The sequence below is a fragment of the Brevundimonas sp. genome (genome assembly GCF_044336875.1).
In the GTDB taxonomy this organism is placed as follows: Bacteria; Pseudomonadota; Alphaproteobacteria; order Caulobacterales; family Caulobacteraceae; genus Brevundimonas.
Genome location: NZ_JBIIOP010000005.1, coordinates 1 through 53,731 on the forward strand (window position 1 = coordinate 1; position 53,731 = coordinate 53,731).

Consider the following 53,731-nt stretch of genomic DNA (forward strand, 5'->3'; position numbering starts at 1 on the left):
TTTTTTTTTTTTTTGGTGGGGGGGGGGGGGGGGCCGGGGGGGCGGGGGCGCCCCCCCCCCCCGACGCCCCACCGCCGCCGGCGCAACATTCCCCGCCCCTCCGATCATTGAAATCCCTCGCCTTTCGAGAAATTTCAGACAATCGGCGCCCCACCCCTTGCCGCCCCCGCATACTGTCGCCGCCTCGCGCACGGGGCGGATCGGCGTCGGAGGGGCGCATGGACGAGGACAGGACGAAACGGCCCGGCTACGGGTCATACGGCGAATGGGAGTGGGACGACGACCACCCCCTGGTCGCCCCCCACAGCCTGACCAACGCCGACGTCGGCGATCCGCCGCAACCCGGCGACGACCGCCCCCTCTATGACGGCCGCCCCGTCCGCGACCCCTACGCCCGGCGCGGCGGCTATCGTCATGTCCCGGACGAGGTCTGGGCGCAGGCGGGCCAAGCCTATCTGAACGGAGACTCGGCCGAGACGGTCTGCGACCGCCACGGTCTGGCCCTGTCCACCTTCCGCCAGCGCGCCCGCGCCCAGGGCTGGCGGCGCCGGGATCAGGACTGGGTCGATCCTGAACCCGTCGATCTGGCCGCCGAGGTCGAGGCCGGCCTGCCCGACTACGCCGACATCGCCCGCCACGCCCTGGTGCGGCTGAACCGCGCCGTCCTGGCCGGCCGCGCCGTCGAGGCCGCTCGCTGGATGCGGATCCACCGCCAGATGCTGGCCTTCGCCCAGCAAGACCCAAGGGCCGATCATCCCCCCTCGGGGGAGGTGGCGGCGCAGCCGACGGAGGGGGCTCTCCCCACCCCACGATCCCCCAAGCCCCAACCTGCTCCCAGGCCGGCCGATCCGCTGGACCTCGCCATGACCCAGGCCCGCCTGGCCGAGACCCTGGCCCGTTCGGCCGGCAGCCTGCTGACCCTGGGCGAGCCCGGCCGTCGCCTGATCGACAAGGGGATGGAGGCCCTGGCCTTCATGTCCGCCCCGTCGCCCTCGAATTCGGCGATTTCGGACGATTCAGACGGTTCGGACTCTGTTTTTCCGAACGGCGCTGATCAGCCGGAGGCGACGCCGCCCGAACCCGGCCAGGCCCCGCCCTGATCCCCTTTCACAACGTCCCGCCTCCCGCCCCATAGACGCTGCGCTCGCCAAAACCCTCTCCCGCCTGCGGGGGAGGCGGCCCGGCGTTCGCGCAGCGAACCAGGGTCGGAGGGGGTGGCGTCGCCAGGTCGCGAAACGCCCCCCATCGTCAGGCGTCTCGCTACGCGCCACGGCCTGCGGCTTCCCCCGCAGGCGGGGGAAGGTCGTTTCCCTTTTCCCGATTTCACTTGCGGCCAGCGGCTCGCGGCGCTCCATTGGCGCCACGCAATTCAGGGGCCTGCCATGATCGACCGTCGTCGCCTTCTTCTGTCCGCCGCCGCCGGCGCGGGTCTCGCCGCCGCCGGCGGCCCCGCCTTCGCCCGGCCCGCCCAGGCCGGCGACGCGGCCGCCGCCAAGGTGGCGCTGAAGACCTATATGGACCAGGCCTTCGAGAAGACCCTGGACCTGGCCCCCGAGGCCGTCACCGCCTTCGGCCTGGACAACGGCCCGCGCGCCGCCGCCAAGTCGCAGCTGACCGTCCCGACCCTGGAGAACGAGGAGACGTTCCGCGCCTTCACCAAGGCCCAGCGCACGGCGCTCAGCGCCCTGGACCGGGCCTCGATGGATGAGCAGGACGGCATCTATTACGACACCATCGCCGACAATCTGGACGCCACCATCGCCACCTTCGCCATCCCCTATGGCCAGGGCGGATGGCCCAACCCCTACCGGGTCAGCCAGCAGGGCGGCGCCTATCAGTCGACCCCCGACTTCCTGGCCAACCAGCACACCATCGAGACGGCCGCCGACGCCGACGCCTATGTGGCCCGCGTCGCCGCCTTCGCCGACGTCCTGAGCGCCGAGACGGACCGGCTGCGCGAGGACTACGCCCTGGGCGTCATCCCGCCGGACTTCATCCTGGCCAAGGCCATCCGCCAGCAGGAGGGTATTCTCGGCACGGCCGCCGCCGCCTCGCCCCTGGTCGCCTCGGTCGTCGACCGCACCGGCGCCAAGGGCCTGACCGGCGACTGGGGCGCCCGGGTCGAGACCCTGCTGAGCCAGAAGGTCTATCCCGCCCTGTCGGCCCAGAACGAACTGCTGAAGGCCGCCCTGCCCCGCGCCGGGCACGAGGCCTCGATCCGCCGCCTGCCCCAGGGCCAGCAGTATTACGCCAACAGCCTGCGCTACATCACCACCACCCGTCTGACCGCCGACGAGATCCACCGCACCGGCCGCGACCAGATGGCCGAACTGACCGCCCGCGCCGACGTCCTGCTGAAGGCGCAGGGCCTGACGCAAGGCACGGTCGCCGAGCGGATCCGCGCCCTGGGTCAGGATCCGAAATATGTCTACGCCAACACCGACGCCGGCAAGGCCGAGCTGATCGAGAAGCTGAACGAGCAGATGGCCGACATGCAGGCTCGCCTGCCGACCGCCTTCGGCCGCCTGCCCAAGGCCACGGTCCAGATCAAGCGCGTCCCGCCCGAGATCGAGGCCGGCGCACCCATGGGCTATTACAATTCGCCCAGCCTGGATGGGACGCGGCCCGGCATCTACTGGATCAATCTGAAGGACACGGCGGAATGGCCGTCCTGGACCCTGCCGACCCTGACCTATCACGAGGCCACGCCGGGCCACCATCTGCAGATCAGCCTGCAGCAGGAGAGCGAGGCCGCACCCAAGCTGATGAATCTGCTGGGCTTCTCCTCCTACGTCGAGGGCTGGGGCCTGTACGCCGAACAGCTGGCGGACGAGATGGGCGCCTATGAGAACGATCCGGTCGGCCAGATCGGCTATATCCAGTCGCTGATGTTCCGCGCCGCCCGTCTGGTGGTCGACACCGGCATCCACTCCAAGGGCTGGAGCCGCGAACAGGGCATCCAGTACATGATGGAGGCCTATGGCGATCAGGAGGGCGCGGCCGTGTCCGAGGTCGAACGCTATTGCGGCTGGCCGGGCCAGGCCTGCGCCTACAAGGTCGGCCACAACGAATGGGTCCGCCTGCGCGAAAAGGCCAGGACGGCCCTGGGACCGAAGTTCGACCTCAAGGGCTTCCACGACACCGCCCTGGCCACCGGCGGCGTGCCCCTGTCGGTGCTAGAGCGGATCGTCGACGGCTGGGTGGCGTCGAAGGCGTGACCGATAGGGGATAAAGGGCCGGAGATATGCGAGCGCCAACGGCTACGAGCGTCGATTCAAGTCGGCTGATGAGACGCAGAACGCGTTTGTGGAGCGAATTCCAGAAATGGATCGACCTCCACAGCGATCAACGCTGGGTATTTCGCGGACTGGGCGACCGGGATTTCACGCTTACGCCCAGCGCCGGCCGACGCAGCGACTACAGCCTGGCGGACGAGCGGACCATACTGGACATCTTCAAGAAGCGGGTCGCCGAGTTCAATGGCCCGCTTGCGCCAGACGACTGGGACGCCCTTGCCCTGGCCCAGCATCATGGCCTCCCGACACGGCTGCTGGATTGGACCACCAACCCACTGGTCGCCGCCTACTTCGCCGTCTCTTCCGCCCCCAAACCGGTCAGGATGAGACGGATGAGCAACACTGGTCGTTCGGCAGGGCCGCCCCTGTTCGCCGCACCGCCTGCCGCCTCTACGACCGCGCGTATCGTCGCCTATCGTGTTTTGCCGGGCATGGTCCTCGGCGACGAAGACAAACCCTTCGAGGTCTCAAAGGTGGGTTTTATCTCACCAAGATCCCTTACCGGTCGCATCGTAACGCAAGGCGGCGTGTTCAGCGTTCATCCGCAACCAGATGTCCCTTGGCAGGAACCGCTGTCCCGCGCCAAACACCTGTTTGACATTCCGGGCGAGGCTCGCGCCTTCTTTCAGCGCAGACTGTTCTATCTCGGCATCGAGCCACAGCGTATAATGGGCGGACTGGACGGTTTGGGCGCGCGCATCGCCTGGCAGTACCGATCCGATATCGGCCTTGGAGCGTTGCGTTGACATGACCCACGCACTGGACATCAAGTTTCTCGCCCCGCTCGAAGCTGATCGGCGCTCCCAAGTGATCGACGCCATCTCGGACCTATCTGCAGAGGACGAGGTCCTCTCAGATGCGATGGGAGATCTGAGTCTGTTGTCGAAGGCGACTGTCTTCGACGGCATCGACCCCAGCCCAGACGGCATCTTCAAGGTCGGAAAATCCGACGAAAAATCAAATACTTTCGAAGCCAACGCCACCGTCTACGTCACTCTCCAGTATGGCGGATCCAAGGACGGCGTAGCCATGAGCGACGCCTACCCGGCGTCGGTAGCCGGCCATTTCGAACAGGACCGGGTCGTCATCGACCAAGTCACGGTGAATACACGATCATTCTACGAATGATCTACCGACTGCGGCTGCGCCAGGTCATCGGCCAGTAGTCGCTGGGGACGCCGGCGCAGTCGCCCATCACGCTCTCGCCGCCCAGGGTGAAGCGGTCGCCGGTCCAGACCCAGGTCTGGCTGACGCCGCAGTCGCCTATGCCCCGCCCCTTGGCGAAGGCCGACAGGGTCCGGCTGCCGGGGTCGTACTGGCCGTTGACGGTGGAGTTGTCGGGCTGGTCCACGCCCCGCCCGGCGCCGCCGGTCCCGACCAGATCGACGGGCCGGGGGTCGCGACCGCCGGGCCCGGTCACATACCAGTTGTGGGTGACGTTATAGGCCCCCGCCCCGCAGGGCACGCCCCACAGCTCGGTGCGGGCGTCCAGCCGGGCCGAGATGACCATGTCGCCGACCGCAGGGTTCTGCGACTCCTTCAGGCAGGTCCCGACCTCGGTGCGCGAACGCAGGGCGGCGGGCACGGTCTGGCCCTGGTCGCCGAACCCGGCCTGGTTCGCCGCCGGCGCAGGCGCGACCACCGGCAGGGGCGGCGCGACGGGCACGCTCGAAGCCGGCCGGTCGCCCCGCCGGACCAGGGCCGTCGGGGTGTTCAGCCGCCCCTGTTTCTCGTCGATCCACAACAGGGCGGCGGATGCGCCGTTCAGGGAGACGATCTGGCTGGCGGCGCCGCGAATGGTCGCGGTCTTGCCCTGCAGCATGGCGTCGATCACGGCGAGGGCGTCGGTGCGGATCGCGCCGATCGGCGTCTCGGGATCGCCGCTCTGAGACGCGGGGTAGGCGCGGGCGTCGATGACCAGGGCGATCTGACCGGCCTTGCGCCCCTCGTCGGGCCAGTAGCCGAAATCGATCTCCGGCCTGGCGTCCGGGCCGGGCTGCAGCGTGACGCGGACCCAGCCCGCCCCGAACTCGGGCGCGAAGCCGAAGGCCCAGCAGGCGCCGTCATTGCCGCAGGTCACGCTCCAGTCCCGGAACCGCCGCGTCTCGCTGCGGGTCTGAAGGACCGGAGCGGCGGCGGCCGGCGCCGTCGGAGACGCCGCCGACGGCGCATGGGCCTGCCCAGGCGGAACCGCCGGCCTGTCCTTGCGGTCGCACGCCGCAAGAGCGGCCACAGCGGCCCCGATCATCAAGGCCGTAGACAGTTTGGACATGGCGGCTCCTCAGACCTTGCGCAGGGCTTCGGGTCTGTGCGCAGCCCGGGCGCCCGTCTTGTCGCTCTCGACCAGATACTCGGGCGCTTCCTTCGAGGCCGCAACCTCATGATCCTTGATAGACGTAGGCCGGGTGAGCCTGCGCACGACCCGCCCCGTGGTCGAACCCTGGCTGTGGCTCCAGCGGACCTTGTCGCCGGGCTTCAGGCTCTTGTCGGTCATCTCGTCTCGCCGTCGTTGTTCTCCGCTTCAGCGAGCAGCGGCAGCATCAGTTCCTCGTCCACCACCGTCGGCGGCTCGCCGAACCGTTCGATCCAGGCCTCAACCAGGTCGTTAGCCGTATCCATCGTCTGTATTCCCCGCGGTTACCAACCGTTAGGAAAGTCCGCCGCGTCGCCCGGGTTCAGCTTGGCCGTGGGTGACGATTTCAGGGCAGGGTTAATCCCCGCCGGGGTTTGCGCGAGCGCGCGGCCCCGCTATATCCCCGCCACGACATAACCTTCCCCAAAGCTCAGAGGCGGACACGCATGGCCAAGATCAAGGTCGAAAACCCCATCGTCGACATCGACGGCGACGAAATGACCCGCATCATCTGGCAGATGATCAAGGACAAGCTGGTCTTCCCGTTCCTGGATCTCGAGCTGGACTATTACGACCTGGGCATGGAGCACCGCGACGCCACCGACGACCAGGTGACGATCGACGCCGCCCACGCGATCCAGAAGCACGGCGTCGGCGTCAAATGCGCCACCATCACCCCGGACGAGGCCCGGGTGAAGGAATTCGGCCTGAAGAAGATGTGGAAGTCGCCGAACGGCACCATCCGCAACATCCTGGGCGGCGTGGTCTTCCGCGAGCCGATCATCTGCTCGAACGTGCCGCGCCTGGTGCCGGGCTGGACCCAGCCGATCGTCGTCGGCCGTCACGCCTTCGGCGACCAGTACAAGGCCACCGACTTCCTGATGCCCTCGGCCGGCACCCTGACCATCAAGTTCGTCGGCGACGACGGCGCGGTCATCGAGCACGAGGTCTACAAGGCCCCGGCCGCCGGCGTGGCCATGGCCATGTATAACCAGGACGAGTCGATCAAGGAGTTCGCCCACGCCTCCTTCGCCTACGGCCTGCAGCGCAACTACCCGGTCTATCTGTCGACCAAGAACACCATCCTGAAAGCCTATGACGGCCGCTTCAAGGACATCTTCCAGGAAGTCTTCGACGCCCACTACGCCGCCGAGTTCAAGGCCCGCGGCCTGACCTACGAGCACCGCCTCATCGACGACATGGTCGCCGCCGCGATGAAGTGGTCGGGCGGTTTCGTCTGGGCGTGCAAGAACTACGACGGCGACGTCCAGTCCGACGTTGTGGCCCAGGGCTTCGGCTCGCTGGGCCTGATGACCTCGGTCCTGATGACGCCGGACGGCAAGGTGCTGGAGACGGAAGCCGCCCACGGCACCGTGACCCGCCACTACCGCCAGCACCAGAAAGGCGAGGCCACCTCGACCAACTCGATCGCCTCGATCTTCGCCTGGACCCGCGGCTTCAAGCACCGCGCCAAGCTGGACGACAACGCGGCCCTGGGCGTCTTCGCCGACACCCTGGAGAAGGTGGTCGTCGACACCGTCGAGGCCGGCTTCATGACCAAGGATCTGGCGCTGCTGGTCGGCGACCAACAGGGCTGGCTGACCACCGAGGGCTTCCTCGACAAGGTCGCCGAGAACCTCAAGGCCGCCCTGCCGGAAGCCGCCTAAGCGATCCGGCCCCGCCGCTGTCGCTGCAAGGGGACGCCCGTCGTCCTCAAGCAGCGCGAAGCGCGGTAGGACCAAAAGACGTCCTCAAGCAGCGCGAAGCGCGGTAGGACCAAGCAAGAGACCAGCCCCGCCGGATCGCTCCGGCGGGGCTTTTCGTTGCGCCCCCTGCCCCTTCGTGCATGATCGGCGGCGAACGCCTTGGGGGGCGTAAGGGGATCGTCGTGAAACGACTGTTCGGAAATCTGCTGGTCGCGGCCTTTGTGCTCGCGGTCCTGGCCTTCTTCGCCGCGCCGGCGGTGGGCTTCTTCGCCATTCGCTCGGCGGCCGAGGCCAGCGACGTGCAGGGACTGACGCGGCTGGTCGACTTCGCCGCCGTGCGCCAGTCGCTGCGACCCCAGTTGCTCGGCCGCCCCCAGGCCTCGGCGCCTGCGCCTTCCTTCCTTGAGGATCCGATCGGCGCTTTCCGCCGCCAGCTGGAGCAGAACCCCATCATCGGCGCGCCCGATGTGGACGCCTATCTGACCCCGGCGGCCCTGGCGGCCCTGACGCGGGGCGACGGCCGCTACGCCAGCCAGTGGTCCGCGACCGCAAGCCATCCCAGCGACGTCGACAAGCCCTGGCCCAAGCCGGTCTTCTGGGGCGTGAACCGGGCGCGGCTGGCGGTCGAGGACCAGGGCGGATCGCGCACCGTCTTCACCTTCGAGCGGCGCGGTCCGTTCGAATGGAAGCTGGTCCACATCGGCCTGCCCGACGGCGCCGCCCCCGCCGTGGCCGCGCCAGCGAAGACCAAATGATCGGAAACGTCGCGGCCGCTGCGGCGTTGGCCTTTCAGGAGCAAGCATGAAGAAGATCGCCATCGGACTGGCCGCGGCCATTATGGGCCTGGCGCTGGTCGCCTGTTTCGTCTCGCCCTTCGTGGCGGCGCAGGGGCTGATCCGCGCCGCCCGCACCGGCGATGCGGCGGGACTGGAGCGCTATGTCGACTTCCCCGCCTTCCGCACCAGTCTGAAGGCCGAACTGAACGCCCGCGCTTCTCAAGAGATCCGCGACCGGGCCAAGGGCGACACCGGTCTGGCGGCGCTCGGGATGCTGCTGGCCCCGACCCTGGTCGAGGGGGCGGTGGACGGCTTCGTCACCCCTCAGGGGGTCGCCGCAATGGTCCGTTCGGCCGAAACGCCCAAGCCCGAGAAACCCGTCCCGGCGTCGGATACGCCCGCGACGCCGAAGGATCGGCTGCACCAGTCCTGGGCCTATCGCGGGATCAACCGTTTCGCCGTCACCCTGACGCGAGAGGATCGTCCTGACGACGCCCTGGTGCTGATCATGGAGCGACGCGGGCCGCTGAGCTGGAAGCTGGCGGGGGTGGATCTGACCCCGGATCCGATGGATTGAGCCCTCGGCGAAAGATTGAAACGCCGAAGGATTGTCTGCGGAATCGTGCGCGCATGATGATGGGCGCCCACTAGTCTTCCCCCGCTGGCGGGGGAAGTGTCAGCTCGTCGAGCGCAGCGAGACGGCTGACGATGGGGGGAGTTTCTCTTCTGAAAGAAGGAAGACGTCCCCCTCCGTCGCTTGTCCGGCTACGCCGGACGCCGCGACACCTCCCCCGCAAGCGGGAGAGGGTCTGGCAGGCCTCAGCCTTTCAGCGCCTCGCGCACGGCGTTCAGACCGTCCTCGGCCTTCGAGCCGTCCGGGGCGCCGCCCTGGGCGAAGTCGGGCTTGCCGCCGGCGCCCTGGCCGCCCATGGCGATGACGGCGGCGCGGGCCAGGTCGGCGGCGTTCACTGACCCCGCCACGTCCGAGGTCACGGCGACGGTGACGGCGGCCTTGCCCTCGGTCACGCCGATCAGGGCGACGACGCCCGAACCGACCTGTTTGCGGAAGTCCTCGGCCAAGCCGCGCAGACCCTTGCCGTCCACGCCGTCCAGGACGCGGGCGATCAGCTTGACGCCGTTGATCTCTTCCGGCGCGGATGCGGCGCCCGAGCCGCCGCCCAGGGCCAGTTGCTTCTTCAGCTCGGCGACCTGTTTCTCCAACGTCTTGACCGAACCCTGCAGGGCCTCGACCCGGCCCGGCACGTCCAGGGGCTGGATCTTGAAGTCGCGGGCGAGGCCGCGCGCGACCTTGGCCTGGGCTTCCAGATACAGGCGGGCCGCCTCGCCGGTCAGGGCCTCGATGCGGCGGACGCCGGCGGCGACGCCGGTTTCCTGGATCACCTTGAACAGGCCGATGTCGCCGGTGCGGGCGACGTGGGTGCCGCCGCACAGTTCGACCGAGTAAGGCGCGTTGTCGCTGACCAGCGAACGACCCAGGGTCAGGACGCGAACCTCTTCGCCGTATTTCTCGCCGAACAGGGCGATGGCGCCGGCCTCGATGGCGTCGGCCGGGGCCATCAGCTGGGTCTCCGCCGCGACGTTCTGGCGGATCACGGCGTTGACCTCGGCCTCGATGGCGGCCAGCTCGTCCTCGGTGACCGGGGCGGAGTGGCTGAAGTCGAACCGGGCGCGTTCGGAATCGACCAGTTGGCCCTTCTGGGCCACCTGCGGGCCGAGGATGTTCTTCAGGGCCGTGTGCAGCAGGTGGGCGGCCGAGTGGTTGGCGCGGGTGGTCGTGCGCTTGTCGGCGTCGACCAGCTGGGCGACGCGGGCGCCGATCTCCAGCTTGCCGGCCGTGATCTGGGCCGACAGGACGTGCAGGTCTCCGGCGTGTTTCTTGACGTCCAGCACCTCGGCCTCGCCGCCCGGCCATTCCAGCGTGCCCTGGTCGCCGGTCTGGCCGCCGCTCTCGGCGTAGAAGGGGGTGGTGTCGAACAGAATCTCGACGATGTCGCCGGCCTCGGCCGCCTCGACCGGGGCGCCGCCGTTCATGAGGACCAGGACCTCGCCCGAGCCCTCGATATTGTCGTAGCCGGTGAAGACGGTCGGGCCCATCCGGTCGCGCACGGCCAGCCATTCGCCGGCGTTGGCGGTCTGGCCCGAGCCCTTCCAGTTCTCGCGCGAACGCTGGCGCTGTTCGGCCATGGCTTCCTGGAAGCCGTCGACATTGACCGAGAAGCCGCGACGACGGGCCTCGTCCTGGGTCAGGTCCAGCGGGAAGCCGTAGGTGTCGGACAGGGTGAAGGCCGTCTGGCCGTCCAGCATGTCGCCGGGCTTGAAGCCCTGAACCGCCGTGTCGAACAGGGTCATGCCCCGGCCGAGGGTGGTGCGGAAGCGGATCTCTTCCTGCTTCAGCGTATCCTCGATGAAGGGCTGGGCGCGGGCCAGTTCGGGATAGGCGTCGCCCATCTGGGCCACCAGGGTCGGGACCAGACGGTGCATCAGCGGATCGGACGCGCCCAGCAGGTGAGCATGGCGCATGGCGCGACGCATGATGCGGCGCAGGACATAGCCCCGGCCCTCGTTCGACGGGGTGACGCCGTCGGCGATCAGGAAGGAGGACGAGCGCAGGTGGTCGGCGATGACCCGGTGGCTGGCGGCTTGGTCACCTTCGGACCTGGTCGAGGTGGCGTCTTCGGAAGCGGCGATCAGGGTCTTGAACAGGTCGGTCTCGAAGACGGAATGCACGCCCTGCAGGACGGTGGTCATCCGCTCCAGACCCATGCCGGTGTCGACGCTGGGCTTGGGAAGACTGCGAACGATCTGGTCGTTCTCCTTCTCGAACTGCATGAAGACGTTGTTCCAGATCTCGACGTAGCGGTCGCCGTCCTCGTCTGGCGAGCCGGGAGGGCCGCCGGCGATCTTGTCGCCGTGGTCCCAGAAGATCTCGGTGCAGGGGCCGCAGGGACCGCTGTCGCCCATGGCCCAGAAGTTGTCGGCGCCGGCGATGCGGATGATCTTGTCGTCGCCGAAGCCGGTGACCTTCTTCCAGATCGCGGCGGCCTCGTCGTCGTCGATATAGACGGTGACCAGCAGGCGTTTGGCGTCCAGGCCGAACTCCTGCGTGACCAGTTTCCACGCCCGGTCGATGGCGTGTTCCTTGAAATAGTCGCCGAAGGAGAAGTTCCCCAGCATCTCGAAGAAGGTCAGGTGGCGGGCGGTGTAGCCGACATTGTCGAGGTCGTTGTGCTTGCCGCCGGCGCGGACGCATTTCTGCGAGGAGGTGGCGCGCGGATAGGGCGGCTTGGACGCGCCGGTGAAATAGTCCTTGAACGGCACCATGCCCGCATTGACGAACAGCAGGGACGGATCGTTCTGCGGCACCAGCGGCGCCGAGTGCACCTTCTCGTGACCGTCGGCCGCGAAGAAGTCGAGGTAGGTGGCGCGGATCTCGTTCAGGCTGGGCATTTGGGCGTGTCTTCGGCTCGGCGGTCGCAAGGAACCGGCGTCATATAGGGTTTTGTCGGGGAACGCATCACCCGGGCGGGGCACGGTGTTCCCACCTCATTCCGTAATCCTGGGCCTTGTGCCCAGGATCCAGACTCCCGGTGTCGATTGTCAGGCGCGTCCTCGAAAACGTCTCCCGGCGAACACCGGCAGTCCGGATCCTCGGGACAAGCCCGAGGATGACGAGGAATAGAGTGAGGATCACACCCTCGGCGGCGGGCCGAACTTGCCGGACTGATAGTCCTGGATCGCCTGAATGATCTCGTCGCGGGTGTTCATGACGAAGGGGCCGTGGCTGAAGACCGGCTCGCCGATCGGTTCGGCGTGGCCCAGAAGGACGACGGCGTCCGTCTCCGCCGTGATCTCGACCGCGCCGCCGTCGGACAGGGCCGCCAGATGCCATTCCGGCACGGCGGTCCCGGCGACCGAGACCCGGCCCTTGATCCCGTAGAAGAAGACGTTGCGGCCGGGCGCGACCGGAACCTCGAACCGGGCGCCGGCGGGCAGGCGGACGACGGCCAGATGGATGTCGATCAGCGACTGGATCGGCGCCTTCACCCCCAGCCATTCGCCGGAGACCGGCTCGACCGTGACCCCGGCCTCGGTGGTGAAGGTCGGGATGTCCGGCGCCTGCAGGCCCACATAGTCCGGCTTGGTCATCTTCAGCCGCGACGGCAGGTTCACCCACAGCTGCAGGATCTCCATCGGCCCGCCGTCGCGCTTGAAGGCGGCGGGGGACAGTTCGGCGTGGATGAGGCCGGAGCCGGCGGTCATCCACTGGATGCCGCCCGCCTTGATGATGCTCTCGCCGCCGCCGGAATCATTATGGGCCAGTTCGCCGTCGAGGATGAAGGTGACGGTCTCGAAGCCCCGGTGCGGGTGGGGGCCGAACGGCAGGCCGCTGTTGCCCGGCGCATAGGTCTGGGGCCCGTGGTGGTTCAGGAACAGGAAGGGATCGACCTGGTCCAGGCCCGGACCGGGCACGGGACGGCGCGTGACCAGATCGCCGATGTCGTCGCGATGGGCGGGATGCAGACGGAGGACGGAACGGGGCGTTGTCATTCGTCACATATAGGGTGGCGGATCGGCGCTGGCTATCCGGCGCGGGAGACGACGACCGGGCGGCTGACCCCGTCCTCGACCAGGTCGCCGCGCCAGCCCTTGTCGGCCGGGTGGAGCCGCAGCTCGCCGTCGGCCAGGGGCACGACCCGAAGGTCGCCACGCGACCGGACCGGGCCGGCGATGCCGCCGTGCGGCGTCTCGGCCGCGGCGTCGAGCCGGCGCCAGGCGCCCTCGACCATCCGGTTCTCGCCGCGATCGGTCAGGGCCAGGGACAGGAGCGGCGCCCCGTCGGCGCCGACCACGTGCCAGCGACCGTCCAGCGGGCCGGAGCGGCTGTCGGCGTTGATCTCGGCCTGGGCCACGCCCTGGTCGTAGGCGACCTCGCCGTCGGTCGGGCTGATCTCATAGTCGCCGGCATAGGCCTCGACCGCGACGGGCCGCGTCAGGGGCGCGCGGTGCAGGTCGACGTCCGTATCCCCCTCGGCCCGCTCTCGACCAAAGTCGGAGGGCGGTTCGAACGGCCGCACCACAGGCGCCTGATAGGTTTCGGGCGTGGCGTCCTGCAGACCGGCGGTCTGAATGGTCGGATCGGAACTCAGGGCGGTGACTAAGGCAAGCCAGAACATGGGCTTACCCTGCCAAATTCCGCATTGCGGCGCCTAGCCCCCAATGGGCCTGCGCGGGAATGTGATCGGGCCGTGATGGAACCCGTCAGAAGGGACACACCCCACCGATGTTCGCCGCCGTGCGTTGACACCGCCGCCTTGGGGTCACAAAAGCCTTCGCAACCGCACACGGCGATTGAATTCATTCGCTTTTGAGAACGATTCGCATGACTCAACCCAGCCCGACCCCGGGGGGTGCTTCCAGCGACCGGACCGGTCGTTACGTCACCCAACCGAACGGTCACGTCACTCCCGTTTCCCCGTTCACCGACGTCTGGCGCTGGCACGTCACCATGGCGGCCTCGATCCTGTTCCGGGCCACCATCATCGCCGCCACCGTCGGCGCCGTCATCCTGACGGTCTGGCTGGGCGCCCTGGCCTTCGGTCCCGACCACTACGCCTGCCTGCTGGACCTGGCTGGGTCGCCGATCGGCCTGATCGTCTTCTTCGGCCTGACGGTCGTGCTCTTCTCCTTCGTGCTGAACGGCGCCCGCCACCTGATCAACGACACGGGACGCGGCCTGACGCTGAAGTCGGCCAATCTGCTGTCGAACATCGCGGTCTGGGGCCCGGTCCCGCTGGCGGTCGTCTTCTGGATCATTCTGTTCGCTGCCGGGAGGGTCTCGCTGTGAGCGGCGCCGCCAAGTTCAAGAACAACGTCAAGATCTCCGAGCGCCACGGCGCCGGCGAGTGGAAGATCGAGCGGCTGCTGCAGCTGGCCCTGATCCCGCTGTTCGTCTGGGTCGCCTCGAGCGGCTTCACCCTGGCGGGCGCCGACTACGACGTCGTGCTGCAATGGTTCGCCAATCCGCTGAACGCCGGCCTGGCCGGGATCACGGCGGTCGTCTTCTTCGGCTTCGCCAGCCTGGCCTGGAAGGTCATCCTCGAGGACTATGTCCCCCAGGTCGGCGTGCGCAACGCCCTGCTGCTGGTGGCGAACCTGGTCTTCCTCGTGCTGGCGGCCGCCAGCGTCTTCTTCATCGTGCGGCTGGCGCTGGGTTCCGCGCCTCTGCCGGCCGGCTTCGGAGCCTGATCGCGTAATGGCTGCTTACGAACTTATCGACCACGAGTACGACGTCGTCGTCGTCGGCGCCGGCGGCTCCGGCCTGCGCGCCGCCCTCGGCGCCGCCCAGCAGGGCCTGAAGGTCGCCTGCGTCACCAAGGTCTTCCCGACCCGCTCGCACACGGTCGCGGCGCAAGGGGGCATCTCCGCCTCGCTCGGCAATATGGGCGAGGACAGTTGGCAGTGGCACATGTACGACACCGTCAAGGGGTCGGACTGGCTGGGCGACCAGGACTCGATCGAATATCTGGTCCGCAACGCGCCCAAGGCCGTCTATGAGCTGGAACACTGGGGCGTGCCCTTCTCGCGCACCGAGGAAGGCAAGATCTACCAGCGCGCCTTCGGCGGCATGACCCGCAACTTCGGCGAAGGCCCGGTGCAGCGCACCTGCGCCGCCGCCGACCGCACCGGCCACGCCATCCTGCACACCCTGTACGGCCAGTCGGTCCGTCGCGAGGTCAAGTTCTTCGTCGAATATTTCGCCCTGGACCTGATCATGCAGGACGGCGCCTGCACCGGCGTCACCGCCCTGCAGCTCGACAACGGCCAGCTTCACCAGTTCCGCGCCAAGATGGTGGTTCTGGCCACCGGCGGCTACGGCCGCGCCTATTTCAGCGCCACCTCGGCCCACACCTGCACCGGCGACGGCAACGCCATGGTGCTGCGCGCCGGCCTGCCGCTGCAGGACATGGAGTTCGTCCAGTTCCACCCGACCGGCATCTATGGCGCCGGCTGCCTGATCACCGAGGGCGCGCGTGGTGAGGGCGGTTATCTGACCAACTCGGAAGGCGAGCGCTTCATGGAGCGCTATGCGCCGACCGTGAAGGACCTGGCCCCGCGCGACATGGTCAGCCGTTCCATGACCATCGAGATCCGCGAAGGCCGCGGCGTGGGTCCGAAGAAGGACCACATCTTTCTGCACCTGGACCACCTGGATCCGAAGATCCTGCACCAGCGCCTGCCGGGCATTTCGGAAAGCGCCAAGATCTTCGCCGGCGTCGACGTGACCAAGGAGCCGATCCCGGTCCTGCCGACCGTCCACTACAATATGGGCGGCATCCCGACCAACTATCACGGCGAGGTGCTGACGCTGCGCGACGGCAACCCCGACAGCGTGGTTCCGGGCCTGATGGCCGTGGGCGAAGCGGCCTGCGTCTCGGTGCACGGCGCCAACCGCCTGGGCTCCAACTCCCTGACCGACCTGGTGGTGTTCGGCCGCGCCGTCGGCCTGCGCTGCGGCGAGGTGGTGGACAAGGCCTCGGCCGTGCCCTCAGCCTCCAAGGCCCAGACCGACCCGCACCTGGCCCGCCTGGACCGTTTCCGCAACGCGAACGGCTCGACCCCGACCGCCGAGCTGCGTCTGTCGATGCAGCAGGCCATGCAGGCCGACGCGGCGGTGTTCCGCACCGGCGAGACCCTGCAGCAGGGCGTCGACAAGCTGCGCGCCATCAACGCCGCCGGCGACGACATCAAGACCACGGATCGCGGTCTGATCTGGAACACGGATCTGATGGAGACGCTGGAGTACGACAACCTGATTTCTCAGGCCATGGTCACCATCGAGGGCGGTCTGAACCGCACGGAATCGCGCGGCGCCCACGCCCGCGAGGACTATCCGGATCGCGACGACGTCAACTGGATGAAGCACACCCTGGCGTGGAAACGCCCGGGCGAGCAGGTCCAGATCGACTATCGTCCGGTGCACAACTACACGATGTCGGACGAGGTCTCGTATATCGAGCCCAAGGCGCGGGTCTACTAAGATGGTTCAGCTCTCCCTCCCCAAGGGCTCCAAGCCCACCAAGGGCAAGGTCCACAAGGCCGCGCCGGGCTCCAAGGACGTCAAGACCTACAAGGTCTATCGCTACGATCCGGAAGTCGACGCCGATCCGCGCTGGGACACCTATGAGGTGCCGACCGGCGACCACGGCCCGATGCTGCTGGACGCCCTGATCCACATCAAGAACACGATCGACCCGACCCTGTCGTTCCGTCGCTCGTGCCGCGAGGGCATCTGCGGCTCCTGCTCGATGAACATCGACGGGCGCAACACCCTGGCCTGCACCAAGGGCTGGGACGAGTGCTCGTCGCATAACATCACCATCGCCCCCCTGCCCCACCAGCCGGTGGTCAAGGATCTGGTGACGGACCTGAGCCTGTTCTACGCCCAGTACGACTCGATCCAGCCCTATCTGCAGTCGGACGAGCCGGACCCCGAGAAGGAGCGTCTGCAGACCCCGGCCGAGCGCGAGAAGCTGGACGGCCTGTACGAGTGCATCCTGTGCGCCTGCTGCTCGACCTCCTGCCCCAGCTACTGGTGGAACCAGGAAGAATATCTGGGCCCGGCGGCCCTGCTGCAGTCGTACCGCTGGATCTCGGACAGCCGCGACGACGCAACGCAAAAGCGGCTCGACGACCTGGAAGATCCGTTCAAGCTGTACCGCTGCCACACGATCATGAACTGCGCCCAGGTCTGCCCCAAGGGGCTGAACCCGGCCAAGGCCATCGCCGAGACCAAGAAGCTGATGGTCGCGCCGAGCCGCAAGAAGACCGCCGCCTGATCGCCTGAAACGGAGCCCGTTCCTTCCATGACCGCCGACGTCCTGTTGTTCTCCTATGGAACCCTGCAGGATCCGGCGGTGCAGACCGCCAATTTCGGCCGTCTGCTGGAAGGAACGGCCGACAGCCTGGTCGGCTTCGCCCTGGGCCGGATCGAGATCACGGACCGGGAGGTCGTCGCCGAGAGCGGCCTGACCCACCATCCGATTCTGACCCACAGCGGCGACCCGGCCGACGTCATCCCCGGCATGGTGTTCCGCATCACCGCCGAGGAACTGGCCGCCGCCGACCTCTACGAGGCCGAGGACTATCGCCGCATCCTGACGCCCCTGACGTCCGGAACCGAGGCCTGGGTCTATGTGGCGGCCTGAGAGGCGCGCCTCATCTCCGCTTACGCCAGCTGAAGACCACAATGGGCGGCGAAATGGCGGAAATCCGTGTCCGTCGCGATGAGCGGAATACCCGCATCGATACAGCATTGGGCGATGAGGGTGTCGGCCAACTTGGCCTTGAGCCCCTTCGCCTTCAGCAGACGCCGGGATTCGCCGGCGCGTGTCCAATAGCCCTCGCTGATCGGCGCGAGACGCGTGTCCTCCACCAGAGACAAGAGCTGAGCCCCCGCCGGATAGGTCAGCAGTTCGGTGACGACCACCGGAGGCAGGACCAAAGTCAGTTCAGTGAAAGCTTCCGCCATCAGGGCCGTTCGCCGGTCATCGACGCCCTTCAACCAGTCGACTGCGGTGGACGTATCGACCGCGATCACAAGTCGTACTCCTTGTCCTCGCGTAGTTCCGCCAGGGTCGTGCCGTCAGCCTCGAGATCGATCGTGCCGCGAAGCTCCAGCCAACGCCGACAGGCGTCTGCGTGCCGCATCTGGCGCAGGGCCTCGCGGATGGTCTCGCTGACCCCCTCGCCCGTGATGCGCTGACCGCTTTCGATCAGTTCGACGGGAATGAAGGCCGTGATCTTTCGCATCTCTCCCATGCGCTCAGAATGCCATATCCCGGATATGGCGTAAACTTACGGCCTTGCGCGGACGGCCCGGCTTGATAGAGAGCGGCCCATGGCGACCATCACCTATATCGAGCATGACGGCACCGAACACGTCGTCGACGTGAAACCGGGCTTGAGCGTCATGGAAGGCGCGATCCGCAACAATGTGCCCGGCATCGACGCCGACTGCGGCGGCGCCTGCGCCTGCGCCACCTGCCACGTCTATGTGGACGAGGCCTGGCGCGAGGCGACCGGCAAGCCCAGCGCCATGGAGGAGTCGATGCTGGACTTCGCCGAGGCGGTGGAGCCGAACAGCCGACTGTCGTGCCAGATCCGCGTCTCCGACGCGCTGGAGGGCCTGGTCGTGCGCCTGCCGGAAAATCAGCACTGACGCCGCTCAGCGGAGCGTCCGGGCCAGAAAGGTCAGGACCAACCGCTGAAGTAGCGTCCGAGATCCCCGCATCCGACGCGGGACGCCGGCCGTCTTCGCACGCCCAGGGCGGGACCATTCGGCCGCCGTTTCGGGTTCCAGGACCCGCTCGGCTGCACGATCATCGCGCATTCGGTCGAGGCCGCCCGGGCATGGGCGGGGACGCCGGCGAAACGGCGCCTCATGCCGCTTGACGGACGCCCCGGACCGGATGCTACTCGCCGCCGTCTCGCGCGTTCCTGAGGGCATGATAGTGTTTGGTTCCAAGTCCGGGCGCGACGGCGCCGAGCGTCGCGCGGAGCCGCGGCGCACGGTCAATGCGCGAGGCGTCATCTCCGCGCCGGGGCTGGAGATGGCCTGTCTGATCGTCGATCTATCCGACCACGGCATGAAGTTGCGGCTGGACCGGGGCGTGGCCCTGCCGGCCGAGGTGGTGGTGATCGATGTGGCCGAGGGGACGGCCTATGTCTCCACCCTCGTCTGGCAGAAGCATCAGGAGGCGGGGCTGCGCGCCACCGGCGCCCAGTCGCTGCGCGGCCTGATCCCGGCGCGTCTGACCGGCGCGCGCGAGGCGTGGATGCGGGCCGGGGGCCGCTAGGGGTTCAGGCCGCTCGACAGGAAGGCGATCACCCTGGGCCAGGCGTCGGCGCGGGCGTCGGCGTCAGCCTGGGGCGAGCCGCCGCTGCGAGGATCGTCGCGCGGGCCGCCGTCCCCGGCGAGGTCGTGACCGGCCTCGGGATAGATCAGGGCGGTGGTGGCGAGCCCGGCGGCCTCGCGGCTGGCGACGATGTTGCGCGCCATGCGACCGGAGTTCCACAGCGCGTCGCGGTCGCCGGCGATCAGCATCAGGGGACCGGCATAGGCCTCGACCGGGATCCGGGCCGCCGCCTCGCGCTCGGGGTGGGCGGCGCGACCGTTCTCGTGGATGGCGCGCAGGTCGGCCTTGCCCGGACCGGCCATGAGCCCCTCGACGAAGCCGCGATAGGGCATGAAGGCCAGGGGAACGCCGTCGAAGGCGAAGGAGGAACGCGTGCCCTCGGCCTCGACCATTTCCAGGCCCCATCCCTCCCAGACCAGGTCCGACGGCGTATAGGCGACCACGGCGTCGATCCAGGGGTAGCGGCTGGCGGCGATCAGGGCCAGTTCGGACCCCTTGGAGCCGCCGAACAGGCCGAACCGGTCGACATCGAGGCCGGGCATGGCGCGCAGGGTCTCGCGCAGGTCGGCGATCTGGTCGACGCGGATGTCGATGAAACTGCCCGGCAGGTCGGGAAACTCGGGCGGCGGGCCGAAGTCGCCCCAGTCGGCGGAATAATAGGGCAGGCCGACAGCGGCGTAGCCCAGCCGGGCCAGGATCGGGCCAAAGCGCCGCCCCGCGCCGTCGCCGCCCTCGGCGCCGGCCACGATCACCACCACCGGACGCGGACCCTCGCCGGGCAGGCGGTAGATCACGGCGTGGGGAAAACCGGGGACCGGGGCTTCCTGCACGGCCGACAACTGTTGCGCCGTCGTCTCCGGCGCCGTCGGGGTCTGGGCCCGCGCCCCGGGGGCGTGCAGCAGGCCGAGGCCCAGGCCCAGGCCCAGGCCCAGGACGACGACGAGGGCCGTCAGCCGGGCGACGGCCCGGCGGGGTCTGTAGATCCGCATCTCGTCCTCCCTGACGGCGCGGCGCGGCCGCAACCATCAGTCGTGACCGAACGGCGTTCCGGACGCAAGTGCGATCAGAGGCCCGCCGGCATGGTTCCGGCGTTGATGGCGATGCGGCCGATCAGGCCCTTGACCACCAGATCCAGGGCCGAGCCCTCGCGATAATCGGCGGCGGCGACGAAATTCACCCGGTCCTCGGAGATCAGGGAATAGACCTTCTTCTGATCCTTCTCGTTCGAGCGCGGGTCGTAGACGGCGATCGAGAAACCGCCTTTGGTGTGCATCATCTTCATGGTCGGGACATCCGTGTCGCCGTCGCCGATGAAGATCATCCGCTCGAACGGCACCGGCCGCTGGTCGTCGGCGATGAAATGATTGATCCGCTCGTGCTCCCAGTGGTTGTTCACGCCCTTGTTGATGCGGAACAGATACTGGGTCTTGGTGGTGTAGTTGACGCCCACCGCCGGCCAGGCGGCCTCGCCCCGGTCGTCATAGACATAGTGGGAGGCGAAGACATGGGTCAGGGCCGGGCGGATCGGCGTGCCCTCGATCATCTCCTCCAGACCGGCGGAGACGATGTAATGCTCGATCTCGAGATTATAGCGGGCCCCGAATTCGTTCATCCGGTCGAACCAGCTGAGGTCCTTCAGTCCTTCGAACAAGGCCACCTCGCGGCCGTGGTCGCGCAGGGTCTCGCGCGTCACCGGCGTGCCGTTCTGGCGGGCGTGGTGCAGCATCAACTGCATGTACATCAGTATGCCGTCGCCGTCGGCCTCCTTGGTCAGGCGCTCCGCCTCTTCCCAGAAGGCGCCGATGCCCATGCCCACCGAGGGGATGAAGCTGACCTCCTGCATGTTGCCCCGCGCCAGGGTGCCGTCGAAATCATAGATCAGGGCGGTCTTCAGCGGCGGCGTGTCGAAAGCGGGCGTATCGGCCATGGGCAAGGGTCCTTCGTCGAACCCCGCCTCTATATCAGCCGGCGTCGCCCGTCGATTGCCGCCTCTGACCGAAGGTCGGAGCCGCCGCCTTCTGTTCGGCCCAGTAGTCGGCGCCCGTGGTCGGCTTGAACATGGTGCGAGGCGTGCCGCTGCGGGCCACCACGGCGAAGGTGTTGGTCGAGGCCTGATAGATCAGGGTGTCCCCGTTGGGGCGTTTCACCGTCTCGGCGTCGCGCGGGGGCCGGGTGGTGAAGGCGGTGACCTTCGACAGATAGTCCTCGGCCGAGGCCGCGCCGAAGTCGGCGCCGTTGCGGGCGTAGAGGCGGGCGATCTTGGCGTCCACCGTCTCGGTCCGACTGACCGTCAGGCCCGGCGCCACCTGCCGCGTCGTGGTGGTCTCAACTTTTTCGGAGACCTTGGGGGCGATGGATGCGGCGACCGCCGCCCGATCCCACGTCTCGACCGCCGAGGCGTTGTCGCAGGCCGCCAGCGCCAGAAGCGCGATCGCGACCAATCCCGTCTGTAGTCTCATCCTTCCCTCCCGCCCATATACCCGTTATGCGCGATATAAACACAACCTTGTTGTTCGCGCAATGTTCTCGTCTCGACGGCGTCACGCGGGGCGGCTAGACCGGGGGCATGGACAATCGCCCTCTCTCGAACCGCAAGATCCTGCTGATCGTCGGCGGCGGCATAGCGGCCTACAAGGCGCTGGAGCTGATCCGGCTGATCGCCAAGGCCGGGGGCCAGACGCGGGTCATACTGACCGAGTCCGGGGCCGAGTTCGTCACGCCCCTGTCGCTGGCGGCGCTGAGCGGCCATCCGGTGCGGTCCGGCCTGTTCCACCCCGAGGACGAGACCTCCATGGGTCATATCGAACTGTCGCGCTGGGCCGATCTGGTGGTGGTGGCGCCGGCGACGGCGGGGCTGATCGCCAAGGCGGCGAACGGTCTGGCCGACGACCTGGCCTCGACCACCCTGATCGCCACCGACAAGCGGGTGCTGCTGGCGCCGGCGATGAATGTGCGGATGTGGGAGCATCCGGCGGTGCGGGCCAATATCGAGCGGCTGAAGGGTTTCGACGGCTTCCATGGCGCGGCCGTGGTTGGACCGGACAGCGGCGAGATGGCCTGCGGCGAATTCGGCCCCGGTCGGATGGCCGAACCGGCGGCCATCCTGGAGGCCATCGAGGGCCTGCTGGCCGGCGCCGAGGGGCGGCCGCTGGCGGGGCGCAAGGCCGTCGTCACGGCCGGCCCGACCTTCGAGCCGATCGACCCGGTGCGGGGCCTGACCAATCGCTCCAGCGGCAAACAGGGCTACGCCATCGCGGCGGCACTCGGCGCACTGGGCGCAGAGGTGACCCTGGTGTCCGGCCCGACCGCCCTGCCGGCGCCGACGGGGGTGACGCGGATCGACGTCGAGAGCGCGCTGGAGATGCAGGCGGCGACGCAATCCGCCCTGCCCGCCGACATCGCCGTCCTGTCCGCCGCCGTCGCCGACTGGCGCGTCGACATGATCGCCGGCGGCAAGATCAAGAAGGGACCGGGCGGCCCGCCGACCCTGGCCCTGATCGAGAACCCCGACATTCTGGCGGGCATAGCCGCGCCCGGCCCGAACCGGCCGAAACTGGTGATCGGCTTCGCCGCCGAGACCAGCGATCTGGAATCCAACGCTCGGGCCAAGCTGTCGCGCAAGGGCTGCGACTGGATCGTCGGCAACGACGTGTCCGACGACGTCTTCGGCTCGGACGGCAACGCCGTCCTGCTGGTCACCGCCGACAGGACCGAGACCTGGCCGCGCCAGTCCAAGACCGCCATCGCCCGGGCCGTCGCCGCCCGGATCGCCGACCATTTCAAGGACCAGTAATGACCGAGACCACCGCCATCCAGATCCTGCGCCTGCCGCATTCGGAGGGCCTGCCGCTGCCGGCCTATGAGACGGCGGGATCGGCCGGGATGGACCTGCGCGCCGCCGTGCCCGAGGACCAGCCGATGACGCTGGCGCCGGGCGCCCGCGCCCTGGTGCCCACGGGGCTGAAGATCGCCCTGCCGCTGGGTTACGAGGCCCAGGTGCGGGCGCGTTCGGGCCTGGCCCTGAAGCACGGGATCATCTGCCCCAATGCGCCGGGCACGATCGACAGCGACTATCGCGGCGAATGCGGGGTGATCCTGGCCAATATCGGCGCCGAGCCCTTCGTCATCCGTCGCGGCGAGCGGATCGCCCAACTGGTGATCGCCAGGCACGAACGCGCCGACTGGGTCGAGGTCGAGACGCTGGACGAAACGGCGCGCGGCGCGGGCGGCTTCGGCTCGACGGGACGGTAGAGGTCGGTTGCGCTAGGCCCAGTCCGCGTCGAGCAGTCGAAGTGCGATCCGGTCCATGGTCTGTTGCGACAGGTCTGTGTTGTTCAGCAGGACGACGGTGCGTTTATCGTCCAGCACATGGGCGAGGACCGAGCGATAGCCCTCGGTCCGGCCGGTTTCCCAGGCCGCTGACCGCACACCCTGCGGCGTCGTCAGGGACGCCACCCGTCCGCCGAGGGCGTAGTGCTGCTCCGGCACGCGGACGGTCAGCATCTCGGCGCGAGAGATGGGCGTCAGAAGGGGCGTGTCGAAGACGCCCCAGGCCGCGCGCAGCAGGTCGTCGGCGGTGCTGCAGAAGCCGCCAGCAGCGGCGAGGAAGGCTGGGCGCCGGGCCATCTTCAACGTCGGCGGGACAAGGGTCGCATAGGCCTTGGCCGTATCGGGCCGATCGGCGAAGTCGTCGCCGGCCACGCCCGTGTCCCGGAGCCGCAAAGGCGTGACAACCAGGTCGTCGACCACCCGTTCGAACGGGCGACCGGCGGCCGCCTCCACAAGGGCTATGACCAGGATCCAGTTGGTCAGGGCGTAATCGAACCGCGCCCCCGGTTCGAAGATCAGCTCGCCCGAACAGAAGGCGTCTGCGGCCTGCGCCGCGCTCAAGGTCGATGAGGTCAAGGCAGGATCGGCCCTGACCGCCGGCCCGAAAAGATTGGGAATGCCGCTGGTGTTGCTGAGCAGCTGGTGAAGGGCGACCCGGCCGCCGGGCCGGTCGCGGAAGCTCGGCAGGCCGTCGGCGACGGTCATGTCCAGCCGCATTGTTCCCTGTTCGACCAGTCGCAGCACAGCGGCGACGGTCAGCCATTTCGAGATCGAGGCGATGACATAGCGGTCGGCGGGCGAGGCCGGACGGTTCGTCTCGGCGTCGGCCAAGCCATAGGCCTTGCGGAAGGTCGCCCGACCATGATCGCCCAGCAGGACGACGCCGTTGAAGCCGAACTCGGCGACCACGCCGTCGATCCGATCGATCTGATCCGTCATCGGTGCGGCGAAGACCGGGGTTCCGAACCCCGCCGCCGCCAGGCCACCCGCCAGAATTATGCGCCGATCGAACATGGATTCGCCTCTCCCTCGGCCGGTCGCCGACATCCAGCACCTAAGGGTGTGGGTAGAGATCGTCCAAGTGAACTCGCCGTAAAGGTCGAGCCGAAAACACGTCCGACGTTCAAGGACGCCGCCTCGACCACAGTTCCGCAAGGATCGGATTGGGAGCCCGGCACAGGAGGGGCTAGACCGGCGGCGCGGTCGGCTGGATCAGGCTGTCCTTGCGGCGGACGTGCTCGCGCCAGGCCGTATAGAGGCCGCTGGAGGCGATCAGGGCGGCGCCGGCTAAAGTGTTCAGGGCGGGGGTCGAATCCATCAGCCACCAGCCGAAGATTATGGCGCCGACGATCTGCAGATAGTCGAACGGGGCGACCACGGCGACGGGTGCGGCCTTCAGCGAGGCGGTCATGAACAGCTGGGCCAGGCCGCCCGCGACGCCCGAGGCGACCAGCAGGGCGTAGGTGGTCGGCTGGTGCAGACTGCCGACGAAGGGCAGCAGGACGGCGCCCACGATCGACGAGGCGACGAAGAACCAGAAGACGATGGCGGCGACGTGTTCGGAGCCGCGCAGCTGGCGCAGGGTGATGGTCACCGCCGCCGTCAGCAAGGCCGCCGCCAGGCCGAAGCCTACGCCGGCCAGGGGTACGGCATGGTCGCCGCCGCCTGAAACAAGGGAAATGGGCCGCATGACGATGATCACGCCGATGAAGCCCACGGCCACGGCCGCCCACCGGCGCGGTCCGACCGCTTCCTTCAGGATCAGGAAGGACAGGAGGGTGGCGAAGATGGGGGCGGTGAAACTGATGGTCGTGGCGTCGGCGAGCGGCAGCAGCGTCAGGGTCTGGAAGACGCACAGGATGGAGGCGATGCCGATGGCGCTGCGGGTCACATGGGCCCAGGGCCGGCGCGTGGTCAGATTGGCGAGACCCGCCTTCGGGCCGCCCTGCAGGGTCAGCACCCAGATCAGGACCACGGGCAGGCCGAAGAAGGCGCGGTAGAACAGCATCTCCGGCGCGACCACCCCGTCCAGAGAGGCCAGTTTCAGCACCGCCGTCATGACGGAGAAGGATCCCGCCGCCGCGATCCTGAGCGCGATGCCGCCCGCGATATCCTCGGCGCCCTTGCCGTCCGCCATGTCGTTCCTTCGATGTTGCGGCGCACACATAGGCCGGGGAGCCGGTGATGTCTCCCTGCGGGAGCGTTTTCGCGCGTTCGGCGTTAACCGTCATGACCGGGTCAAGCTTCGCCGGCGACCTCAACCTCTTGCAGGAGTGACGACGTGGAAAATCTGATCGCCCAGATCGGCGACTTCCTGAGCGGGATCGTGGGTCTCGCCAGCGCCGGCTTCGATGGCGTGAACCAGGTGATGGGGCTGATCATCGCCGTGATCGCCGCCCTGATGATGGTGGACTGGCGATCGTTGGGCTCGACCGCCCTGGGGGCGACCCTGGTGCATCTGATCGTCCTGGCGGTGCTGCCCGTGCTGAACGGCGGCGATTTCGCCCTGCCGGCCCTGCTGTCGGTCGGCTTCTGGATGACGGCCCTGGCCCTTTTCCTGGGCTACGCGATCGTCATCGCCATCTTCTTCCTGATCAAGTCGCTGCTGACCGGCTCGGCCTTCGGGCGACGCAGGGTGGCGCACTGATATTGCGCCCTCCGCGCCTTCGGAGGGCCAGGTCTGAAATCGAAAGAGGCCCGGAGATCGCTCTCCGGGCCTCTTCATTGCCTGCGCCGGCAGCCCGTCAGGCCTGCCGGAAGCCCAATACGTCCTGCATGTCGTAAAGGCCGGGGCGGCGGGTGCGCACCCAGGCGGCGGCGGCGACGGCGCCCTTGGCGAACAGGCTCCGGTCGATGGCCGAATGGCTGAGAGTCAGGACCTCGTCCTCGGAGGCGAACATCACCGTATGCTCGCCGATTATGCCGCCGGCGCGGATCGAGGCGAAGCCGATCTTGCCGCTCTCGCGCTCGCCCTCGACGCCGTCATAGGGTTTGGAGCGGACGTCGGCCAGGTCGGTGAATCGACCCTCAGCGGCGGCCTCGCCCAGCATCAGGGCGGTCCCCGACGGGGAATCCACCTTGCGACGATGATGAGCCTCGGTGATCTCGATGTCCCAGTCCTGGGCGTCCAGGCGCTGGGCCGCGTGCTGGACCAGGCCGATCAGTATGTTCACGCCCAGGGAGAAGTTGCCGCTCTTGACGATGGCGATCTTCTCGGCGGCCTTCAGCAGTTCGGCCTCCTGCTCGGGGGTGAAGCCGGTCGAGCCGATCACCAGGGCGGGGCCCCCGCGCTCGGCCGCGCCTTGCGCCAAGGCCACCGAGGCGTCCGGCGTCGAGAAGTCGATGATGACGTCGCACAGCGAGATGTCGGCCGTCTCGCCCCAGTCGAAACGGGCGGCGACGACCACGTCCTCGCGCGCGTCCAGCACCTGGGAAACTGCACGACCCATCCGGCCGCGATAGCCGGAAATGCCGGCGTGGAAGATGGCGCTCAAACCACGTTTTCTTTCGATCCGTCCGCGTCCTGATTGCCCAGGATGTCGGCCCAGAAGCGCTTCGCCTTTCCGGCGAAGCTGGAGTTGCGGGGGTTTTGCGCCTCGCCGAACGACAGGGCAAGCTCTTCCAGCAGTTCCTTCTGACGCGGCGTCAGGTCGGTCGGGGTCTCGACGAACAGTTCGACCACCAGATCGCCGCGAGCACGGCCGTTCAGGTGGGGCATGCCCTTGCCCTTGATCCGGACCGTCTTGCCCGTCTGGGCGCCGGCGGGAACCGTGACCCCGGCCTTGCACTGGCCGTCGCAGGCGTCGGAGACCAGGCAGGGAGCGTCGATCTCTCCGCCCAGGGCCGCCACCGTCATCGGCACGGGCACGGTGACCAGCAGATCCAGATTGTCGCGCTCGAACAGGTCGTGCGGCGTCACCGACAGGAAGACATAGAGGTCGCCGCGCGGACCGCCGCGCTGACCGGCGTCGCCCTCGCCCGACAGGCGGATGCGCGAGCCGTCGTCGACGCCGGCGGGAATCTTGAGGCTGAGGTTGCGGGTCTTGCGGACCTGACCGTGGCCGTGACAGGTCGTGCAGGGGTCGGCGATCATCTGACCGGCGCCGTGGCAGCGGGGGCAGGTGCGCTCGACCTGGAAGAAACCGTTGGCCTGACGCACGCGGCCGGCGCCGTTGCAGGTGGTGCAGGTGACCGGCTTGGTGCCCGGCTTGGCGCCCGAGCCCTCGCAGGTCTCGCAGGTCAGGGTCGCCGGAATGGCGATATCGACCTCGGCGCCCTTGTAGGCCTGCTCCAGAGTGATCTCGAGATCGTAACGCAGATCAGAGCCGCGACGCGGGCCGCCCTGCTGGCCGCGGCCCTGCTGGCGGCCGCCGAAGGCGTCCCCGAAGGCGTCGCCGAAGACTTGGGAGAAGATGTCGTTGATGTCGGAGAAGCCCTGCTGGCCACCCTGACCGAAGGGATTGCCGCCCCCGCCGCCGTTGACGCCCGCATGGCCGAACCGGTCGTAGGCCGCCCGCTTGTCAGCGTCCGACAGGACCGTATAGGCCTCGGAGATCTCCTTGAACTGCGCCATCGACTCTTCCGAGCCGCCGTTGCGGTCCGGGTGGTGGATCATGGCCAGCTTGCGATAGGCCGATTTCAGACCGGGCGCGTCGATCGTCCGTTCGACGCCCAGAATCTCGTAATAGTCACGCGCCATCGGGCGTCCGTCCTCTTACTTCCCCTGCCGGCTCCCGCCGCGCCTCTTTAACGAGAACCTGAGTCACGTCCTGTCGGGACGATCAGGTTCTTGCGAGCGCTGACGAAACCACGGTGTCCCGGCTGACATGGGGGCCGGGACGAATGATGCAAGTTTCATGAAAAGGCCCCGCCTATCGAGAGACAAGCGGGGCCGTATCATTTCGCCGACCTGTTGCGGATCAGGCGCTCTTCTTCTCGTCGCCGTCGGCGTCCGAGACTTCCTCGAACTCGGCGTCGACCACGCCGTCGTCGGCCGGCTGGCCTTCAGCGGCGGCGTCGCCCTGCTGCTGGGCGTACATGGCCTCGCCCAGCTTCATCGAGGCCTGGACCAGGGTGTTGGTCTTGGTGCGGATGTCCTCGGCGTCCGTGCCCTCGCGGGCGGTCTTCAGCTCGGCCAGGCCGGTCTCGATCGCCGTCTTGACCTCGACGTCCACCTTGTCGCCGTGATCGGCCAGGGCCTTCTCGGTCGAGTTGATCAGGCTGTCGGCGGCGTTCTGGGCCTCGACCAGATCCTTGCGGACCTTGTCGGCGGCGGCGTTGGCCTCGGCTTCCTTGACCATCTTGTCGATGTCGGCGTCCGAAAGGCCGCCGTTGGCCTGGATGCGGATCGAGTGTTCCTTGTTGGTCGCCTTGTCCTTGGCGGACACGTTGACGATGCCGTTGGCGTCGATGTCGAAGGCGACTTCGATCTGCGGCATTCCACGCGGCGCCGGCGGAATGCCGACCAGATCGAACTGACCCAGGATCTTGTTGTCGGACGCCATCGGACGCTCGCCCTGGAAGACCCGGATCGTCACGGCCGACTGGTTGTCGTCGGCGGTCGAGAAGGTCTGGCTCTTCTTGGTCGGGATCGTGGTGTTGCGCTCGATCAGGGGCGTGAAGACGCCGCCCAGGGTCTCGATGCCCAGGGTCAGCGGGGTCACGTCCAGCAGCAGCACGTCCTTGACGTCGCCTTGCAGAACGCCGGCCTGAACGGCGGCGCCCAGGGCCACGACTTCGTCAGGGTTCACACCCTTGTGCGGCTCCTTGCCGAAGAAGGCCTTCACGGCCTCCTGGACCTTGGGCATCCGGGTCATGCCGCCGACCAGAACCACTTCATCGATGTCCGAGGCCTTCAGGCCGGCGTCGGCCAGGGCCTTCTTGCACGGCTCGATGGTGCGAGCGACCAGGTCTTCGACCAGGGCTTCCAGCTTGGCGCGCGACAGCTTGATGTTCAGGTGCAGCGGGCCCGAGGCGTTCATGGTGATGAACGGCAGATTGACCTCGTACTGGGTCGTGGAGCTCAGCTCCTTCTTGGCCTTTTCGGCCTCTTCGCGCAGGCGCTGCAGGGCCAGCTTGTCCTGGCGCAGGTCGACGCCCTGTTCCTTCTTGAACTCGTCCGCCAGATAGTCGGCCAGACGCACGTCGAAGTCCTCGCCGCCCAGGAAGGTGTCGCCGTTGGTCGACTTCACCTCGAAGACGCCGTCGCCGATTTCCAGGATCGAGACGTCGAAGGTGCCGCCGCCCAGGTCATAGACGGCGATCTTCTGGCCTTCGTTCTTCTCAAGGCCATAGGCCAGGGCGGCCGCAGTCGGCTCGTTGATGATGCGCAGGACTTCCAGGCCGGCGATCTTGCCGGCGTCCTTGGTGGCCTGACGCTGGGAGTCGTTGAAATAGGCCGGGACGGTGATGACGGCCTGGGTCACCTTCTCGCCGAGATAGGCCTCAGCGGCTTCCTTCATCTTGGTCAGGGTGAAGGCCGAGATCTGCTGGGGCGAATAGTCCTTGCCGTGGGCGCGGACCCAGGCGTCGCCGTTCGGGCCCTTGACGATCTCGTAGGGGACCATGCCCTTGTCCTTCGCCACGACGGGATCGTCGAAGTTGCGGCCGATCAGGCGCTTGATGGCGAAGAAGGTGTTGGCCGGGTTGGTGACGGCCTGGCGTTTGGCCGGCTGACCGACCAGGGTCTCGCCGCCGTCCTGAAGGGCGACCACCGACGGGGTGGTGCGGGCGCCTTCGGCGTTTTCGATGACCTTGGGGTTCTTGCCGTCCATGACGGCCACGCACGAGTTGGTGGTGCCGAGGTCGATGCCGATAATCTTGGCCATGGGCGTACTATTCTCTCCGTATCGGCGGGCGATGCGGCGGCCTTCGTCGAAGCGCCGCGCGTGACCGCCCCCAGTTGGGTTGGCGTTTGATGGATGCCGGATAGCCCCAAACTTCTCGGGGTTTCTCCGAAGCTGGCCCCGATATGGGAAAGACCCCTAGGCCTGCAAGGGCGATGTGCGATTCAGCGGTGCGGCGGGATCGGTTTTCGCTCAGGATCGGGCCATGTCCGCTGTTTCAGAGGTTAAGACCGCCATGGAGGGGTTCCGGCTATGGCCGGGGGCGCTGGACGCCCGCGCCCAGGCCGAACTGGTCGAGGCTGTGTTCGCGCGGCTGGACCAGGCGCCCCTCTATCGGCCGCAGACGCCCGGCGGGCGGCCTTTCTCGGTGCGGATGAGCAATTTCGGGCCGCTGGGCTGGGTCTCGGACCGGGCGGGCTATCGCTATCAGCCGACCCACCCTGAGACAGGAGCGGCCTGGCCGGCCATTCCGCAGGCGCTACTGGACCTGTGGGACGCCACGGTGGGCGGACCCGCGCGGCCCGACGCCTGTCTGGTCAACCTGTATCGCGAGGGCGCGAGGATGGGCCTGCACCAGGATCGGGACGAAACCGATCTGGGGGCGCCGGTCCTGTCGGTATCGCTTGGGGATGCGGCCCTGTTCCGCATCGGCCCGGCCGAGGGCGGCCGCACCACGACGCTGAAGCTGGAGAGCGGCGACGTCTGCGCCCTGACGGGGCCGGCGCGGCTGGCCCGCCACGGCGTCGACCGGGTGCTGGAAGGCTCGTCGCGCCTGATCCCCGGCGGCGGGCGACTGAACCTGACGCTGCGAGTGGCGGGCGCGGCGCGGGGTGAGGACGATCAGTCCTTGATGACCTCGTGCGCCCCGGCGCCGCCCTGACGCCAGTAGCCGGCGGCCTTCATCGCCTTGGGCGAGAAACCCAGGTCCAGCACCCTGGCCCGCAAGGCCTTGGCCACGGCGGATTCGGCGGCGATCCAGACATAGGCGTCGGACCGGTCGACCTGAGCCAGGGCCGTTTCGACCACAGACAGCAGGGGCTCGGCCCGACCGCGCGGGCCCCCGTCGCGGACGGCCCAAGTCACGGCGACCTCGGCGACGCTGGGCAGATCCAGGGTCGCGGCCGCATCGGCGACCTCGACCACCACATGGGCGCGGACGCCGGCGGGCAATTCCTCCAGTCGGCGGGCGATGGCCGGAAGCGCCGTCTCGTCGCCGATCAGCACATGGTCGGCGAAGGCGGTCGGTACGATGAAGGATCCGCGCGGCCCGCCCAGCCCCAGGACAGCACCTGGCCGCGCCGCCATGGCCCATTCGGTCGCAGGCCCCCCGTGGCCGACGACGAAGTCGAGCGTCAACCGGTTGGCGGCGGCGTCATAGGCGCGAGGCGTATAGTCGCGGGCGACCGGACGCGGCTCGGGAAAGACCGGACCGTCCGGCCCCACGGTCGGCAGGACCGGGGCCTGGCCCTCGGCGACCGGGAAGATCTTCACATGGTCGTCGAAGCCCAGGGAGACGAAGCCCGCCAGGTCCGGCCCCTCCAGCACGATGCGGCGATAGGCCGGGGTCAGATCCTGGACCGAGGCGACCGTCAGGGTGCGGAACCTCAGCTCGTGGCGCACGCGTCGAGGGATGCGAAGCGCGTCGGTCATGCCTGTTCCACCTTGTCGGCGGCCTCGGCCAGGATGGCGGCTATGGCCTGGACCTGGGCCTCGGTCAGGGCCGTCTCTCCGGTCAGACGACCATGGATGGTCGCGCGCAGACGGCCGATGGCGTCGTGGATCGCGGCGGGGCGCATGGCGCGGGCGGCGAACTTGTCCATGGTCGCCTCGGCGGCGCGCAGGATCTCCTCGTTCTCGGCCAGCATGGCGCGACCGGCGCCGGTGATCGAATACAGTTTCTTGCCGCCCTGGGCCTCGGACTCCAGCGCCCCCATCTCCTCCAGCAGGGTCAGGCTGGGATAGATGACGCCGGGGCTGGGCGAATAGGCGCCGCCCAGTTTCGTTTCGACCGCCTTGATCAGTTCGTAGCCGTGGCTGGGTTTTTCCGCGATCAGCGACAGCAGGACCCAGCGCAGCGTGCCGTGGTCGAACAGGCGGCCGCCGCCGCGTCGGCCGTGACCATGGCCGCGCCCTCGGGCTTCGCCGCCCTCCCAGCCGGGACCGAAGTCCGCGCCGCGTCCGCCGCGCATTCCGCGCCCGAAGCCGTGACCGAAGGCATGGGCGAAGCCGCCGTGGCGGCCGTGTTTTTCGCCGCATCCGTCGCGGCGGCCTTGGAAGATCCCCTTGGACCTCATGATCGATTCCTTTTCGATATATCTATTCACGAGGGTTTAGATATATCTGAATATCGAAATACGCAAGGGGGACTGGTTTTCGCCGTCAAGCTGCGGCGTAAGTCGGGGATGGACGATCTGAAGCGCCGCTGGGCCAGGCTGGAGCCCCACGTCATCGCCGTGGGGCCCGACGACGACAAACCCCGGCCGGCGGTGCTGCTGTTCCACGGCTGCGGGGGCCTGCGCGACCACCTGCCCCGCTATGCCGAGGCGGCCAAGGCGGCGGGCTGGCGCGCCTTCATCGTCGATTCCTACGGGCCGCGCGGCTGGGGCCGGGCCTTCACCCTGACGGCCGTCTGCACCGGCCTGTCCTTCCGCGGTTACGAACGGGCCGGCGACGTCCTGGCGGCGATCCAGGGGATTTCGGCCCGGCCGGACGTGGACGCGAGGAAACTGACCCTGGGCGGCTGGAGCCACGGCGGCTGGTCGATCATGGAGATGATGAGCGCCGAACCCCTGCCCAACACGATGGGGGTGACCAACCCCGGCGACGCCGACCTGTCGGGCGTGCGGGCCGTCTGGCTGATGTATCCCTATATCGGCCCGTTCGCCTTCAACCGGATGAAGCCCTGGCGGCATTGCCCCAAGGTGCTGGCCGTCACCTGCAGGCGTGATCACCTGACCACCGTCCGCAACGCCGAACTGGTCAATACGATGATCCGCAACTGCGGGGCCGAGGTCGAGAGCTGGGTCGCGACCGGCACCCACGCCTTTGACGAACCGACCAACAACGGCCCGATGCGCCATGACCCGGAACTGACGGTCGAGGCCCTGCGCCGCTTCCGCGCCTTCCTGACCGACGCGGTCCCGACCCTCTGAAAAAGAATCCCGACAGCCCGGCTTGACGGACGGCCCATCACGTAACAATTGAAGTTACATGAAAAGGGACTCCCGCCTCTCCAACATCCTGCACGCCCTGCTGCACATGGCCGAACATGAGGCGCGGACCGGCGCGCCGATGACCTCCGACCAGCTAGCGACCTGCCTGTCGACCAATCCGGTCGTGGTGCGCCGGACCATGGCGGGCCTGCGCGACCAGGGTCTGGTCGCCTCGGAAAAGGGCCACGGCGGCGGCTGGCGGCTGGCCAGGCCGCTGGACCAGGTCAGTCTGGGCCAGGTCCATGCGGCCCTGGGCGAGCCCGGCCTGATCCCCGAGGCCCCGCCGGTCGAGGCCGAGGGCTGTCTGGTCGAAGCGGCGGTCAACGACGCCCTGGGCGAGACCTACGCCGCCGCCCGGGCCCTGCTGGTCGCGCGACTGAACCAGATCACCCTGGCCGATCTGGCGGCCGACTTCTCGCGGCGTCTGGCCGCCCATCCGAAGAGGGACCTGCTCCATGCCCACAGTTCAAAGCCCTGAGCCCATGCCGCACGACGCCCTGATCCTCGGCGGCTCCTACGCCGGCCTGTCCGCCGCCATGCAGCTGGTCCGGGCGCGACGCCGGGTGCTGGTCATCGACGACGGTCGGCCGCGCAACCGGTTCGCCGCCCGCGCCCACGGTTTCCTGACCAATGACGGCAAGCCGGGCGCCGAGATTGCGGCCACGGCCCGCGCCCAGATCGCCGCCTATCCCACCGCCGCCTTCCGCATGGCCGAGGCGGTCGCGGTCGAACGGATCGACGGCGGTTTCCAAGTCGCCTTCGCCGATGGGACGAAGACCACCGGCCGGCGCCTGCTGCTGTCGCACGGGGTCGAGGACGAGACGCCGGACATTCCGGGGGTGAAGGAACGCTGGGGCCGGACCGCGCTCCACTGTCCCTGGTGCCACGGCTACGAGATCGGCGGCGGCCCCATAGGGGTTCTGGGCCGGGGCGAGCACGCGGTGCAGTATGCGGCCACTGTCGCCGAATGGGGGCAGGTCACCCTGTTCATGGGGCTGGACGTCGGTCTGTCGCCGGAGGACGCCCATCTGCTCTACCGGCGCGGCGTCGTCATAGAGACCACGCCCATCGCCCGGCTGGAGGGCGAGGCGCCGACCCTGACCGGGGCGCGTCTGACCGACGGGCGGTTCGTCGAACTGAAGGCCATCTTCGTCGGGGCCAGCGTCCGGGTCGCCAGCCCCTTCGCCGAACGGCTGGGCTGCGAGATGAGCGACACGCCTATGGGCCGAGTGATCAAGGTGGACGGGATGCAGCAGACGACCCAGCCGGGCGTCTTCGCCGCCGGCGACCTGGCCCGCGCCGCCTCCAACATCACCCTGGCGACCTCGGACGGCATGATCGCCGCACACGCCCTGTTCCGCTCGCTGATCGAGGAAGAGACGCGGATCGCGGCCTGAAAGAGATACGCCCGCCCTTCGGAAAGAGCGGGCGTGAAAAGCGCTAGGGCTCGCCCGGCAGACCGGCGCACACCTCAGCAAGCGCAGCCTGCCAGCACGCCATGAAGGCCGGATTGTCGCCAGGGTGCTGAGCCCGACACTGGACGCGCGTGTCCCCGTAACATTGCGCATAGGTGTCGTAACGCACCTTGGAGACTTGCGGACCCTTTGCGGAGATTTGCGGCGTCGGCTTGGAAACAGCGACGGGTTGCCCCGCCACGGCGGCGGACGTAGCGACCAGCGCCGCGACGAACAGGCCTGCAGCCACTCGACGTGAAGTCATGATTTACCTCCAAGGGAGCCAATCTCCCAAGGCAGTGAAACCTGAGCGCTGCATAAATTCAATCACAGATTGATATCCCAACACGCGAACGTGTTAGCCGATCGTCGCGACCGTGGTGATGGTCGCCCGCACCGAATGGGCCATTTCGCAGTGGTCGTGGGCCTGGTGGTGCAGGGCGTCCAGCTCCTCCTGCGAGGGGACGCGGCCGGTGAAACTGGTGCAGGGATTCAGGGTCACCTCGGCGATATAGCCGCGCCCCTGTTCGTTCCTGCCCATCTTGCCCGAGGCCTCGTCGACATAGGTGTCGACCACCAGGCCGGCGTTGGCGGCGAAGGCCAGGAACCACAGCATGTGGCAGCTGGACAGGGAGGCGATCATCGCCTCCTCCGGATCGACCGCCGAGGCGTCGGACATCGGCAGGGGTACGCTGGACGGGGCCGAGGAGCCCGGCACCACGGCCCCGCCGTCGAAGCTCCAGACGTGGGCGCGGCTGTAGCGCTTGTCGAGGAAGGGCTGGTCGCCCCGGCTCCAGGCGATCTTCGCCTCGTACAGGCCCATGTCGGTCTCCCCCCTCTGTTTGGCCGTCTATTCGGCCAGGATCGTATAGGTCATCGGCGCGCGGATCTCGAAGCCCAGCGACCGATAGAAGGCGATGGTGCCGTCATGGTCGGCGAAGGCGTGCAGGAAGGCCGCCTCGCCCGAGGCGTGGATCTCGCCGACCACCGCCCGCGACAGGGCCGCCGCATAGCCCCGGCCGCGATGGTCCGGGTGGGTGCAGACCCCGCTCAGTTCGGTGAAACCGTCGACCCGCAGCCGCCGCCCGGCCATGGCGACCAGAACCCCGTCCTGTTTGATCCCGACGAAGGGACCGAGCTCGCGGGTCTTCGAGCGGAAGGGGCCGGGTTTGGTCAGAAGCGCCAGCTCCAGCATGGCGGGAGCGTCGGCTTCGGTCAGGGTCTCCATCGCCAGCTCAGGCGCACGGGCGGCGGTCAGGGCGGCCGAGGTCATCTGCACCAGGCCGATGCGGCGATCGACGGGGATGCCGTCCGGCAGGACGTCGGCCATCGGCCCGTCGGCGCGCTCGACCAGGCTGGCGCCCGGGTGCCGGCGGGCCAGTTCAGTCAGGCGGGCGCGGCTCTCGGGCGAGGGGTCGACCGCCGACAGGAAGACCCCGACCTCCGGATCGATGCGGACGGCGCGGGCGTCGGAGTCCGGTGTGGCGAAGGCCGACAGCCGGGTGTTCAGGGCGTTCCAGACGGCGCGGTCGAGAGGATGACTCATGGCCGCGCTTCTAGCTCTCTCGACGAGGACAGGGAACCGGTCGCGACGAGGCCGCAGCCGGAAACCGCCGACGCCTTACGCCCGCCAGAAACCGACGATCTTCTTGACCTCGTCCACCACCGGATCGGCGACGGCGGCGGCGCGTTCGGCGCCGTCCTTCAGCACCCGGTCGATTTCGGTCGGGTCGTCCATCAGGCGGCGCATCTCGGCCGTGACCGGGGCCAGGGCCGAGACGGCCAGATCCGCCAAGGCCGGCTTGAAGGCGCCGAAGCCCTGGCCGCCGAACTGGGCGATGACCTGTTCGCGGGTCTGGTCCGACAGGGCGGCGTAGATGGCGATCAGGTTTTTGGCCTCGGGCCGGTCCGCAAGACCGTCCAGGGTTTCCGGCAGGGGCTCGGGATCAGTCTTGGCGCGCTTGATCTTGGACGCGATGGTGTCGGCGTCGTCGGTCAGATTGATGCGGCTGTTGTCGGACGGATCCGACTTGGACATCTTGGCCGCCCCGTCGCGCAGGCTCATGACGCGGGTCGCCGGGCCCTGGATGATGGGCTCGGGCACCGGGAAGAAGCCGGGAACGCCGAAGTCGTTGTTGAACTTGGCGGCGATGTCGCGGGTCAGTTCCAGATGCTGTTTCTGGTCCTCGCCGACCGGCACCTCGGTCGCCTTGTAGAGCAGGATGTCGGCGGCCTGGAGCACCGGATAGGTGTAGAGGCCCACCGAGGCCCGTTCCTTGTGCTTGCCCGACTTCTCCTTGAACTGGGTCATCCGGTCCAGCCAGCCGAGGCGGGCGACGCAGTTGAAGATCCAGGCCAGGTCGGCGTGGGCGCGCACGGCCGACTGCGGGAAGATGATCGACTTCTTCGGATCCAGGCCCGAGGCCAGATAGGCGGCGGCGATCTCGCGCGTCTGGGCCGTCAGCTTCTCGGGATCCTGCCAGACGGTGATGGCGTGCATGTCGGCGACGAAGACGAAGACCGGGGCGCCCTGGTCCTGCAGTTCGACGAACCGCTTCAGCGCGCCGAGGTAGTTGCCCAGGTGCAGGGCGCCGGAGGCCTGGATGCCGGACAGGATGCGGCGCGGGCCGTCATAGGCCGGAGCAGCGGTCGGCGAGGTTTGATCGGTCATGGGGTCGGGTCTCGATAAATCGGTGTCAGGCGTGGCGAAGGGAGCGGCGGTTCAGCCGCGCCATCGCCGGAAGATCGGGCCCGAGAAGGTCATGCGTCGCGCTTATCGCCTCGGTCCCGATCAGTCCATAGTTTCAGTCCAGACCCGAGACCGCCGACCCGCCTGCTTCGCGGCGCAGGGTGGACTTCAGCTCGGACAGGGTGACGGCGCGGAAACCGAACAGACAGGCGCCGTAGATCCCGGCGCCCAGGCCGCAGACGACCAGGACCGCGATCTCCTTGGCCAGCAGGATCCGGCTCAGGAATCCATAGTTGATGCCGGCCAGCAGCAGCAGGCCGGCCATGACGGCGCTGGCGGCCAGGATGCGGATGATGCGCGAGACGAAGGCGGGCGACGGCCGCCAGCTGTTCTCCTTGATCAGAACCCCGCCCAGCAGGGCGACATTGATCCAGGCCGAGGTGCTGGTGGCGATAGCCAGACCCAGGACGCCGTCCCAACCCTGGGCGCTGAACCAGGCGAACAGGCCCGTGCCCAGGACCACGGTGACGACCACGCTGGAGACGGCGAAGATCATCGGCCGGCGGGTGTCCTCGCGGGCGAAGAAGGGCGGGGTCAGAACCTTGGCCAGGACGAAGGCGGGCACGCCCCAGGCGAACTGGCGCAGGACGTCGGCGGTGCGGGCGGCGTCGGCGCTGGTGAAGGCCCCGCGCGTCACCGTGGCGTCGATGATGAAGAAGGGGATGACGAACAGGGCCACGGCGGCGGGCAGGGTGAAGGCCATGGCCAGGTTGATGCCGTCGTCCAGCGTCTTCTGTCCGCCCGCGTGATCGCCGGCGACGAAGGCCTTGGTCAGGCGCGGCACCAGGGCCAGGCCGATGGCCACCCCGACCAGACCGAGCGGCAGCTGGTACAGGCGGTCGGCGTTGTAGAGGACCGAACGGGCGCCGGCGTCGGATCCGGTCAGGAACTGCGACACCAGCGAATTGATCTGCAGGGCGCCCCCGGCCAGGGCGCCGGGCACGGCCAGGCCCAGGGTGCGGCGGACATTGGGGGTGATGCGCGGCAGGCCCAGCTTCAGCCGGACGCCCAGACGACGCACGCCCCACCACAACAGGCCGGCCTGGACCAGACCCGACACGGTCACGGCCGCCGTCACCATCAGCAGCACCGTCTCCTGCGGGATCGGCAGGAACAGGGGCGGCAGCAGGGCGGCCAGGGTGCAGAGGTTCAGGAAGACCGGCACGGCCGCCGACAGGGCGAAACGCCCGCCGGTGTTCAGCACCCCCGACAGCAGGGAGGCGATGGTCATGCAGGCCAGATAGGGCATGGCCAACTGGGTCGCGGTCACGGCGGCGCGCAGCACTTCGGGCTGGCCGCGATAGGCCGACAGCAGCCAGGGCATGATCCACGGCATGACGATCTGCAGCAGGATGCAGAAGCCGGCGACCACGGCGAACATGAAGCTGAGCGCCTCGGAGGCGGTGACGGCCGCCGCCTCCTCGCCGTCGCGGGCCCTGACCCCGCCATAGACGGGCACGAAGGCCTGGGCGAAGGCGCCCTCGGCGAACAGGCGGCGGAACATGTTGGGCAGCATCAGCGCCGTGGTGAAGGCGTCCATCATCGGCCCCTGGCCGAACCGGGCCGACAGGGCCAGGTCGCGCACGAAGCCCAGCAGGCGGCTGCCCAGGGTCAGGGTCGACTGGACCAGGGTGTTGCGGGCGAGGCTCATGCGGACCGGCGGGGAATGTCTGGAAGAGACCGAGGCTTAGCGCGCTTCCGGTTCCCGCGAAACGGGCTTGCGCGCGCGGCGGCCCAGTTCGGAGACGTCGCGGGCGCTGGCGCGGGCCGAGCGGACCTTGCGGCCCTCGGGCGCCGGGGCGCGGCTGTCCAGAACGGCCTCCAGCGCGGTCCGCAGTTCCTCGATCCGCTGTTCCGAAGTGATCTTCCGGCCCTTGCGGTCGACCACATAGAAGCTGTCCACCGCCCGTTCGCCATAGGAGGCGACATGGGCCGAGCGGATCGACAGCCCCTCGTCGTTGAACACCCGCGACAGGGCGGCCAGCAGGCCGGGCCGGTCGGCGCCCGAGACCTCGACCACGGTGGCCGCCTCGCTGGCGTGGTGATCGACCATGACCACGGGGCGGACCTCGAAGGCGGCCTTGCGGGCGTTGCCGGCGGGATCGGGCGCCTTGCCGATGCGGTCGTCGCCGCGCGCAGCCTTTTCCAGCGCCTCGATCAGGGCCTTGAGCCGGCGCGGCTCGGCCTGGCCATAGGGCAGGCCGGCGCCGTCCTGGACGCGGAAGACGTCCAGCACCACGCCCTCTCGCGTCGTCTCCACCCGCGCGTCGGTCACGTCGGCGCCCAGGGCCGCCATGGTCTGGGCCAGGTCGGCGAACAGGCCGGGCCGGTCGGCGGCGGCGATGGAGATCTCGGTGGCCTGGACCGGCAGGCCCTCGACCGGGGAGACGGGCGCGGCCTCGGCGGCGGCGCCCGTCTGACGGGCGCGTTCGACCAGGGCCGGATGGGCCGCCAGCGCGTCCTCGCGCGCCACGTCCTCGCCCCGGAACAGGCCGGCGACCTGATTGTAGAGGGTCCGCATCAACTGGCCCTTCCAGCCGTTCCAGACCCCCGGCCCCACGGCGCGGATGTCGGCCACGGTCAGGACCAGCAGCATCCGCAGCCGCTCAGGGTCGCCTACCAGTTCGGCGAAGGCGCGGATGGTCGCCGGGTCGGACAGGTCGCGCTTCTGCGCGTAGTCGGACAGGGCCAGGTGGCTGCGCACCAGCCAGACCACCAGTTCGATGCGGCGCGGATCGACGCCCAGCCGTTCGCAGGCCCGGCGCGCGGCGATGGCCCCGTCCTCCAGCTGGCCGCGCTCGCCGCCCTTGCCGACGTCGTGCAGCAACATGCCCAGCATCAGGGCTTCCATGTCCGAGATCAGATGGACGATCTCGGTCGCCATCGGATGGTCGGCCTTCAGCTTGCCGCGCGCGATGTCGTTGATGACGCCGATGGCCTGGAGCGTGTGCTCGTCGACCGTATAGGCGTGATACATGTTGAACTGGGTCTGGCCGACGATCCGCCCCCATTCGGGCAGGAACCGGCCCAGCAGGCCCGTCTCGTTCATCAGGGTCAGGGTGCGATAGGGCCGCTGCCCGTGCGCCAGTATGTCAAGGAAGGCCCGCGTCGCCGCCGGATCGCGCCGCAGCTTGGGCGTCACCAGGGACAGGGACCGGGTCACGGCCGAATAGGCGTCGGGGTGCAGGTCCAGGTCGTGGCGGTCGGCGGTGACGAACAGGGTCAGCAGCTTGACCGGGTCGCGTTCGAACACGGCGGCGTCCTCGACCGACAGACGGCCCTGATCGATCCAGAACCCCTCGACCTCCAGCTTGCGACGGTTAGGCCTGAACGGGGTCATCAGCCGCGACAGGCCTTGCGCCGCCTTCTGGTGGCGGGCCTCCAGCTTGGCCGACATGGCGCGGGTCAGGGCGCCGACGTCGCGGGCGTAGAGGAAGTAGCGGCGCATGAACCGCTCCACCGCCGGTTCGTCGCCCCGTCCCTGCCAGCCCATGCGCCGGGCCACCTCGGGCTGCATGTCGAAGGTCAGCTTCTCCTCGGCCCGTCCAGCGATCAGGTGCAGATGGATGCGGACCCGCCACAGGAAGTCGAAGGCCTCGTCAGAGATGCGGCGCTCGCGCGGGGTGAACAGCTCGTCCATCACCGTCGCGCCCAGACGGCTGTCGGGCGCCAGGGACCGGGCGATCCAGTAGAGGGTGTTCAGGTCGCGAAGCCCGCCCTTGCCGTCCTTGACGTTGGGCTCGACCTTGTAGCGGGTGGCGCCGGCCTTCTGGTGGCGGACGGCCCGTTCCTCCAGCTTGGCGGCGATGAAGGGACGGGGGTCGGCCTTGGCCACCATGTCGCGGAACCGGCCGATCATCAGGTCCGACAGGCCCTGGTCCCCGGCCAGATGACGGGCCTCCAGCAGGGTGGTCCGCACCGTCATGTCGGTGCGCGACAGGGTCAGACACTCCTCGACCGAGCGGACGGCCGGCCCGACCTTCACCCCCAGGTCCCACAGGACATAGAGGACGAATTCGATGACCTTCTCGCCGCGCGGCGTGGGCTTGGAGGGACGCAGGAACAGCAGGTCCAGGTCGGAAAAAGGCGCCAGAACGCCCCGGCCGTAGCCGCCCACCGCCACCAGGGACAGGCGTTCGCTCTCGACCGCAGAGACAGGAAACAGGACCTGGGTCGCCACCCGCCACAGGGCGACCAGCAGATCGTCGGCGGCCGTGGCGTAGATGCGGGCGACCTCGCGCCCCTTCATGCCGCCGTCCAGCTTGCGCTCGGCCCGGGCGCGGGCGGCGTCAAAGACCTCGCGCAAAACGACAGAGACCGCCGCGCGCGGATCTCCCGCGCGGGCGGCCTCGTCAAGGCGGTCTTCCAGACTGGGCGAAACGGGGGTCATCAGGGCCATATAGGCGCCAACCCCCTTCGCGTCTGTGAAGGATTGCTGGCTTCCCTTATTCGGGGCGCACGCGCTTCTTGCGGAACGACGGGTTCAGCGTCTGCTTGCGCAGGCGGATGGACTTCGGCGTCACCTCGACCAGCTCGTCGTCGTCGATATAGGCGATGGCCTGTTCCAGCGACATCTGACGCGGCGGGGTCAGGCGAACGGCCTCGTCCTTGCCGGAGGCGCGGACGTTGGTCAGCTGCTTGCCCTTAATCGGGTTGACGTCCAGGTCGTCCCAGCGCGCGTTCTCGCCGATGATCATGCCCTGGTAGGTCTTCTCGCCGGCGCCGACGAACATGACGCCGCGATCTTCCAGGTTCCACAGGGCGAAGGCCGCCGTGTCGCCGTCGGAGTTCGAGATCAGCACGCCCTTCAGACGGCCGGCGATGGCGCCCTTGTAGCCTTCATAGTGGCTGAACACGCGGTTCAGCACGCCCGAACCGCGCGTATCGGTCAGGAACTCGCCCTGATAGCCGATCAGCGAGCGCGAAGGGCATTTCAGGCTGATGCGGGTCTTGCCGGCGCCCGACGGGCCCATGTCGGTCATTTCGGCCTTACGGGCCGACAGCTTCTCGATGACGATGCCCGAGAACTCGTCGTCGACGTCGATCATGACGTCTTCGATCGGCTCCAGCTTCTCGCCGTTCTCGCCTTCCTGGAACACCACGCGCGGACGCGAGATCGAGACCTCGAAGCCTTCGCGGCGCATGTTTTCGATCAGGACGCCCAGTTGCAGTTCGCCACGGCCGGCGACTTCATAGGCGTCGCCGCCTTCGGTCGTGGTGACGCGGATGGCGACGTTGGCTTCGGCTTCCTTCAGCAGGCGGTCGCGAATGACGCGCGACTGGACCTTGTCGCCTTCGCGACCGGCCAGGGGGCTGTCGTTGACCGAGACGGTCATGGAGATGGTGGGCGGGTCGATCGGCTGGGCGGGCAGGGGCTCGGTCACCTCGATGGCGCACAGGGTGTCGGCCACGGTGGCCTTGGACATGCCGGCGATGGCGACGATGTCGCCCGCTTCCGAACCCTCGTCCAGGGCCTGGCGCTTCAGGCCGCGGAAGGCCAGGACCTTGGTGATGCGGCCGCGCTCGATTTCCTTGCCTTCACGGTCAAGGGCGTGGATCGCCATGCCGGGGACGGCCTTGCCGCTCTCGATACGGCCGGTCAGGATGCGGCCCAGGAAGGGGTCGGACTCGATCAGCACGTCCAGCATGCGGAACGGCTTGTCCTTGTTGGCCTGGACGGCGGGCGGCGGAACATGGTCGACGATCAGGTCGAACAGGGGGGCCAGGTTGTCGTTGGGCTGGTTCAGATCCAGCGTCGCCCAGCCGTTGCGGCCCGAAGCGTAGATGTGCGGGAAGTCCAGCTGCTCGTCCGTGGCGCCGATGGCGGCGAACAGGTCGAAGGTCTCGTTATGGACGCGGTCCGGATCGGCGTGGGCGCGGTCGACCTTGTTGATGCACAGGATCGGACGCAGGCCCATCTTCAGGGCCTTGGTCAGCACGAACTTGGTCTGGGGCATGACGCCCTCTTCGGCGTCGACCAGGATGACGCAGCCGTCAACCATGCCCAGGATGCGTTCGACTTCGCCGCCGAAGTCGGCGTGACCGGGGGTGTCGATGATGTTGATGCGGGTTTCGCCGGCCTTGCCGTTCCAGAGCACCGAGGTGCACTTGGCCAGGATGGTGATGCCGCGTTCCTTTTCCTGGTCGTTCGAGTCCATGGCGCGCTCGGTCGTCGCCTCGTTGGCTCGGAACACGCCGGATTGGGCGAGCAGTTGGTCCACCAGGGTCGTCTTGCCGTGGTCGACGTGGGCGATGATGGCGACGTTGCGCAGGTTCATTTGATAATCGCGAAAAGGCGCGGCCGGGATGCAGGCGGCCGCTGGTCATGAAAAGGCATGCAGGGAGCGCGCGCCTCATACAGCCCTATGGACGGAAAGACCAGAGCGGGCGTCAAGACAGCCGAACGGAAGCCCCGATCACACGTCCTGCAGGTCGCGCACCATATACCGGGCGTCGGCCCCGTAGCTGGCCAGTTTGGCGGCCATCCCCTCGGACGGCTGTTCCACGAAACCGTGGCGGGACCAGAAGCCGACCGCGTCATTGACCGCGACCAGGGCCACGGCGGGCCAGCCGTCCTCGGCCGCCTGCCCGGCCAGCCGTTCGACGACGGCGCGAGTCACCCCGCCCCCTCGCGCCCCGGGATGCAGGGCCAGGTCGTGCAGATAGATCAGGGCCGGATCGGCGGGCAGGCCCTCGATCACCGTGTTCAGCGGCGGGGCGGATTCCGCCCGCCACGGATAGGCGATCAGATAGCCCTTGGCCGGCTCGCCCTCGGCCGCCAGGACGAAACAGCCGCGCGGATACAGGGCCAGCCGGTTCTCGAAACAGGGCCGGCCCTCGAAATGGTCGGGAAAGGACAGGCGGGCGATTTCGACCACGGCGTCGATGTCGCCGGGCCGCATGGGCCGCCAGTCTAGCCCCCTTGCTGAGCCGGGCAGCGCGCGTTCAGCTCCGCCTTGTGGAATCGCCACTGGATCGTCCTCTCCTGACCGTCCAGCACGCCTTCGATACGGGCGCTCAGGACATCGCCGTCGCGTTCATAGATCACCCGCTTGGGAAAGTCGTCGTCCGCCGCCTGCTCGAAAACGACGCGGGTCGAGCCGGACTCGATGACGGGAAAGGTCGTCGGGGCCTGATTTTCGGGCAGGGCGAAATAGGCCAGCGGCGCGGCAGGCGTCGGATCGACCGGCGCCACGCGCGACAGCTCCCAACCCGCCCGACCGCCCCGCACGGTCAGGGACATGCCCAGCATCAGATCGTGGCGCGGCTCGGTCCAGGTCTCCTGCACCTCGCGCCCGCCTTCGCAGGACAGCCAGGCCCCGGACATCCATCCCAGGTCGGGACGCAGATCTTGTCCAGCACTTGGCGCCTGCAGCGCGGCGGTCATCATCAGCACGGTCAGCATGGTCGGATCTCCCTCTCGTTCCGACAGCGACGCTAGACGGGATGCGGGCCGGACGGCTTGTAGGTTTGCGACGCGATGGCGCGGGCCAGTTCGTGCTGTTCCCGCGCCCATTCAGTGGCGGTGCAGCCCAGGAAACGGCGGAAATCGCGGGCCATCTGCGGCTGGTCGAAATAGCCGGCCTCCAGACCGGCTCCCAGCCAGGTCTCGGCCGCATCTGGATCGGCGGCGTGATCGAACACCCGACGAAAACGAAAGATGGAGCGCAGCATCCGAGGCGAAACCCCCACCCGGTCGGCGAACCGCCGCTGCAGGGCGCGCTGTTCGGTCGGAGTGCGAGCGGGCGTCGGCCGCTCCTCCGCCGCCGCCTCGACCTCGGCGCGGATCGACGGATCGATGGTCCAGCCGCCGCTGCGGTCCGTCAGCCAGGCGACGAAGGCGGCGACCTGCCCCTCCGGATCGCCGCCCGGGGCGGAGAAGCCCCTCAGACGGTCAACCATGTCCAGCCGCCGGTCGGTCGCTTCCGACAGGGGCAGGCCCAGAAAGTCTCGCGCCCCGTCAGGCTCGAACCGGACGGCGACCAGTTCGGTCGGGCCGGTCGGCCTCATGACCAGGGGTCGGGTCATCTGGCCCGCGAACAGGGCGGAGGGCTGCAGGCGGAAGAGGCCGTCCTCGCCCTGTTCGGCATAGGGGGCGCCGATGTCGAAGATCAGTTCGGGACAGCCGTCCGGGGCGATGCGCTGGATGGTCGGGCTGGGATCGGGGGCGGCGTAGGTCCAGATGACGCGAACGAAGGGGCGAAGCGCGGCCGGCGGCGCGAACTCCTGATACCGCTCCTCCCCCGAGGTCATGTCAGTTGACCTTGGACGGGTCCGGCGGCGCGTCCGGCAGGGCCGAGACGGGCACCCCGTCCGCCTTCAGCTTCTTCACCTCGGCGGGCGTGGCCTCGCCGTAGATTTCGCGCTTTTCCGACTTGCCCTCGTGGATGTCGCGGGCCTCGCGGGCGAAACTGTCGCCGACATAGTCGAAATTCGCCTCGACATGGGCGCGGACCTCACGGGCCGCCTCCATCATCATGGTCTGCATCTTTTTCAAAGTGTCGGGGGCAGCCATGTCCGGCGCGGTCGCCGACTTCTTCGTGCCGCCGACCGCCGGGGCCATGATCGCCTTCTCGACCGAATGCGAGCCGCAGAAGGGGCATTCGACCAGGCCGCGCGCCGCCTGATCATCATAGTCGGACGACGAGCCGAACCAGGCCTCGAACCCGTGGTCGTGGTCGCATTTCAGGGCGTAGCGGATCATGGGACGGGCAGGAAATCGCGGTCGTGGGTCAGGGCGGGCACGGCCGTGCGGGCGCGCGCCACCGCCTCCATGTCCAGCTTGGCGGTCACGACGCAAGCCTCGCCGTGATCCGCCTTTGCGATCACCTCGCCCCAGGGGCCGACGACGGTGGACCGGCCCCAGGTGCGGCGGCCGTCCTCGTGCAGCCCGCCTTGCGCCGGGGCCAGGACGAAGGCGCCGGTCTCGATAGCGCGGGCGCGCAAAAGGGTCTCCCAGTGGGCCTCGCCGGTCGGGGCGGTGAAGGCGGCGGGCACGGCGATCATCGCCGCCCCCGCCTTGGCCAGCTGGCGATGCAGATGGGGGAAGCGGATGTCATAGCAGATGGTCAGGCCCAGTCGCCCCCACGGCGTGTCGGCGATCCGGGCGCCGTCGCCGGGCCGCACCGTGGCGCTTTCCCGGTAGCGTTCGCCGTTCGGCAGATCGACGTCGAAAACGTGCAGCTTGTCGTAGCGGGCCGTGATCGCCCCGGCCGGATCGACCAGCAGCGACCGGTTCGCCGCCCGCCCGTCCCCGGCATGGCCCGAGCGGACGATGGCCGAGCCGATCAGCAGCCAGATCCCCAGCTCCGCCGCCAGACGGCGCAGGCCCAGGACGGCGACGTCGGCCTCCTCGTCCGTGATCGCGGCGTCGCGACGATCGCGGCGCTGTTCCAGGACATTGGTCCCTTCGGGCGTCAGGACGAATTTCGCGCCGCCCGCCGCCGCCTCACGGATCAGCGGCTCGACATGGGCCAGGGCCGCCTCCGCCGTCGCCGGCGTGCGGGTCTGGATCAGGGCGATGTCCAGCGCGCCGCTCACGGGATCAGGCGGCCAGCAGCGGGTCGAGCTTGCCCTCGCGGTCCAGGGCGTGAATGTCGTCCGAGCCGCCGACGTGGCTTCCGTCGATGAAGATCTGCGGGAAGGTCATGCGGCCGCCGGACTTCTCGACCATCTCGGCCTTCTTCTCGGGATCGTTCGAGGCGACGATCTCGGTGTAGTCGACGCCCTTCTTCTTCAGCAGCGCCATGGCGCTGTAGCAGTAGGGGCAGCCAGGCTTGGTGTAGATGACGACGTCGGCCAAATCAGGTCTCCAGAACAGTGGGTCCCTCGAGCAGCGAGCCGCCGTTCGGGGAGGGTTAGGGACTACATAGTCAGTTCACGCGCATTGCGCACCCGTGCGACGACCGCCAGGTCCACGGCCCGCGCTCCGGCGTCAATCAAGGCGCGGGCGCAGGCCTCGCCGGTCGCGCCCGTGGTCAACACATCGTCGATCAGAAGGATGCGCCGTCCCCGGATCCGCCGCCGCCCCGCCTCGGTCACGGCAAAGGCCGCCTTCACGTTCAGGCGCCGTCCTCGTCGGCTCTTGCCGCCCTGGCTCGTCGTATGGGCTGTGCGGACCAGGGCGTCGGGCAGATAGTCGCGTCCGGCGGCGCGGGCCAGCGGGCGGGCGATCTCGGCCGCCTGGTTGAAACGCCGCGACAACAGGCGGAACGGGTGCAGAGGCACGGGGACGACGGCGTCGGCGCTCTCGACCAGCTCGGCGGCGGCGCGACCGATCCAGCGGGCGAACAGGGGGGCGAACTGCTGCTGGTCGCCGTGCTTGAAGCGCAGGATCAGCCCTCGCGACGCCTCGTCGTAGACACAGGCCGCCCGCGCCCGGCCGAAGGCGTAGGGCTGGGCGACGCAGGCGGCGCAGCGGGTCTCGGCGAAGACGCCCCCGTCGAATTCGAAGGCGGCGCCGCAGCCCTCGCAGACCGGCGCCTCGAGAAACCGGATCCGGCTCCAGGCGTCGGGGGTCAGGCCGGCGGCGGCGGTCGCCTCGCGGCTGTCATGGGCCAGCGGCGGCAGGACAAGGTCCGCCAGACCCCGACCCGCGTCGCGCAAGTGACGGCCCGCCCCTTCCCAGGCGCGTCGCCAGACCCCATCCTGCACATCCATGACCGCCTCCCCCGAAGCTTCTCCCGCCAACGCCCCGCCCCGCATATTCGACGCCCGGCGCCGCGAGGCTCGTCTGGCGCGCGCCGAGAACAGGCTGAGCGAGGCCGACTTCCTGCACGTCCGGGCGGCCGAGAACGCAGCGGGCAGCCTGGAGGCCATCCTGCGCGAGTTCGCTGTCGCGGTCGACCTCTCGGCCCATCCCGGCCCCTTCGCCCGGGCCCTGGCGGCCAGCGACGCCTCGGGCCGGGTGGGCGAGGTCGTCACCCCGACCTCGCGCGCCGAACGCGCCGCGCCAGGCGCCGCAGCCCTGCCGCTGGGTGAAGGCTCGACCGATCTGATCGTCTCCCTTCTGAGCCTGCACTGGGCCAATGACCTGCCCGGCGCCCTGGCCCAGATCCGCCGCGCCCTGAAGCCCGACGGTCTGTTCATCGGCACCCTGTTCGGGGCCGGGACCCTGAAGGAGCTGCGCGCGGTCCTGACCGAGGCTGAACTGGCCGAGCGAGGCGGCGCCCAGGCGCGGGTCTCCCCCTTCGCCGACGGTTATGACGGCGCGGCCCTGCTGCAGCGCGCCGGCTTCGCCCTGCCGGTGTCCGACGTGGACCGGTTCACCGTCCGCTACCCAGACCTGTTCGCCCTGGTCCGCGACCTGCGCGCCATGGGCGAGACCAATGTCCTCTACGGGCCGATCCGACCGCTGAGCCGGGCCGTGATCGCGCGCGCCGCCCGCCTCTACGCCGAACGCCACGGCGACGCCGACGGCCGCATCCCGGCGACCTTCGAGATCATCCACCTGGCGGGCTGGAAGCCGCACGAGAGCCAGCAGAAGCCGCTGGCGCGCGGCTCGGCCAAGGTCCGGCTCGCGGACGCCCTGGGCGTGAAGGAAATGACCGGCGAAGAAAGCGACTGAAGCGGCGGCTTAGCCGGCGAGGGCGTCGGCGATCTTGCGCATGACGGCGTAGAGTCCGCCGTTCGCGCTTCCCAAGGCGCTCAGCCCGCTGAGAATGACGATGCAGATCAAGGCGCAGATCAGGCCGTATTCAATGGCCGTCGCGCCGTCGTCTTCGTTCAGGAACCGGCCGAGAAAAGGTCGCATGGCCGGCCTCCCTGGTCGGCGGTGGTCAGAGCAGGTCGCGCAACCAGGCGACCAGGGGTTCGTCGGCCGGCGGCATGGGATAGTCCGTCAACCTGTCCGGCTTCACCCAGGCCAGGCCGTCGTGCTCACGCGCAGTGACCACGCCGTCCCATCGCCGGCACAGATACAGTGGCATCAACAGGTGAAAGGAATCGTAAGCGTGGCTGGCGAAGACAAAGGGCGCCAGGCAGCTCTCGCTGACCTCGATGCCCAGTTCCTCGCGCAGTTCGCGGATCAGGGCCTGTTCCGGCCGTTCGCCAGGCTCGACCTTGCCGCCGGGAAACTCCCACAGACCGGCCAGCTTCTTGCCCTCGGGCCGTTTGGCGATCAGCACCCGCCCGTCCACGTCGATCAGGGCGACGGCGACGACGAGGACGGTCGGAAGCAGAGTATCGGTCACGAGCGATAATCGCCGTTGATCTCGATATAGCCCTTGGTCAGGTCGCAGGTCCAAACCGTGGCCGAAGCACGGCCGGAGCCCACGTCGACGGTGATGTCGATCTCGGGATTCTTCATATAGGCCGTCATCTTGGCTTCATCGTAGGTCGGGGAGGGGGCGCCGTCGACGGCCGCCTGGTGCGGGCCGAATTTGATGGCCAGCCGATCGCGATCGACCGGCTCCTCGGTCTTGCCCACGGCCATGACGACGCGACCCCAGTTGGCGTCCTGGCCGGCGATGGCGGTCTTGACCAGGGGGCTGTCGGCGATGGACTTGGCCAGTTTGCGGGCCGAGGCGGGGCTGGCGGCGCCGTCCACCGTCACCTTGACGAATTTGGTCGCCCCCTCGCCGTCGCGGACCAGCTGGTGCGCCAGATCCAGCATCACCTTGTCGAGGGCGGCCGAGAAGCTCTTCAGGCGGCGGTCGCCGACCCGGCCGATGCGCGGCGCGCCCGAGGCGCCGGTGGCGAACAGCAGGGCCGTGTCGTTGGTCGAGGTGTCGCCGTCCACCGTCACCGAGTTGAAGGTGGTGCGGACATGCAGCCCCAGCAGGGCCTGCAGCACATTGGGATGGATGTCGGCGTCGGTGACGATGAAGGCCAGCATGGTCGCCATGTCCGGCGCGATCATGCCCGATCCCTTGGCGACGCCGGCGATCCGGACCTTGTAGCCCTCGATCTCGGCCTCGGCGTAACTCCCCTTGGGGAAGGTGTCCGTGGTCATGATGCCGCGCCCGGCCCTGGCCCAGGCGTCGGACTCCAGCCCGTTCTCGATCTCGGGCAGTTTGGCGACGATCTTCTTTTCGTCCAGCACCACCCCGATCACCCCGGTCGAGGCCAGCATGACGTCGCGCTGGCGGCAGCCGAACCGTTTGGCGACCTCGGAGGCGGTGCGGCGGGCGGCGTCGGCGCCGGCCTTGCCGGTGAAGGCGTTGGCGCAGCCGGCGTTGACCACCAGGGCCCGCACGTCCTTGCCGCCATCGGCGCCGCCCAAGTGCTTCTTGCACCAGTCGACGGGGGCCGAGCCGATCTTGTGGCGGGTGAAGACCCCGGCGCAGCTAGTGCCGCGCGCGAAGCGGAACACCACCAGGTCGTCGCGCTCATGCTTGTAGAATCCGGCGCGGGCGGTTGCGATCTCGACCCCGCCGATGGGGGGAATGGTCGGGAAGGGCACGGCCAGGGGCGAAATGGCCAGGCCCGGCTTGCCCGCAGCGGCAGGCGCAGGGATCGTCGGCTCGTTCGGTCGGGTGGCGCGCTTCAGGGCGGTGGCGAAGGGATCCAGCGCCTTCTCGAACGCCTGTTCGATCTTCTGGCCGGTCGTGGAGGGGGTCTTGGTCATGTCAGGCGGCCGGTGCGGACGAAGATGTCGCGGGAGAAGGAATCGCGGGAGCGGCGTTCGGTTGAGCAGGCGGGGCCGAGGCGGGTTCCTCGTTCCGCCCGGCGCCCTCGCCCGACAGAAGCACATCGACCTTGGCCTTGCCGCGCAATTGTTCGAGCAGTTGCCGCACGCCCTCATAGGTCAGATAGCGGACGATCTGCGGCCGAGCCTGTTCCAGGGTCGGCGGATTCTCCTTGCGCCGGTCCTCGACCCGCAGCACGGCCCAGCCGCCCTCGGTCTGGAACGGCCCCACGGTCGACCCAGCAGGCTTGTCGCGCAGCGCGCCTGCATAGGCCTGGGGCATGACGTCCAGGGTCGAATAGCCCAGGTCGCCGCCGGAGAACCGCGTCGCCTCGTCCACCGACCTCTCCATGGCCACGGCCTCGAAACTGGCGCCCTGCCCCAATATTCCGATGACGGCGTCGGCTTCGGGCCGGGTGCGCGACAGGATCAGGCGGACGCGGATTTCCTCCGAGGTCTTCGCCAGCCGCAGCTGCTCGTTATACAGGGTCTGGACCGCCTGGTCCGAAATGGCGCCGTTGACGACGCTCTCGACCAGCATGTCGCCCAGGATGCGTTCACGCGTCGCCTCCAGCCGCCGCTGGGCCAGGGGCGAGGCGTCCAGCCGACGACGCTCGGCCTCCTTGGCCAGCAGCTTCTGGTCGATCACCTCGTCCAGCACCCGGCGGAACAGGTCGGAGGTCACGTCCAGCGGCTCGCCCTCGCCGACCAGGCCCTGGGCCACCGCCTCGCGTTTCACGTCCGAGGCCCAGATCGTCTCGTCCTGAACCTTGGCCACCGCGCGATCACCCGGCTCCGGCGCGCGGTCGTCGGCGCCGCCGCGCGAACAGGCGGAAACCGCCACAGTCACGGCCAGAAGGCCGATGACGAGGATGCCGAAAGGTCGCCGGAATGGGATCAAGGGGGCGCTCCGTCGAAGGCGGCCGAAAGCCCCTCGCGTTGACAGGGGTTAGGGCGGTGCTTAAGTCCCGCCTGCGCCCAAGTCGAGGGGTTTTGATCGTCTGCGCGGCCCTTCGCGCGCGCCAGTTCCGGCGCACCGGGGCCGTCGTCGGTCCGGGCCCCTCTCGCGGCGTCCGTATCGCCGCCCCTCACGGGATTTCAGAGCCGCTCAGCTCGCAGACGCTCGACCGCTTACCGGATCCAATATGCTCGGCTTCGCCAAGAAACTTTTCGGCTCTTCCAACGACCGCAAGGTCAAGGCCTTCCAGGACCACGCCCAGCGCATCAATGCGCTGGAGCCCAAGTTCGCCGCCCTGTCCGACGACGAACTGCGAATGATGACCGACGCCTTCCGCGACCGGCTGGCGAACGGCGAGACGCTGGAGAAGATCCTGCCCGAAGCCTTCGCCGTGGTGCGCGAGGCCTCCAAGCGGGTGCTGGGCCAGCGTCAGTACGACGTGCAGCTGGCCGGCGGCATGATCCTGAACGAGGGCGGCATCGCCGAGATGCGGACCGGCGAGGGCAAGACCCTGGTCGCCGTGGCCCCGGTCTATCTGAACGCCCTGCCCGGCAAGGGCGTCCACGTCATCACCGTCAACGACTATCTGGCCCGCCGCGATGCGGAGACCATGGGCAAGGTCTATCGCTTCCTGGGCCTGGAAGTCGGCGTCATCGTCAACGGCCTGAGCCAGGGCCAACGCCAGGCGGCCTACAACGCCGACGTCACCTACGGCACCAACAACGAATTCGGCTTCGACTATCTGCGCGACAATCTGGTCTATGACCGGCGCGAGATGGTGCAGCGTCCGCACAATTTCGCCATCGTCGACGAGGTCGACTCCATCCTGATCGACGAGGCGCGCACGCCCCTGATCATCTCGGGTCCGACCGAGGACCGTTCGGACCTGTACAAAATCCTCGACGGCCTGATCAAGGAACTGATCAAGGACAAGGACACCTTCGAACTCGACGAAAAGCAGAAACAGGTCCTGCTGACCGAGCTGGGTTCGGAGCGGATGGAAGAGGCCCTGGAGGCCGGCGGGCATTTCGCCGCCGACACCACCGGCCTGTATGACGCCGCCAACATCAGCCTGGTCCACCACTCCAACCAGGCCCTGCGCGCCAACACCCTGTATCAGCGCGACAAGGACTATATCATCAAGGGCGGCGAGATCGTCCTGATCGACGAATTCACCGGCCGCATGATGACCGGCCGCCGCCTGTCGGAAGGCCTTCACCAGGCCATCGAGGCCAAGGAAGACGTCAAGATCCAGCCCGAGAACCAGACCCTGGCCTCGGTGACGATCCAGAACTATTTCCGCCTCTACGAGAAGCTGTCGGGCATGACCGGCACGGCCGCGACCGAGGCCCAGGAGTTCGGCGACATCTACAAGATGGAGGTGCTGGAGGTGCCGACCAACCGGCCGATCCAGCGCAAGGACTACGACGACGAGGTCTATCGGACCCACGCCGAGAAGAACCAGGCCATCGCCCGCCAGATCGCCGAA

The 53,731-nt window shown here is 68.5% G+C and carries 59 protein-coding genes (1 of these 59 cut by a window edge); 23 read left to right on the forward strand and 36 right to left on the reverse strand.

Annotation, left to right across the window (positions count from 1 at the left end):
* The first annotated feature begins 218 nt into the window (after window positions 1–218).
* The 4 genes from ACIQ1T_RS08240 (at window position 219) to ACIQ1T_RS08255 (ending at window position 4,424) form a co-directional block, all read left to right on the forward strand.
* Window positions 219–1,100 (forward strand): hypothetical protein, encoded by an 882-nt coding sequence (locus tag ACIQ1T_RS08240; RefSeq protein ID WP_395944052.1) that lies wholly within the window; start codon window positions 219–221, stop codon window positions 1,098–1,100.
* Between the two features lie 282 nt (window positions 1,101–1,382).
* On the forward strand, window positions 1,383–3,218 hold the full coding sequence (locus ACIQ1T_RS08245) for a DUF885 domain-containing protein (protein WP_395944053.1): 1,836 nt from the start codon (window positions 1,383–1,385) through the stop codon (window positions 3,216–3,218).
* Between the two features lie 68 nt (window positions 3,219–3,286).
* Entirely contained in the window at window positions 3,287–4,042 is a 756-nt protein-coding gene (locus ACIQ1T_RS08250) for an FRG domain-containing protein (protein ID WP_395944054.1), read from the forward strand.
* 1 nt (window position 4,043) lies between these two features.
* Window positions 4,044–4,424 carry a hypothetical protein gene (locus ACIQ1T_RS08255; protein ID WP_395944055.1) on the forward strand — a complete coding sequence of 127 codons (381 nt, stop codon included), beginning with the start codon at window positions 4,044–4,046 and terminating at the stop codon, window positions 4,422–4,424.
* A gap of 1 nt (window position 4,425) precedes the next feature.
* Here the strand turns inward: ACIQ1T_RS08255 and ACIQ1T_RS08260 are convergent, their stop codons facing one another.
* Genes ACIQ1T_RS08260 through ACIQ1T_RS08270 form a run of 3 tightly spaced genes read right to left on the reverse strand, consistent with a single transcriptional unit; the run spans window position 4,426 to window position 5,915 of the window.
* Window positions 4,426–5,568: a DUF1176 domain-containing protein gene (locus ACIQ1T_RS08260; protein ID WP_395944056.1), complete on the reverse strand. Its 1,143-nt coding sequence runs from the start codon at window positions 5,566–5,568 to the stop codon at window positions 4,426–4,428.
* A gap of 9 nt (window positions 5,569–5,577) precedes the next feature.
* Window positions 5,578–5,790: a DUF2945 domain-containing protein gene (locus ACIQ1T_RS08265; protein WP_395944057.1), complete on the reverse strand. Its 213-nt coding sequence runs from the start codon at window positions 5,788–5,790 to the stop codon at window positions 5,578–5,580.
* Window positions 5,787–5,915: a hypothetical protein gene (locus tag ACIQ1T_RS08270; RefSeq protein WP_395944058.1), complete on the reverse strand. Its 129-nt coding sequence runs from the start codon at window positions 5,913–5,915 to the stop codon at window positions 5,787–5,789. Before ACIQ1T_RS08270 ends, ACIQ1T_RS08265 begins: the two co-directional genes overlap by 4 nt.
* Before the next feature lie 180 nt (window positions 5,916–6,095).
* Here ACIQ1T_RS08270 and ACIQ1T_RS08275 point away from each other — a divergent pair, with 180 nt between their 5' ends.
* The 3 genes from ACIQ1T_RS08275 to ACIQ1T_RS08285 all read left to right on the forward strand — a co-directional run bounded on the left by ACIQ1T_RS08275 (window position 6,096) and on the right by ACIQ1T_RS08285 (window position 8,708).
* Entirely contained in the window at window positions 6,096–7,316 is a 1,221-nt protein-coding gene (locus tag ACIQ1T_RS08275; protein ID WP_395944059.1) for an NADP-dependent isocitrate dehydrogenase, read from the forward strand.
* Between the two features lie 221 nt (window positions 7,317–7,537).
* Window positions 7,538–8,110: a DUF2939 domain-containing protein gene (locus ACIQ1T_RS08280; protein ID WP_395944060.1), complete on the forward strand. Its 573-nt coding sequence runs from the start codon at window positions 7,538–7,540 to the stop codon at window positions 8,108–8,110.
* Window positions 8,111–8,156: 46 nt separating this feature from the next.
* Window positions 8,157–8,708 carry a DUF2939 domain-containing protein gene (locus ACIQ1T_RS08285; RefSeq protein ID WP_395944061.1) on the forward strand — a complete coding sequence of 184 codons (552 nt, stop codon included), beginning with the start codon at window positions 8,157–8,159 and terminating at the stop codon, window positions 8,706–8,708.
* 242 nt (window positions 8,709–8,950) lie between these two features.
* Here the strand turns inward: ACIQ1T_RS08285 and alaS are convergent, their stop codons facing one another.
* The 3 genes from alaS to ACIQ1T_RS08300 all read right to left on the reverse strand — a co-directional run bounded on the left by alaS (window position 8,951) and on the right by ACIQ1T_RS08300 (window position 13,326).
* Window positions 8,951–11,599 carry an alanine--tRNA ligase gene (gene alaS / locus ACIQ1T_RS08290; protein ID WP_395944062.1) on the reverse strand — a complete coding sequence of 883 codons (2,649 nt, stop codon included), beginning with the start codon at window positions 11,597–11,599 and terminating at the stop codon, window positions 8,951–8,953.
* 240 nt (window positions 11,600–11,839) lie between these two features.
* Window positions 11,840–12,700, reverse strand: a complete 861-nt coding sequence (locus ACIQ1T_RS08295; RefSeq protein WP_395944063.1) for a pirin family protein — start codon at window positions 12,698–12,700, stop codon at window positions 11,840–11,842.
* Window positions 12,701–12,732: 32 nt separating this feature from the next.
* On the reverse strand, window positions 12,733–13,326 hold the full coding sequence (locus ACIQ1T_RS08300; RefSeq protein WP_395944064.1) for a hypothetical protein: 594 nt from the start codon (window positions 13,324–13,326) through the stop codon (window positions 12,733–12,735).
* 206 nt (window positions 13,327–13,532) lie between these two features.
* Between ACIQ1T_RS08300 and sdhC the strand changes: the two genes are divergently transcribed.
* Genes sdhC through ACIQ1T_RS08325 form a run of 5 tightly spaced genes read left to right on the forward strand, consistent with a single transcriptional unit; the run spans window position 13,533 to window position 17,358 of the window.
* On the forward strand, window positions 13,533–13,997 hold the full coding sequence (gene sdhC / locus ACIQ1T_RS08305; protein WP_395944065.1) for a succinate dehydrogenase, cytochrome b556 subunit: 465 nt from the start codon (window positions 13,533–13,535) through the stop codon (window positions 13,995–13,997).
* Window positions 13,994–14,398, forward strand: a complete 405-nt coding sequence (gene sdhD / locus ACIQ1T_RS08310) for a succinate dehydrogenase, hydrophobic membrane anchor protein (RefSeq protein WP_395944066.1) — start codon at window positions 13,994–13,996, stop codon at window positions 14,396–14,398. Before sdhC ends, sdhD begins: the two co-directional genes overlap by 4 nt.
* Before the next feature lie 7 nt (window positions 14,399–14,405).
* Window positions 14,406–16,190: a succinate dehydrogenase flavoprotein subunit gene (sdhA, locus tag ACIQ1T_RS08315; protein ID WP_395944067.1), complete on the forward strand. Its 1,785-nt coding sequence runs from the start codon at window positions 14,406–14,408 to the stop codon at window positions 16,188–16,190.
* A gap of 1 nt (window position 16,191) precedes the next feature.
* Window positions 16,192–16,989, forward strand: a complete 798-nt coding sequence (locus ACIQ1T_RS08320; RefSeq protein WP_395944069.1) for a succinate dehydrogenase iron-sulfur subunit — start codon at window positions 16,192–16,194, stop codon at window positions 16,987–16,989.
* 27 nt (window positions 16,990–17,016) lie between these two features.
* The gene (locus ACIQ1T_RS08325) at window positions 17,017–17,358 is read left to right on the forward strand and encodes a gamma-glutamylcyclotransferase family protein (RefSeq protein ID WP_395944070.1); all 342 of its coding nucleotides are present in this window, start codon (window positions 17,017–17,019) and stop codon (window positions 17,356–17,358) included.
* A 20-nt stretch (window positions 17,359–17,378) separates the two neighbouring features.
* Here the strand turns inward: ACIQ1T_RS08325 and ACIQ1T_RS08330 are convergent, their stop codons facing one another.
* Both ACIQ1T_RS08330 and ACIQ1T_RS08335 read right to left on the reverse strand, forming a co-directional pair.
* On the reverse strand, window positions 17,379–17,750 hold the full coding sequence (locus ACIQ1T_RS08330) for a PIN domain-containing protein (protein WP_395944071.1): 372 nt from the start codon (window positions 17,748–17,750) through the stop codon (window positions 17,379–17,381).
* Window positions 17,747–17,962, reverse strand: a complete 216-nt coding sequence (locus tag ACIQ1T_RS08335; RefSeq protein ID WP_395944072.1) for a hypothetical protein — start codon at window positions 17,960–17,962, stop codon at window positions 17,747–17,749. Before ACIQ1T_RS08335 ends, ACIQ1T_RS08330 begins: the two co-directional genes overlap by 4 nt.
* Window positions 17,963–18,050: 88 nt before the next feature.
* Between ACIQ1T_RS08335 and ACIQ1T_RS08340 the strand changes: the two genes are divergently transcribed.
* Together ACIQ1T_RS08340 and ACIQ1T_RS08345 are read left to right on the forward strand one after the other, a co-directional pair.
* The gene (locus ACIQ1T_RS08340) at window positions 18,051–18,371 is read left to right on the forward strand and encodes a 2Fe-2S iron-sulfur cluster-binding protein (RefSeq protein ID WP_395944073.1); all 321 of its coding nucleotides are present in this window, start codon (window positions 18,051–18,053) and stop codon (window positions 18,369–18,371) included.
* Window positions 18,372–18,657: 286 nt separating this feature from the next.
* Complete coding sequence (locus tag ACIQ1T_RS08345) at window positions 18,658–19,008, forward strand: PilZ domain-containing protein (protein WP_395944074.1); 351 nt, start codon at window positions 18,658–18,660, stop codon at window positions 19,006–19,008.
* Here ACIQ1T_RS08345 and ACIQ1T_RS08350 read toward each other — a convergent pair.
* The 3 genes from ACIQ1T_RS08350 to ACIQ1T_RS08360 form a co-directional block, all read right to left on the reverse strand.
* Entirely contained in the window at window positions 19,005–20,057 is a 1,053-nt protein-coding gene (locus ACIQ1T_RS08350) for a dienelactone hydrolase family protein (RefSeq protein WP_395944075.1), read from the reverse strand. The two genes, ACIQ1T_RS08345 and ACIQ1T_RS08350, sit on opposite strands and share 4 nt — an antisense overlap.
* Window positions 20,058–20,131: 74 nt before the next feature.
* Window positions 20,132–20,995, reverse strand: a complete 864-nt coding sequence (locus ACIQ1T_RS08355; RefSeq protein WP_395944076.1) for an HAD family hydrolase — start codon at window positions 20,993–20,995, stop codon at window positions 20,132–20,134.
* 34 nt (window positions 20,996–21,029) lie between these two features.
* On the reverse strand, window positions 21,030–21,527 hold the full coding sequence (locus ACIQ1T_RS08360; RefSeq protein ID WP_395944077.1) for an S-type pyocin family protein: 498 nt from the start codon (window positions 21,525–21,527) through the stop codon (window positions 21,030–21,032).
* 107 nt (window positions 21,528–21,634) lie between these two features.
* On the opposite strand from ACIQ1T_RS08360, the gene coaBC reads away from it, so the two are divergent.
* Window positions 21,635–22,861, forward strand: a complete 1,227-nt coding sequence (coaBC, locus tag ACIQ1T_RS08365; protein WP_395944078.1) for a bifunctional phosphopantothenoylcysteine decarboxylase/phosphopantothenate--cysteine ligase CoaBC — start codon at window positions 21,635–21,637, stop codon at window positions 22,859–22,861.
* Entirely contained in the window at window positions 22,861–23,319 is a 459-nt protein-coding gene (dut, locus tag ACIQ1T_RS08370) for a dUTP diphosphatase (protein ID WP_395944079.1), read from the forward strand. Before coaBC ends, dut begins: the two co-directional genes overlap by 1 nt.
* Before the next feature lie 12 nt (window positions 23,320–23,331).
* Here dut and ACIQ1T_RS08375 read toward each other — a convergent pair whose 3' ends face one another.
* Window positions 23,332–24,411, reverse strand: a complete 1,080-nt coding sequence (locus ACIQ1T_RS08375) for a serine hydrolase domain-containing protein (protein WP_395944080.1) — start codon at window positions 24,409–24,411, stop codon at window positions 23,332–23,334.
* 172 nt (window positions 24,412–24,583) lie between these two features.
* Entirely contained in the window at window positions 24,584–25,534 is a 951-nt protein-coding gene (locus tag ACIQ1T_RS08380) for a DMT family transporter (protein WP_395944081.1), read from the reverse strand.
* Window positions 25,535–25,678: 144 nt separating this feature from the next.
* Between ACIQ1T_RS08380 and ACIQ1T_RS08385 the strand changes: the two genes are divergently transcribed.
* Entirely contained in the window at window positions 25,679–26,044 is a 366-nt protein-coding gene (locus ACIQ1T_RS08385) for a hypothetical protein (protein ID WP_395944082.1), read from the forward strand.
* Window positions 26,045–26,141: 97 nt separating this feature from the next.
* Here ACIQ1T_RS08385 and dapB read toward each other — a convergent pair whose 3' ends face one another.
* From dapB to dnaK, 3 genes are all read right to left on the reverse strand, one after another.
* Window positions 26,142–26,891: a 4-hydroxy-tetrahydrodipicolinate reductase gene (gene dapB / locus ACIQ1T_RS08390; protein ID WP_395944083.1), complete on the reverse strand. Its 750-nt coding sequence runs from the start codon at window positions 26,889–26,891 to the stop codon at window positions 26,142–26,144.
* Window positions 26,888–28,096, reverse strand: a complete 1,209-nt coding sequence (gene dnaJ / locus ACIQ1T_RS08395) for a molecular chaperone DnaJ (protein ID WP_395944084.1) — start codon at window positions 28,094–28,096, stop codon at window positions 26,888–26,890. Before dnaJ ends, dapB begins: the two co-directional genes overlap by 4 nt.
* Window positions 28,097–28,316: 220 nt before the next feature.
* A complete protein-coding gene (gene dnaK, locus ACIQ1T_RS08400; RefSeq protein ID WP_395944085.1) occupies window positions 28,317–30,224 on the reverse strand; it encodes a molecular chaperone DnaK in 1,908 nt (635 codons plus the stop codon).
* 223 nt (window positions 30,225–30,447) lie between these two features.
* Here dnaK and ACIQ1T_RS08405 point away from each other — a divergent pair, with 223 nt between their 5' ends.
* Window positions 30,448–31,122, forward strand: a complete 675-nt coding sequence (locus ACIQ1T_RS08405; RefSeq protein WP_395944086.1) for an alpha-ketoglutarate-dependent dioxygenase AlkB — start codon at window positions 30,448–30,450, stop codon at window positions 31,120–31,122.
* Here the strand turns inward: ACIQ1T_RS08405 and ACIQ1T_RS08410 are convergent.
* Both ACIQ1T_RS08410 and ACIQ1T_RS08415 read right to left on the reverse strand, forming a co-directional pair.
* A complete protein-coding gene (locus tag ACIQ1T_RS08410) occupies window positions 31,083–31,892 on the reverse strand; it encodes a siderophore-interacting protein (protein ID WP_395944088.1) in 810 nt (269 codons plus the stop codon). The two genes, ACIQ1T_RS08405 and ACIQ1T_RS08410, sit on opposite strands and share 40 nt — an antisense overlap.
* Entirely contained in the window at window positions 31,889–32,536 is a 648-nt protein-coding gene (locus tag ACIQ1T_RS08415) for a PadR family transcriptional regulator (protein ID WP_395944089.1), read from the reverse strand. Before ACIQ1T_RS08415 ends, ACIQ1T_RS08410 begins: the two co-directional genes overlap by 4 nt.
* Before the next feature lie 108 nt (window positions 32,537–32,644).
* Between ACIQ1T_RS08415 and ACIQ1T_RS08420 the strand changes: the two genes are divergently transcribed.
* The 3 genes from ACIQ1T_RS08420 to ACIQ1T_RS08430 are packed head-to-tail and all read left to right on the forward strand — an operon-like array spanning window position 32,645 to window position 34,851.
* Window positions 32,645–33,394, forward strand: a complete 750-nt coding sequence (locus tag ACIQ1T_RS08420; protein WP_395944090.1) for a dienelactone hydrolase family protein — start codon at window positions 32,645–32,647, stop codon at window positions 33,392–33,394.
* 58 nt (window positions 33,395–33,452) lie between these two features.
* Complete coding sequence (locus ACIQ1T_RS08425) at window positions 33,453–33,932, forward strand: Rrf2 family transcriptional regulator (protein ID WP_395944091.1); 480 nt, start codon at window positions 33,453–33,455, stop codon at window positions 33,930–33,932.
* Window positions 33,910–34,851: an NAD(P)/FAD-dependent oxidoreductase gene (locus tag ACIQ1T_RS08430; protein ID WP_395944092.1), complete on the forward strand. Its 942-nt coding sequence runs from the start codon at window positions 33,910–33,912 to the stop codon at window positions 34,849–34,851. The genes ACIQ1T_RS08425 and ACIQ1T_RS08430 overlap by 23 nt, the downstream gene beginning before the upstream one ends.
* 43 nt (window positions 34,852–34,894) lie before the next feature.
* On the opposite strand, the gene ACIQ1T_RS08435 is transcribed toward ACIQ1T_RS08430, so the two are convergent.
* The 14 genes from ACIQ1T_RS08435 to ACIQ1T_RS08500 all read right to left on the reverse strand — a co-directional run bounded on the left by ACIQ1T_RS08435 (window position 34,895) and on the right by ACIQ1T_RS08500 (window position 48,316).
* Entirely contained in the window at window positions 34,895–35,173 is a 279-nt protein-coding gene (locus tag ACIQ1T_RS08435) for a hypothetical protein (RefSeq protein WP_395944093.1), read from the reverse strand.
* A gap of 93 nt (window positions 35,174–35,266) precedes the next feature.
* A complete protein-coding gene (locus ACIQ1T_RS08440; RefSeq protein ID WP_395944094.1) occupies window positions 35,267–35,731 on the reverse strand; it encodes an OsmC family protein in 465 nt (154 codons plus the stop codon).
* Between the two features lie 27 nt (window positions 35,732–35,758).
* Window positions 35,759–36,454 carry a GNAT family N-acetyltransferase gene (locus ACIQ1T_RS08445; RefSeq protein ID WP_395944095.1) on the reverse strand — a complete coding sequence of 232 codons (696 nt, stop codon included), beginning with the start codon at window positions 36,452–36,454 and terminating at the stop codon, window positions 35,759–35,761.
* A 75-nt stretch (window positions 36,455–36,529) separates the two neighbouring features.
* The gene (gene trpS, locus ACIQ1T_RS08450; protein ID WP_395944096.1) at window positions 36,530–37,579 is read right to left on the reverse strand and encodes a tryptophan--tRNA ligase; all 1,050 of its coding nucleotides are present in this window, start codon (window positions 37,577–37,579) and stop codon (window positions 36,530–36,532) included.
* A 133-nt stretch (window positions 37,580–37,712) separates the two neighbouring features.
* Window positions 37,713–39,308 (reverse strand): murein biosynthesis integral membrane protein MurJ, encoded by a 1,596-nt coding sequence (gene murJ / locus ACIQ1T_RS08455; protein ID WP_395944097.1) that lies wholly within the window; start codon window positions 39,306–39,308, stop codon window positions 37,713–37,715.
* A gap of 36 nt (window positions 39,309–39,344) precedes the next feature.
* Window positions 39,345–42,056 (reverse strand): [protein-PII] uridylyltransferase, encoded by a 2,712-nt coding sequence (glnD, locus tag ACIQ1T_RS08460; RefSeq protein WP_395944098.1) that lies wholly within the window; start codon window positions 42,054–42,056, stop codon window positions 39,345–39,347.
* A 46-nt stretch (window positions 42,057–42,102) separates the two neighbouring features.
* Window positions 42,103–43,935: a translational GTPase TypA gene (gene typA / locus ACIQ1T_RS08465; protein WP_395944099.1), complete on the reverse strand. Its 1,833-nt coding sequence runs from the start codon at window positions 43,933–43,935 to the stop codon at window positions 42,103–42,105.
* Window positions 43,936–44,073: 138 nt separating this feature from the next.
* Window positions 44,074–44,559: a GNAT family N-acetyltransferase gene (locus ACIQ1T_RS08470; RefSeq protein WP_395944100.1), complete on the reverse strand. Its 486-nt coding sequence runs from the start codon at window positions 44,557–44,559 to the stop codon at window positions 44,074–44,076.
* 11 nt (window positions 44,560–44,570) lie between these two features.
* On the reverse strand, window positions 44,571–45,062 hold the full coding sequence (locus ACIQ1T_RS08475) for a DUF6265 family protein (RefSeq protein WP_395944101.1): 492 nt from the start codon (window positions 45,060–45,062) through the stop codon (window positions 44,571–44,573).
* Between the two features lie 32 nt (window positions 45,063–45,094).
* A complete protein-coding gene (locus ACIQ1T_RS08480; RefSeq protein ID WP_395944102.1) occupies window positions 45,095–45,910 on the reverse strand; it encodes a DUF6597 domain-containing transcriptional factor in 816 nt (271 codons plus the stop codon).
* A gap of 1 nt (window position 45,911) precedes the next feature.
* Window positions 45,912–46,361, reverse strand: a complete 450-nt coding sequence (locus ACIQ1T_RS08485) for a DUF1178 family protein (RefSeq protein ID WP_395944103.1) — start codon at window positions 46,359–46,361, stop codon at window positions 45,912–45,914.
* On the reverse strand, window positions 46,358–47,197 hold the full coding sequence (locus ACIQ1T_RS08490) for a carbon-nitrogen hydrolase family protein (RefSeq protein ID WP_395944104.1): 840 nt from the start codon (window positions 47,195–47,197) through the stop codon (window positions 46,358–46,360). Before ACIQ1T_RS08490 ends, ACIQ1T_RS08485 begins: the two co-directional genes overlap by 4 nt.
* Window positions 47,198–47,201: 4 nt before the next feature.
* Complete coding sequence (grxC, locus tag ACIQ1T_RS08495) at window positions 47,202–47,459, reverse strand: glutaredoxin 3 (RefSeq protein WP_395944105.1); 258 nt, start codon at window positions 47,457–47,459, stop codon at window positions 47,202–47,204.
* A gap of 62 nt (window positions 47,460–47,521) precedes the next feature.
* Entirely contained in the window at window positions 47,522–48,316 is a 795-nt protein-coding gene (locus ACIQ1T_RS08500; RefSeq protein ID WP_395944106.1) for a ComF family protein, read from the reverse strand.
* Here ACIQ1T_RS08500 and ACIQ1T_RS08505 point away from each other — a divergent pair.
* On the forward strand, window positions 48,315–49,223 hold the full coding sequence (locus tag ACIQ1T_RS08505) for a methyltransferase domain-containing protein (RefSeq protein ID WP_395944107.1): 909 nt from the start codon (window positions 48,315–48,317) through the stop codon (window positions 49,221–49,223). The two genes, ACIQ1T_RS08500 and ACIQ1T_RS08505, sit on opposite strands and share 2 nt — an antisense overlap.
* Before the next feature lie 9 nt (window positions 49,224–49,232).
* Here ACIQ1T_RS08505 and ACIQ1T_RS08510 read toward each other — a convergent pair whose 3' ends face one another.
* Genes ACIQ1T_RS08510 through ACIQ1T_RS08525 form a run of 4 tightly spaced genes read right to left on the reverse strand, consistent with a single transcriptional unit; the run spans window position 49,233 to window position 52,182 of the window.
* The gene (locus tag ACIQ1T_RS08510; protein WP_395944108.1) at window positions 49,233–49,409 is read right to left on the reverse strand and encodes a Flp family type IVb pilin; all 177 of its coding nucleotides are present in this window, start codon (window positions 49,407–49,409) and stop codon (window positions 49,233–49,235) included.
* A 25-nt stretch (window positions 49,410–49,434) separates the two neighbouring features.
* Window positions 49,435–49,836: a (deoxy)nucleoside triphosphate pyrophosphohydrolase gene (locus tag ACIQ1T_RS08515; RefSeq protein ID WP_395944263.1), complete on the reverse strand. Its 402-nt coding sequence runs from the start codon at window positions 49,834–49,836 to the stop codon at window positions 49,435–49,437.
* An 8-nt stretch (window positions 49,837–49,844) separates the two neighbouring features.
* Window positions 49,845–51,224 carry a bifunctional glutamate N-acetyltransferase/amino-acid acetyltransferase ArgJ gene (gene argJ, locus ACIQ1T_RS08520; protein WP_395944109.1) on the reverse strand — a complete coding sequence of 460 codons (1,380 nt, stop codon included), beginning with the start codon at window positions 51,222–51,224 and terminating at the stop codon, window positions 49,845–49,847.
* 1 nt (window position 51,225) lies between these two features.
* On the reverse strand, window positions 51,226–52,182 hold the full coding sequence (locus ACIQ1T_RS08525; RefSeq protein ID WP_395944264.1) for a peptidyl-prolyl cis-trans isomerase: 957 nt from the start codon (window positions 52,180–52,182) through the stop codon (window positions 51,226–51,228).
* Window positions 52,183–52,429: 247 nt separating this feature from the next.
* On the opposite strand from ACIQ1T_RS08525, the gene secA reads away from it, so the two are divergent.
* On the forward strand, window positions 52,430–53,731 hold the start of the coding sequence (gene secA, locus ACIQ1T_RS08530) for a preprotein translocase subunit SecA (RefSeq protein WP_395944110.1). It continues 1,548 nt past the right edge of the window; 1,302 of the gene's 2,850 nt are visible here — the first part of the coding sequence; its start codon is at window positions 52,430–52,432; its stop codon lies off the right edge, out of view.

Bases quoted from the DNA above. Each gene is read 5' to 3' on its own strand.
- ACIQ1T_RS08240 (WP_395944052.1), top strand. From the start codon at position 219: ATGGACGAGGACAGGACGAAACGGCCCGGCTACGGGTCATACGGCGAA.
- ACIQ1T_RS08245 (WP_395944053.1), top strand. From the start codon at position 1,383: ATGATCGACCGTCGTCGCCTTCTTCTGTCCGCCGCCGCCGGCGCGGGT.
- ACIQ1T_RS08250 (WP_395944054.1), top strand. From the start codon at position 3,287: ATGAGACGCAGAACGCGTTTGTGGAGCGAATTCCAGAAATGGATCGAC.
- ACIQ1T_RS08255 (WP_395944055.1), top strand. From the start codon at position 4,044: ATGACCCACGCACTGGACATCAAGTTTCTCGCCCCGCTCGAAGCTGAT.
- ACIQ1T_RS08260 (WP_395944056.1), bottom strand. From the start codon at position 5,568: ATGTCCAAACTGTCTACGGCCTTGATGATCGGGGCCGCTGTGGCCGCT.
- ACIQ1T_RS08265 (WP_395944057.1), bottom strand. From the start codon at position 5,790: ATGACCGACAAGAGCCTGAAGCCCGGCGACAAGGTCCGCTGGAGCCAC.
- ACIQ1T_RS08270 (WP_395944058.1), bottom strand. From the start codon at position 5,915: ATGGATACGGCTAACGACCTGGTTGAGGCCTGGATCGAACGGTTCGGC.
- ACIQ1T_RS08275 (WP_395944059.1), top strand. From the start codon at position 6,096: ATGGCCAAGATCAAGGTCGAAAACCCCATCGTCGACATCGACGGCGAC.
- ACIQ1T_RS08285 (WP_395944061.1), top strand. From the start codon at position 8,157: ATGAAGAAGATCGCCATCGGACTGGCCGCGGCCATTATGGGCCTGGCG.
- alaS (WP_395944062.1), bottom strand. From the start codon at position 11,599: ATGCCCAGCCTGAACGAGATCCGCGCCACCTACCTCGACTTCTTCGCG.
- ACIQ1T_RS08295 (WP_395944063.1), bottom strand. From the start codon at position 12,700: ATGACAACGCCCCGTTCCGTCCTCCGTCTGCATCCCGCCCATCGCGAC.
- ACIQ1T_RS08300 (WP_395944064.1), bottom strand. From the start codon at position 13,326: ATGTTCTGGCTTGCCTTAGTCACCGCCCTGAGTTCCGATCCGACCATT.
- sdhC (WP_395944065.1), top strand. From the start codon at position 13,533: ATGACTCAACCCAGCCCGACCCCGGGGGGTGCTTCCAGCGACCGGACC.
- sdhA (WP_395944067.1), top strand. From the start codon at position 14,406: ATGGCTGCTTACGAACTTATCGACCACGAGTACGACGTCGTCGTCGTC.
- ACIQ1T_RS08320 (WP_395944069.1), top strand. From the start codon at position 16,192: ATGGTTCAGCTCTCCCTCCCCAAGGGCTCCAAGCCCACCAAGGGCAAG.
- ACIQ1T_RS08325 (WP_395944070.1), top strand. From the start codon at position 17,017: ATGACCGCCGACGTCCTGTTGTTCTCCTATGGAACCCTGCAGGATCCG.
- ACIQ1T_RS08335 (WP_395944072.1), bottom strand. From the start codon at position 17,962: ATGCGAAAGATCACGGCCTTCATTCCCGTCGAACTGATCGAAAGCGGT.
- ACIQ1T_RS08340 (WP_395944073.1), top strand. From the start codon at position 18,051: ATGGCGACCATCACCTATATCGAGCATGACGGCACCGAACACGTCGTC.
- ACIQ1T_RS08345 (WP_395944074.1), top strand. From the start codon at position 18,658: ATGATAGTGTTTGGTTCCAAGTCCGGGCGCGACGGCGCCGAGCGTCGC.
- ACIQ1T_RS08350 (WP_395944075.1), bottom strand. From the start codon at position 20,057: ATGCGGATCTACAGACCCCGCCGGGCCGTCGCCCGGCTGACGGCCCTC.
- ACIQ1T_RS08355 (WP_395944076.1), bottom strand. From the start codon at position 20,995: ATGGCCGATACGCCCGCTTTCGACACGCCGCCGCTGAAGACCGCCCTG.
- ACIQ1T_RS08360 (WP_395944077.1), bottom strand. From the start codon at position 21,527: ATGAGACTACAGACGGGATTGGTCGCGATCGCGCTTCTGGCGCTGGCG.
- coaBC (WP_395944078.1), top strand. From the start codon at position 21,635: ATGGACAATCGCCCTCTCTCGAACCGCAAGATCCTGCTGATCGTCGGC.
- dut (WP_395944079.1), top strand. From the start codon at position 22,861: ATGACCGAGACCACCGCCATCCAGATCCTGCGCCTGCCGCATTCGGAG.
- ACIQ1T_RS08375 (WP_395944080.1), bottom strand. From the start codon at position 24,411: ATGTTCGATCGGCGCATAATTCTGGCGGGTGGCCTGGCGGCGGCGGGG.
- ACIQ1T_RS08380 (WP_395944081.1), bottom strand. From the start codon at position 25,534: ATGGCGGACGGCAAGGGCGCCGAGGATATCGCGGGCGGCATCGCGCTC.
- dnaJ (WP_395944084.1), bottom strand. From the start codon at position 28,096: ATGGCGCGTGACTATTACGAGATTCTGGGCGTCGAACGGACGATCGAC.
- dnaK (WP_395944085.1), bottom strand. From the start codon at position 30,224: ATGGCCAAGATTATCGGCATCGACCTCGGCACCACCAACTCGTGCGTG.
- ACIQ1T_RS08405 (WP_395944086.1), top strand. From the start codon at position 30,448: ATGTCCGCTGTTTCAGAGGTTAAGACCGCCATGGAGGGGTTCCGGCTA.
- ACIQ1T_RS08410 (WP_395944088.1), bottom strand. From the start codon at position 31,892: ATGACCGACGCGCTTCGCATCCCTCGACGCGTGCGCCACGAGCTGAGG.
- ACIQ1T_RS08415 (WP_395944089.1), bottom strand. From the start codon at position 32,536: ATGAGGTCCAAGGGGATCTTCCAAGGCCGCCGCGACGGATGCGGCGAA.
- ACIQ1T_RS08420 (WP_395944090.1), top strand. From the start codon at position 32,645: ATGGACGATCTGAAGCGCCGCTGGGCCAGGCTGGAGCCCCACGTCATC.
- ACIQ1T_RS08425 (WP_395944091.1), top strand. From the start codon at position 33,453: ATGAAAAGGGACTCCCGCCTCTCCAACATCCTGCACGCCCTGCTGCAC.
- ACIQ1T_RS08430 (WP_395944092.1), top strand. From the start codon at position 33,910: ATGCCCACAGTTCAAAGCCCTGAGCCCATGCCGCACGACGCCCTGATC.
- ACIQ1T_RS08435 (WP_395944093.1), bottom strand. From the start codon at position 35,173: ATGACTTCACGTCGAGTGGCTGCAGGCCTGTTCGTCGCGGCGCTGGTC.
- ACIQ1T_RS08440 (WP_395944094.1), bottom strand. From the start codon at position 35,731: ATGGGCCTGTACGAGGCGAAGATCGCCTGGAGCCGGGGCGACCAGCCC.
- ACIQ1T_RS08445 (WP_395944095.1), bottom strand. From the start codon at position 36,454: ATGAGTCATCCTCTCGACCGCGCCGTCTGGAACGCCCTGAACACCCGG.
- trpS (WP_395944096.1), bottom strand. From the start codon at position 37,579: ATGACCGATCAAACCTCGCCGACCGCTGCTCCGGCCTATGACGGCCCG.
- murJ (WP_395944097.1), bottom strand. From the start codon at position 39,308: ATGAGCCTCGCCCGCAACACCCTGGTCCAGTCGACCCTGACCCTGGGC.
- glnD (WP_395944098.1), bottom strand. From the start codon at position 42,056: ATGGCCCTGATGACCCCCGTTTCGCCCAGTCTGGAAGACCGCCTTGAC.
- typA (WP_395944099.1), bottom strand. From the start codon at position 43,935: ATGAACCTGCGCAACGTCGCCATCATCGCCCACGTCGACCACGGCAAG.
- ACIQ1T_RS08470 (WP_395944100.1), bottom strand. From the start codon at position 44,559: ATGCGGCCCGGCGACATCGACGCCGTGGTCGAAATCGCCCGCCTGTCC.
- ACIQ1T_RS08475 (WP_395944101.1), bottom strand. From the start codon at position 45,062: ATGCTGACCGTGCTGATGATGACCGCCGCGCTGCAGGCGCCAAGTGCT.
- ACIQ1T_RS08480 (WP_395944102.1), bottom strand. From the start codon at position 45,910: ATGACCTCGGGGGAGGAGCGGTATCAGGAGTTCGCGCCGCCGGCCGCG.
- ACIQ1T_RS08485 (WP_395944103.1), bottom strand. From the start codon at position 46,361: ATGATCCGCTACGCCCTGAAATGCGACCACGACCACGGGTTCGAGGCC.
- ACIQ1T_RS08505 (WP_395944107.1), top strand. From the start codon at position 48,315: ATGACCGCCTCCCCCGAAGCTTCTCCCGCCAACGCCCCGCCCCGCATA.
- ACIQ1T_RS08500 (WP_395944106.1), bottom strand. From the start codon at position 48,316: ATGGATGTGCAGGATGGGGTCTGGCGACGCGCCTGGGAAGGGGCGGGC.
- ACIQ1T_RS08510 (WP_395944108.1), bottom strand. From the start codon at position 49,409: ATGCGACCTTTTCTCGGCCGGTTCCTGAACGAAGACGACGGCGCGACG.
- argJ (WP_395944109.1), bottom strand. From the start codon at position 51,224: ATGACCAAGACCCCCTCCACGACCGGCCAGAAGATCGAACAGGCGTTC.